The organism is Mesorhizobium sp. M2D.F.Ca.ET.226.01.1.1, assembly GCF_004022705.2.
Classification (GTDB): Bacteria; Pseudomonadota; Alphaproteobacteria; order Rhizobiales; family Rhizobiaceae; genus Mesorhizobium.
On sequence record NZ_RZOY02000025.1, the window covers coordinates 1 to 56,133 of the forward strand.

The window sequence follows — 56,133 nt, forward strand, 5'->3', positions numbered from 1 at the left end:
CGCGCGTCTTCGACGGCCGCGTGAAATTCCCGGAGAAACCGACGACGGTTGGATTGGGCATGTTGTGGCTCTCTCTCAGGATGTCGAGGCGGGCGTCCAATGTCTATAATTTTTATAGACTCTGGCTTGCCTTAGAAGGAACGATCCGCCCTTGCAGGGCTTCTCACCGAACAATTTTTCCATGGAATGGGCCGATGACAGTTGTCTGGCTCCGCGCATGAGCCATCAGCCGCTCAGGGCCGACGTCCATGCTCGACCAGGCGATATCTGAAACGATCGCGCACGAATTCGTTGAAGAACTGCCCCCTTGAGGAAGCTGCCTTGAAAGCCATGTAGGTTTCGGGTCCGACACCCTCATAGTCGTAGCGGTCGCCGCTGGGGACGAACCACACCGACAGAATCCGGCTCGACGGATCGTAGCAGATATTCCGGATGGCGGTGGAAGGCATGTCCGATCCCTGCTTCCAATTCTTAATCCCGCGCGCGCCGCCAGGTTCCCGCCGTACCGGGATCGGCCTTGCACAAGTGCTCCGGTTGCCTATCTGAGCCACATGTCATCAGCCAGAAAGCGCACCGCGCAGAGCGCCTTCCAGAGCGACCTCTTCGGCGCAAGCTTGCCGCCCGCAAGCATGCCCGAAGGTTTCTCGTACCGGCCGGAGCTGATCGCCCGCGACGAGGATCGCGAGCTCGTCCGTCACATCCAGGACCTGAATTTCAAGCCGTTCGACTTTCACGGCCATCTTGCCAACAGGCATGTCGTCGGCTTTGGCCTGCGCTACGACTATGAGCGCCGCCAGGTGCTCGAAGCGCCGCCCATTCCGGACTTCCTGCTGCCGCTTCGCGCCAAGGTCGCCGAATTCGCGGGCGTCCAAGCCGCCGCGTTCGCGCAAGTGCTGATTAACGAATATCGCCCGGGCGCCGGCATAGGCTGGCACCGGGACAAGCCGCATTTCGAACTCGTGGCGGGCGTTTCCCTGCTGGCGCCCTGCAGCTTCCGGCTGCGCCGCAAGAACGGCGCGGCATGGGACCGTGAAACGATCGAGGTCGAGCCGAGGTCCGTCTATCTCATGGCCGGCCCATCGCGAAACGAGTGGGAACACTCCATCCCGCCTGTCAACCGACACCGTTATTCGGTGACCTTCCGGACGCTGCGCGCTGGCTGAGGGCAGGACGCCCAGGTGATCCGCGATGACCGTAGGCCAAAACACAGAGATGGGGCGGTTCGCCGTTTCACTGAAACGATGAACCGCGTCGGCCCTTATTTCTTGATTGGAAACGTCAGTTCCCGTTGGGAAGTGTCGACGACGAAGACAGCCAGCAGCTTTGCCGGTTTCGTCTTGCTGGCATTTTCGCTGACGCCGTGGCGGTCGCCGGGCATTTCCGAAAAGCTCTCGCCGGCCTTGTAGACTGTAACGGGACCGTCATTGACCTGGCTGCGGATCTCACCTTCCAGCACAGTGGCGTAGATGAAGGCGGACTGGGGGTGCGTGTGGCCCTCAGAGAAGCCGCCGGGAGCATATTCGACGAGAACGCCTTTCATGCTTTTGCCAGGCACATTCGGCAGTTCATGGTCGTAGACGAGGGTGACTTTTGCACCTTTACCGCCGCCGGGGGTGTCGTCGGCGAAAGCCGAAGCGGGCAGAAACGCCGCGAGAATTGCGGCGGCAGCGAGTGACCTGATCATATCGATTTTCCTTTCACGGGTTGAATGCCGCCGGATCAACGGCGGCGGGCGCGTCATTTTTTCGGCTGGGCAGCGAACCACTGATCGAAACCGACGCGGCCGATGCGGGGATGGTCGTCGGAAACGAGCGAACCGTCTTGCAGTCTGGTTCCGAAGTACCGCGCCTCCGGATCGGCTATGACGGTGCGCGTGTCGCCGATCGCCTTGAGGTAGCGGGCGACGAAATCGCACAGCCGCAGGCGCTCCGGACCGGAGATCTCGACGATGCCGTCGACCGGCGCGGCAAGGGCGGCGTCCGTCACGAAGTCCGCGACGTCGTCTGAAGCGATTGGCTGAAGATAGCCCGTCGACAGGCGCGTCGTATCGCCGGCCGTGCCTTCCTTGGCTATGCCGCCTAGAAATTCGAAGAACTGGGTGGAGCGCACGATCGTATAGGGAGTGCCGCCTTCCCTGATGATCTTTTCCTGAGCGACTTTAGCGCGAAGATAGCCGCTGTCCGGCAACCGATCCGTCCCGATGATGGACAGCGCGACATGGTGCTTGACGCCGGCGGCCTTCTCCGCGGCAATCAGGTTCCGCCCCGACGTCTGGAAGAATTCGAGCACGGCCTTGTCCTCGAAGGAAGGGGAATTTGCCAGGTCGATAACCACCTCGGCGCCAGTCAATACAGCTGCCAGCCCCTCGCCGGTGATTGTGTTGACGCCGGTGTTGGGGGAGGCCGCAATCACCTCGTGACCGCGCTTGCGCAGGCGTTCTGCGGTTTTCGAACCGATCAGGCCGGTTCCCCCGATGATGACGATTTTCATGTGATGACTCCCTTTGCGCCGCTCTTGCGGCACGATCCTTGTTCGATGGTTCGTCAGGGCGAGTGGCCTGATCGGCGATCACAAACCAGTCTTCCCTTTATCAAGGATACCAGATATCCTTAAGGATACATAATATCCTTAATTGCCGAACTGTAAAGCCCCTCTGAGTTGAGTGACGTGCTTCAAGCTCGAGCAGTTTCATCGGAGGGCCTGTTCGATGGCGCTTGTCCTGACCAACATCCTGGGAATCGCAGGTATCGTCGTCTGGCATCTCCAGGGCAGCAGCCGCCCGACAGGCCGGCTGATCGTCCAGATCCTGTTCTTTATCGGGATGAGTTCGGTGCTCTATCTTGGCGGCATCTCTCCGCAGCACGTCGACGACACCGATCTGCGAGGCTTCGCCGCGCTGCTCGCCAAATCGGCCATGATCCTGTGGTGGACGCATCTGGCATGGACGATTATCGGCCTGGTCCACATCTCGCTCATGCTCAACCGCGGGCCGCGGGAAGCGCACCTCGTTCAGGACATGGCCGTCGGCGTCATCTATCCCGGCGTGGCTTTGTCGATCATAGGTTTCGTTTTCGGCGTGCCGGTCGGCACCCTGGTCGCAACCTCAGGCATCGTCGCGATCGTGTTCGGCCTCGCTCTGCAAAACACTTTGGGCGATGTCTTTTCGGGCATCGCGCTGACGCTTGGCAGGACTTATGCGATAGGCGACTGGATCCAGTTGAAGGATGGCGCGGAAGGCCGTGTCATCGAAACCAACTGGCGCTCCGCCAAACTGCTCACCGCACAGTATAATGTCGTGGTGGTGCCGAACAGCGTGCTGGCCAGACAAGCGGTGACCAATCTCAGCCGTCCCGACGACACGCGCCAGATCACGTTGGGCGTGCGCGTCGCCCTCGCAACACCGACCTTTATCGAACAGGTGATGTGGTCCGTGCTGGATGGAAGCACACGGATCGTCAAGGACCCGCCGCCGATTGTCGTTTTGAAGACGATCGATGCGGCTGCGATCGAAGTCGACTTGCTCTTCCGCATCGCAGACCCCGCCGACTGGGCAGCGGCCCGCAATGAAATCATCGGCCTCCTCTACAGCCACTGCAAGGCAAACGGCCTTTCGTTCGCCGCACCGGCCGAAAGCCTCGTCCTCGGCCTGGCCGCGACTGCCCAGGGCATCGATGCACGTTCATCCAGCGCGGTCTGACACCCACGCGAAAGTGTCCTTCCACAGCTTTGCGGGAGTTTCCCGCACGAGCATGCGCCCGAGATCCGATAGTGTGACGCCGCGCAGTTTTTCACGCCAGGCTTCGTCGGCTTCCCACATGATGCGCGCAACGGCGCACGAACCGCTGTAGCAATAGTCGTCGGGCAGGCAGGGATTGTTCGCTCGGATATTGTTGCATACGAAGGTGCGCGTCTCGCCTTCCACCGCCTCGACGATGTCCAGGAAAGTCACCTGCTCCGGCGGCTTTGCAAGGCGGTATCCGCCCGATGGACCGAGGGTCGTATCGACGAGCCCCGCCTGCGACAGGCTCTGCAATGCCTTGGAAAGATATTCCTTTGGAAGTCCATGGAGTTCGGCCAGCGCCTTGGTGGACAGGTAGCGCCCCTCGGGCACACCGGAGAGAATGGCGCAGCAATGCAGCGCCCATTCAACCTGGCTTTTCAAAATCATGGGTCTTTTCCGGGAACGATCGATCACCGCACATTAAGGATACATGATATCCCTATTATAGCACATGTAAACATTGAGGTTTTGAACGCTTCCGACTAAGGCGGTCTGCACCACGGCGATAGATGCTCGAGGATTTCGCAATCGACCGCCCGGAATCCTTCATGTTCAGGGACGCGGTGCGCCCCTGCGCGCGGAACGCACGATGACGACAATGGGGGAACCATCGTCCCGCCCCGCGGGTTGTGTCGTCAGATTCCGAGATCGAAAGGAAAGACCATGCGCATGTTGACGATGGTCCTGACGCTGTCAGCCATGGCGCTGGCGCAGCCCGCTTCTCCTCAACGCGCCGATCCGCAGCCGCCACAAGCCCCGCCTCCGGCTCAGGAGCCCATCCCCGGCCAGCCCCTCCCCAACCAGGCCCAGCCAGATCAAGGCGATGCCGCTCAAAACGTCACCAACATTGTCGTGGTAGCGATCGAGGACCTGCCTTCGGAAGTGAAATCGCAAGCCGAAGCCATAGTCACCAGGACGACCGCCAAGGAACTGGCAAAGCTCCAGAGCTCGGTCGATGCCTCGCCCGAGGCGACGTCGGTCCTGCGCGCCAATGGCCTCAACTCGACGCAAGTCGTCGCCGCCAACATCGATGGCGACGGCACGCTGACGCTGATCATCCAGACGACCGCATGACGCGGCCGACGGCCGCGATCTGCTTCGAAGTCCCACTTTCGCGGAGGTCGCCATGACCGAAGCCGCAGTCCGCAACTTCACCCTCAATTTCGGGCCGCAGCACCCGTCCGCGCATGGCGTGCTGCGGCTGGTGCTGGAACTGGATGGCGAGATCGTCGACCGCGCCGATCCGCATATCGGCCTGCTCCACCGCGGCACCGAGAAACTGATCGAATACAAGAACTATCTGCAGGCCCTGCCCTATTTCGACCGGCTCGACTATGTCGCGCCGATGAACCAGGAGCACGCCTTCTGCCTTGCCGCCGAAAAGCTGCTCGAACTGTCCGTTCCTCGGCGCGGCCAGCTTATCCGCGTGCTGTTTTGCGAGATCGGGCGGCTGCTCTCGCATCTTCTCAACGTCACCACGCAGGCCATGGACATCGGTGCGCTGACGCCACCGCTATGGGGTTTCGCCGAGCGTGAGAAGCTGATGGTGTTCTATGAACGGGCGTCGGGCGCCCGCATGCACGCGAACTATTTCCGCGTGGGCGGCGTGCATCAGGACCTGCCGGAACAGCTCCTGGACGACATCTGGGATTTCTGCGATCCGTTCCTGAAGGTCTGCGACAATCTCGAAGGCCTGCTTACCGACAACCGCATCTTCAAGCAGCGCAACGTCGATGTCGGCGCGATTTCGCTCGATGACGCCTGGGCCCTGGGTTTCTCCGGCCCCATGCTGCGCGGCTCGGGCGCCGCCTGGGACCTGCGCAAGGCGCAGCCCTATGAATGCTACCCCGAGATGGATTTCGACATCCCCATCGGCAAGCATGGCGACTGCTACGATCGCTATCTCGTGCGCATGGAAGAGATGCGCCAGTCGGTGCGCATCATGCGGCAGTGCCTGGAAAAGCTGCGCTCGCCCGACGGCCAGGGTCCGGTCGCCGTGCCGAACCAGAAGATCACGCCGCCGCCGCGCGCCACCATGAAGCGCTCGATGGAAGCGACCATCCATCATTTCAAGCTGTATACGGAAGGCCACCGGGTGCCACCGGGCGAGGTCTATGCCGCGGTGGAGGCGCCGAAAGGCGAGTTCGGCGTCTATCTGGTTTCGGACGGCAGCAATGTTCCATATCGCTGCAAGATACGCGCGCCGTCATTCGCCCATCTCCAGGCGATGGATTTTCTGTCGCGCGGGCACATGGTGGCGGACGTCGCGGCAATCATCGGATCGCTCGACATCGTCTTCGGCGAGATCGATCGCTGAAAGAAGGAGCGCGGAGAACTCGCCATGTCTCCATCGCTCCAGCAAGGTCTCGAACCGCCGCTATCGCATGCACCGCTAGTGCATGAACACCGCCCTCAGCCAGGCAAGAATCCCTGCCCCTGGAGAGATCGCCGCGCGCACGCGCGACGCTGCCCAGCCTGCCGGCATGTTGGCGCCGACATGGCAATGGCAAACGACCTCATGCAGCTGCCAGTCGCTCATTTCGAAGAAGCGTTTGGCTTCGCCATAAGTGTCGTCCCGCAAGCCTTGGGCGCGAAAGATCGGATCCTCGAAAGCGACCGTGATCGCCGATCCGTCTGTGCGCATTCTCTCGCGCACCTCGGGCGAGGCGTATTCGGTGCCTGCGAGCGCCGTGAGGCGGCTCGGACTTTGTTCGAGAAGTTGCGCCCAGCGTTCGAGGCGCTGGCCGCGATTGGCGATGGGAGCCGGTGCTTCGGTTTGAACGTCGGCAACGGCGTTGATTTGGTCAAGGGTTTGATGCTTCACGGCCGTCTCCTGTGTCGACAAGATGATCACCCGCCCGCAATGGGAATTAAGGCGCCGCCCGGCGCCGGCAAGAGCCGCACAGGGGCGATAGAATCATTTGATCGCTCCCAGCCGCCAACGCGCGCCGCGATTGTGTTGGAACCATCCGGGGACGCGACCGTTCTGCCAGCTTGCGCCGCCGATCGCTCCCGACGAAGCGCCTGGCTGCGGCGATCACCTCGATCATCAGGTCAGGCACGACATCCCGCTGGTTGGGATCGCAGCAGGGCTTGCCGAGAGCAGTTCCAGGAAAAGTGTGATCGGGTTTCCGTCCGGAACTGCGTGAAGACAAAGATATAGAGCGGTTCGCCGTCTCCATGAAACGGTGAACCGCTCTAGGGAGCGGAAGGAAAGCGCGATGGCCATTCTCCCCAATCCGGACCCGGCTCCCACGCCGGTGCCCACGCCGCCGCCCATCCCGGAACCCAAGCCGGTGCGCGAGCCGGATCCGGACCGGTTGCCCGACGAGGCGCCGATTCCCAATCCCGATGAGAATGACGCGCCGCCCAGGCATTCGGCCGTCATACGGCGCCGGCTTTGACGTGGCCCATGGGGCGGCGCTGGATGCGCCTCCCGGCCAATCCATCACTCCCCGCGCATCGTCGCCTGGAAGGTCGGCAGGTGCTTCTTCTGTGCCTCGATCATGCGCTCGCGATAGACGACGACGTCGGTGTCGTGCAGGGTCACGCCGGCAATGGCGGGCGAAGCGAAAACCGGCAGCTCGATGCCGCGCTTCGACAATTGCTCGGCCGTGCACGCCAACAGCTCATGCGCGATGATGGCCGGAGCGACGCTCGCCGTGCTGCCGCTGCTGATCCTCTTCGTCTTCCTGCAACGCTTCTTCGTGGACTCGATCGTCGGCTCGGCGATCAAGGGATAATTTTTGCCGAACCGCCTCGCGCCGCCCGGTTCGGTGTACCCGATTGACGCGCGTCCCCTCTCACTGCATTGTTTATTAACCAGCTGTTAACCTTGCGGCTGAGATCGAGGGGGGCGACTTGGAACCGTTTTTGGACGCGAACCTCCTGAATTGGGATGATCGGGCCGAACTGCACGCGACCGACAAAACGGGCAGTTACCGCATCGAGAATGTGCTGGCCGGTGGATCCAATCTCTATGAGTTGGAAACGCGTGAGGTCGGAGACATTTTCGGCAAGGACATCGTCCATCTGCAATGCCACATCGGGCTCGACACGATCAGCTTGAGGAATCTCGGCGCGGGCAGCGTGACCGGCCTGGATTTCTCACCAAGGGCGATCGCCGCGGCGCGGGATTTCGCATCCAAGGCAGGCAGCGATGTTCGCTTCGTCGAAGCGCCGCTGTACGAAGCTGTCGAAGCGCTCGACCGGACCTTTGACATCGTCTACGTCACCTGGGGGTCGGTGAACTGGCTTGACGATGTCTTCCGTTGGGCGCGAGTGGTCGCCGATCTTCTGCGGCCTGGCGGCCGGCTCTACATGGCCGAGGGCCATCCCTTGATGTTCCAGTGCAATCGCAAGGCTGCCGCCCTCGAATTGAAGGACGACTGGCGAACGCCGGTGGCGCGACCGCTCGTCTGGAACGAACAGCGGACCTACACCGGCGATGAGCGAACCTTGAAGCATCCTCGATATTATGAATGGATCCATCCGATCAGCGACGTGGTGAACGCGCTGATCACCGCGGGGCTTACGCTCGATTTTCTCAACGAGCACGACACGGTTTCCTGGCAGCACTTTTCATTCGCGGTGAGGGCCGGCAAGGACATGTACGGCCTGCCCGAAAACGCTCCCAAGATTCCGATGGCCTATTCAATCGGCGCGACCAAGCGCGGTGTGGGGACGTATCGGATCGTCCAGAAGAAAGTCGATCGCCACTAGCTCCGCCACGTGGCGAGTTTGTCGTGCGATTGCCGGCGCATCAGCGTCCGACGGCGCGAAAATTTTAAGGACTGTGAAGTCCAAAATTAAGTTATTGCGAACTAATATTCCCTCGATGAGGCTCACCCGGAGAGCCTGACAGGCATAGGGATTCTCGCTTTCTTGGCTCTTTTTGCCAACATGTACAGCCGCATGAAAGGGGCCGTCCTTTCACCGGCAAGGATACCGGCGGCGATCGCGGTCGTGGTCATGGCCGTTTGCGCAATATTCGCTGACCATCAGAACAAGATCGTTTCGGACCAGGCCTCTCGCGCGGAGGTCCTGGCCAAGGTCAATGTCATTCGCGCCAAGCTCGAAGGCAACATCAACGGCAACCTCCAGCTGGTGCGGGGGCTGGTCGCGGCAGTCACGACCGAACCCTATATGGGCCAGCAGCGCTTCGCGGAGCTTGCCAGCAGGCTGTTCAGCGAAGAGTCCCAGCTTCGCAACATTGCCGGCGCGCCGGATCTGGTGATTTCCTTGATGTATCCGATGGCCGGCAATGAGAAGGCCATCGGTCTCGACTACCGCAAGAACGATCAGCAGCGCGCCGCTGCCTTGCGTGCGCGTGACGAGCACAAGCTCATTCTCGCAGGCCCGGTCGATCTGGCACAGGGTGGGCAGGCCTTCATCGGCCGCTTTCCGGTTTTCGTCAAAAGTGCGGGCAACACCGACCGGTTCTGGGGCATCGTTTCAGCGGTCGTCGACGTGCAGCGCCTCTATAAGGCGAGCGGTCTTCTCGACAAGGATCTCGGGATCGACATCGCACTCATAGGCAATGATGCCCTTGGCACAAAGGGAATCCAGTTCTTCGGCGAGGAACGGGTCGTCAAAAGCAATCCGGTGACGGCCGACGTTCTGGTCCCGTCGGGCTCCTGGCGCATCGCTGCGGTCCCCACCAGCGGTTGGCCCGCCACGCCCGGCAACGCATGGCAGCTCCGGGCGATCATGGCGGCGGCGGCGGCACTGATCTTGATCCCTTTCCTGGCGGCGGGCCGCCTGATTGGTGAAAGGCAGCGCAATTACTGGGAACTGCATCGGCTGTCGCGGCGACTGGAACTCGCTCTGGAGGCGTCGGCCATCGGAGTGTGGGAGCACGATCTCGAAACCAACGATCTGACCTGGGATGACCGCGTCAACGAAATATACGGCAGGAACCCCGATGGCGGAGCGCCCGGATATTCGGATTGGGCCGGAGCCATTCATCCCGCCGATCTGCCTGGCGCGCTTGCAGACTTCGACAATGCCGCGGCCGGCCGCAGCACCTATTCGTCGCAATACCGGATCGTTCGCCCGGACGGCGAAATTCGCCACGTGCGCTCCAGGGCGATCTTCTACCAGACCGCAAACAATTCGCCTCGAATGGTCGGCGCCGAATGGGACGTGACTGCGGACGTTCTGCTGAACACCGATCTGGTTCGCGCAAAACAGCTGACCGAGTCGAAAAATACGGAACTTGAGTCCGCCAAGGCGCGCATAGAACACATCGCACTGCACGATTCGCTGACGGATTTGCCCAATCGCCGTTACCTGGATCAGGTGCTGGAGGATTATGCGGCAAGAGCCAGGCTGAGCGGAGGCTACGCAGCGCTGCTTCACGTTGATCTGGACCGCTTCAAGCACATCAACGATACGCTCGGCCACGCGGCGGGCGATGCAATGCTTGTGCATGCATCCTCCGTTCTCAAGTCCAACGTTGGCGACAGCGGTTTTGTCGCCCGGGTCGGCGGCGACGAATTCATCGTGCTCTGCATGGTGCATGAGGATGTCGACCAAGCGGCCGTGCTCGCGAACCGCATTATCGAACAGATGCGCAGACCGGTTTACTACCACGGTCATCAATGCCGCTTTGGCGTCAGCGTCGGAATTGCCATCGACAATGGCCGGGTTACCGATGCCAAGCAGTTGCTGGTCAACGCCGATATTGCCCTCTACCGGGCAAAGAGGCGGGGCCGCAACCGGCATGAATTCTTCAGCGGAGAGCTGCAAAGCGAAATCGTCAACACAAAGCGGATTGCCGACGAGATTCTAGCCGGTCTCGAGCGCAACGAATTCATCGTGTTCTACCAGCCTCAATTTGACGCCAAGACGCTGGAGGTTGTGGGCGTTGAGGCGCTGGCGCGGTGGAGGCACCCAGAGAAGGGCATTCTGGCACCCGATGTGTTTCTGAAGACCGCAGAAGAACTGAACGTCGTCTCGGTGATAGATCGGAAAGTCCTCCAGCAATCGCTTTTGGACTTCGACGTTTGGTCAGCCGAGAAAATCGGGATTCCGCGCGTTTCGGTCAACGTTTCGGCGCGGCGTCTTCAGGATGAGGAACTGCTGAAGAGCCTGCGGGACCTTAACATCAGGAAGGGGACTTTCTCCTTTGAACTCGTCGAGTCGATCTTCCTCGACAACAACGACGATCTGGTCACGTGGAACGTCGAGCAGATCAAGCAACTCGGCATCGACATCGAAATCGACGATTTCGGCACCGGTTATGCCTCCATTGTCAGCCTGCTCAAATTGCAGCCTCGCCGCCTCAAGATAGATCGCCAGCTGGTGGACCCCATTGTGAACTCACCCGCGCAAAGGCAGGTCGTCTCATCGATCATCGAAATCGGCAAATCCCTGGGTATCGAGATCATTGCCGAAGGCGTCGAGACGATGAAGCACGCACGTCTGCTCAAAGGGCTTGGCTGCGACATTCTCCAAGGCTACGCGTTCGGGCGCGCAATGGATTCCGACGCGCTGAGAAGCTTCGTTCGAGCTCGTCGATTGCGCGTCGCAAGCTGATCAGGGATCCGAAATCGCATGCAGTCGCGGCAAGGCATCGCTTTGCCTCAGCGAAACCGCGCCGCGGTCCACGCTCCACCCGCCACGTTCGACTCCACCGCCGCGGCGACGAATTTCACGCCGCGCGCGCCGTCGACCACGTCGGGCACCTGTGCCGCGCGAGCCGCATCTACCGCATCGCCCGCGCGGTGCGCGCGAATGATTTCGGCGGCGTCGCGGTAGAAATTGGCGAAGGCCTCGATGTAGCCTTCCGGGTGCGCTGCCGGCATGCGCGAGACCCGCCGAGCTTCGCCCGTCGAGCCATGGCCGCCGCGCACCAGCGTGCGCGTTTCCTCGCCATAGGGCGAGAAGCGCAGTTCCTCCGGCCGCGACCCCGACCATTCGAGCCCGGCCTTCTCGCCATAGATGCGCACCGAAAGGTCGTTGTAGTGGCCGGGCGAGGTCTGGCTGGCGAGGATGGTACCGCGCGCGCCGCCCGTCCAGCGCAACAGCACATGCGCATTGTCGTCGAGCCGCCGCCCCGGCACGGCGGTGAACAGGTCGGCCGAGACCGCCTCGGCCTCGAAACCGGAAATGAAGCTCGCCAGGTTGAAGGCGTGCACGCCGATATCGGCGAGCACCGCCGACTGTCCGGCGCGCGCCGGATCGGTGCGCCATTCGGCCTGCTTCTGGCCCTCGGCGTCGATCGGCCTGGTCAGCCAGTCCTGGATATAGGCGCCATGCACCGACACGATGCGGCCGAGCTCGCCCGCCGCCACCATTTCGCGCGCCTGGCGCACCATGGCGTAGCCGGTGTTGTTGAGCGTGACGATGAAGCGGCGCCTCTTTGCTCTGGTCAGCGCCACCAGCGCTTCGGCCTCGCCAAGAGTCGTCGACAGCGGCTTGTCGCAGATCACGTCTATGCCGGCCTCGAGGAAGGCGGTCGCGATCGGGGCATGAAGGTGATTGGGCGTGACAATGACCACCGCCTCGATCCCGTCCGGCCGCGCCGCCTCGGCCTTCGCCATGGCGTGGTAGTCGGCATAGCTGCGCTCCGGCGCGATGCCGATCTCTGCGGCGGAGGCCGCGGCATTGTCTGGATCGGAGGACAGCGCGCCCGCGACAAGCGAGATCTGGTCATCGAGCCGCATGGCGAGGCGATGCACCGCGCCGATGAAGGCATTGCGGCCGCCTCCAACCATGCCGACCGTCAGGCGTTTGCGCGACGTTCCGTCAGCGGTTGCATAGACCATGGTTGCGATTATCCCTCCCTGGATGGCGATCCGTCGTCGGGTGCCGTCTGCCACAATTTTTCGAATGATATTTCTATTTTTCATTTTGTAAAACTCTTGTGCCGCGATAGCGTTCTCGTGGCCCGGCCGATGGGTCGCGTCCGGAGGGAGGTTCGGGTGTTTCAAACCGTCTTTGGGTACGACGCATGAGCGGCCGCCGCATAGTGGCCGACGAGCCATCTCCGCACAGCCTAAAGGCGGCGGCGAGAAAGCAGAGCCGCTCGCTGGCGGCGCTTGGCTACACCAAGCCGCAAACCTACGAAGAATTGCGGGCGGTGCTTTCTTCCGGAACCGTGCATTTCCCGAAGCGGCTTCGCCAGGTCGCGATCTTCCTCTGGCAGCATCCGAGCGAGGTGGCGCTGGGCACGATCGCGCGGGTGGCCGATCAGGCCGGCGTGCAGCCCTCGACCCTGGTGCGCTTCGCGCAGATCTTCGGCTATTCCGGCTTTTCCGATTTCCAGGCCCTGTTCAAGGACCGCATGAAGGGCTCCTGGCCCGAAATCCAGGGCGGTCCGGAAAAAGCGGCGGAACCCAACGCGCACCTGCATTTCCTCAACGGCCTGGTCGGCGCCTGCCAGGCCTCGCTCGGCCGCATCGGCAATAATTTCGACATCGACAGCTTCGAGACGATGATCGACCATCTGGCGGCGGCCGATCTGATCTATGTCATCGGCAGCAAGCGTGCCTTTCCCGTCACCACCTATCTGTCGCTGACGCTGTCGCAACAGGGCATGCGAAATGTGCTGGTCGACAATGTCGGCTCGACCGCGCTCGACCAGGTCGGCTGCATCACGCCGCGCGACGCGGTGCTCGCCGTCTCCTTCAGTCCCTACAATTCGATCACGCCCGACCTCGTCGCCGTCGCGCATGAGCGCAAGGCCCGCATCGTCACGATTACCGACAGCACCTTCTCGCCGCTGGTGAAGCTCTCCGACACCTGGCTGGAAGTGGTCGAGCAGGATTTTGGCGGCTTCCGCTCGCTCGCCGCCTCGCTCGCGGTCGGTATGGCCTTGGTCCACGGCGTCGTCGCGCAGCGGACAGGCTGACAGGAGCAATTTCCAGGAAAAGTGTGGAGCGGTTAAGTTCGGCGTCTTCGCCGTAACCTTCCGTCCGGAATTGCGAAAGACAAGGAGATAGAGCGGTTCACCGGTTCCATGAAAACGGTGAACCGCTCGAGCACGATTGACTAAAGGGAACTATCGTTCCATATTTGAAAAAATGGAAACTTTGTTCCGGGAGGAGGAATGGAGGTTCGTCTCGACGGCAAGGTGGTGCTGGTCACCGGCGCGACGCAAGGCATCGGCCGGGCGATCGCCGAGACGCTTGCGCGCTCGGGCGCTGCCGGACTGCTGATCACTGGCCGGGACCAAAAGCGCGGCGATGCGGTCGCCGCCGAGCTGTCGGCCATGGGCACCGCCGCCGTCTTCGCTGCCGCCGACCTCGGCGATCCCGAAGCCCCGGCGCGGTTGGCTAAGGCCTGCATCGAACGCTTCGGCCGTATCGACGGCCTGGTCAACGCCGCCGGCTTGACCGATCGCGCCTCCTTCGTTGATGCCACGCTCGACGATTGGGCATCGCTGTTTGGCGTCAACGCCCGCGCGCCCTTCTTCCTGATGCAGGCGGCGATCGCCGACATGAAGAAACGTGGACAGGGCGGCGCGATCGTCAACATCCTGTCGATCAACGCGCATTGCGGATCGCCGGAACTTGCCGTCTATTCCGCCACCAAGGGCGCGCTGGCGACACTGACCAAGAACGCCGCCAATGCGCACCGCTTCGACCGCATCCGCGTCAACGGCATCAATGTCGGCTGGACCGACACCCCGGCCGAACGGATCATGCAATCTGAAACGCTCGGCCACGGCCCCGGCTGGCTCGACGCCGCTAACGCCGCCCAGCCTTTCGGTCGCCTGCTTTCGGTCAACGACATTGCCAACCTTGCCGTCTTCCTGCTGTCCGATGCTGCCGGCCCGATGACCGGTGCCGTGATCGACCAGGAACAGGCTGTGATCGGTGCCAACCGGTGAGCGGGTCCGAAAGCCTCGCCTCTTCCCTGCTCGGCCGCTTGCCGTCCGAGGTCCGCAAGCCGGCTTACGATCGCGCCGCGCTCAAGCCCGGGATCGCCCATATCGGCGTCGGCGCCTTTCACCGCTGCCATCAGGCAGAATACACCGACGATCTTCTGGCGAAGGATTTCGACCGCTGGGGACTGGTCGGCATCAACATCCGCCCTCCCCTGCTGGCCGACATGCTGGGGCGGCAGGACAGTCTCTACACGCGGCTCATCCGCCAGAATGACGAGGTCGAAGCGCGCATTATCGGCAGCATCGTTGGCGTCGTCGACAGCCAAGAGAGTGCCGCGCCGGCGCTGGACGTGCTCGCCTTCCCCGACATCGAGATGGTCACCATGACGGTGACCGAGAAGGGCTATTGCCACATCCCGTCGAGCGGTGCGCTCGACCTCGACCACCCCGATATCGTCCACGACCTCGCCAATCCGGAGGCGCCGCGCAGCGTGCCCGGCATTCTGGCCAGGGCGCTGGAACTCCGCATGGTCTCGCATGGCAGGCCGGTAACGCTGCTCTCCTGCGACAACATCCCAACCAACGGCACCATCCTTAGCAACGTCGTGCGTGCTTTCGCCGAGCGGCGCGGCCGGAAGCTTGCGGACTGGATCGATGCCAATGTCGCCTTCCCCTCGGCCATGGTCGACCGCATCGCGCCGGCAACGACCGGGGCCGATATCGACACGGTCGAGCAGCGCTTCGGCTACCGCGACGCCGCCGTCGTCGTCAGCGAGCGCTTCCGCCAATGGGTGATCGAGAACCGCTTCGCCGGTCGCGTGCCGCGCTGGGAGCTTGTCGGCGCGAGCTTCGTCGATGACGTCACGCCATTCGAGCATCTCAAGATGCGGGTGCTGAACGGCGCCCAGACGACGCTCAGCTATCTCGGCGTTTTGGGCGGTTTCGAGCACACATCGGATGCTATCGCAAATCCGCTGCTGGCGGATTTCGTGCGCCGCATGCTGACGGAAGAGACGCTGCCGACACTGATGCCTGTACCCGGCATCACGCCGGCGGCCTATGTCGAACAGTGCCTGTCGCGGCTCGCCAACACAGCGATCCGCCATCGCAACCACCAGATCGCCACCGACGGCTCGCAGAAGATCGTGCAGCGCCTGCTGAACCCGATCCGCGACCGCCTGGCGAAGGGCGGGAGCATCGAGCTCCTTGCGGTCCCCGTGGGCGGCTGGATGGCGTATCTGATCAAGGCTTCGACGCGGTTCGGCCGCGCCTGGCAGGTGTCGGACCCCTTTGCCGAAAAAATTGCGGCAATCGCCGACCGCATCGGTTCGAACAGCAAACTGCTCGCCGACGCGATCCTGGCAATCGATGCCATCTTCGAGCCGTCCTTGGCCGCCAACGCCACGTTCCGCGCGCATATCGTCGCCAATCTCGACGGACTGCTCTCGAATGATCCGATGGGCTTTGTCAAACAAGTCTGTTCTGGGCCAACAGATGCGCCGTTGAAGCAGCCGGCTCGATCTGCATAGTTTGCTATTGGGAGGCATCATGAAACTTGGACTGCTCACGGCACCATTTCCGGATACTGCTCTCGGCGAGGTCGCCGACTGGGCGCGCTCGGCCGGTTTCGAGGCGCTGGAAATCGCATGCTGGCCGAAGACTTCCGGCGCCAGCCGGCGCTATGCCGGCACCAGCCATATCGACGTGGACATCTCAGCTGCTGAAGCCAAGGACATCGCCGCCGAGCTTGCCGGCAAGGGCCTGACCATTTCCGGTCTCGGCTTCTACCCCAATCCGCTTCATCCCGACCAGGCGCATCGCGAAGCGGTGGTCGACCACCTGAAGAAGGTGATCGTGCTGGCGGGCCGCATGGGGGTCTCGCTGGTCAACACCTTTTGCGGCGGCGACGCCTCGAAGCATGTCGACGCCAACTGGGAGGACGCGCAAAAGGTCTGGCCGGCTATCATCGCCCACGCCCGCGAGCACGGTGTAAAACTCGCCTTCGAGAACTGCCCGATGATCTTCAGCTATGACGAATGGCCGGGTGGGCACAACATCGCCTACTCGCCTTATGTCTGGCGCCGCATCCTCGAAGCCTGGGGCGGCGATGTCGGCATGAATTTCGACCCCTCGCATCTCGTCTGGCAGATGATAGACAAGGAGCGCTTCATCCGCGAGTTCGGCGCAAGCATGCTGCATGTGCATGCCAAGGACCTGATGATTGATCATGATGGTTTGTACGAGCGCGGAATCCTTTCGGCTGGCATAGGCTGGCAGGTGCCGCGCATGCCGGGGCTTGGGGACATCGATTGGAGCAGGATTTTTTCGGGCCTCTACCGGGCCGGATATGACGGGCCGGTCATCATCGAGCATGAGGACCGGCGCTTCGAGGGGACGGATGAAAAGGTCAGGCGCGGTTTCCTGCTTGCCCGCGACGTGCTGCATCCCTTCATCAAATGACGAAAAGCTTGGCGCCGGTCGCATCGGCACCCTGGAACTGAACTGAAAGATCAATGTGGAGGAGTACTGACATGAAGAGACATCTGACCGTGGCCTCGCTTCTTGCCGGCGCCGCCTTGCTTGCCTCGGTGGGCGCCTCGGCCGCCGCCGGCAAGTACACCATCGGCATTTCCAACACCGTGCAGGGCAATGGCTGGCGCGAGGAGATGATCTGCGCAATGAAGGCGCAGGCGCTCGCTTCCGGCGAGGTGGCGAAGCTCAACATCGCCCACCGCAACACCGACGCCGCCGGCCAGCTCGAGGACATCCGCAACCTAATCAGCGCCAAGGTCAACGCCATCGTCGTCAACCCGGCCGATCCGGCCGGCATCAAGGCAGGCCTCGAGGAAGCGACCAAGGCCGGCATCGTCGTCGTTGCCGTCGACCAGGCGGTGACCGAGCCCTCCGCCTACATCATTTCCAACAACCAAGAACAATATGCCTATCTCGGCGCCAAGTGGCTGTTCCAGCAGATGGGCGGCAAGGGCGAGGTGTTCTACATGCGCGGCGCCGCCGGCGCCTCGGCCGACAGCGATCGCGACAAGGGCTTCAAGAAGGCGCTGGCCGAATTCCCTGACGTGAAGGTCGCGCAGGAAGTCTTCACCGGCTGGCAGCAGGACCAGGCCAAGCAACAGATCCTCTCCTTCCTCGCCACCGGCACGCCGATCAACGGCATCTGGACCTCCGGCATCGACAACGTCATCGTCGATGCGCTGGTCGAGCAGCAGGCGCCCATGGTGCCGGTCGTCGGCGCCGACAATGCCGGTTTCGTCGGCCAGCTGAACACGGTCAAGGGTCTGGTCGGCGCTGCCGTCACCAATCCCGGCTCGATCGGCGGCGCCGGCGTCACGCTCGCCTTGCAGATCCTCGACGGCAAGAAGCCGGCGCAGCAGACGGTTCTGGTCAATCCGGAACTCTGGGAAAACGCCACCGACGCAGGCAAGGCCAAGCTGAAGTCAGCCGCCGATCCGTCGCTGAGCCCCGAATGGCCGGTCTCGATCTCTATCCCGGAGTGGACCACCTACACCAAGGACCAGATCGTCGCCTGCAAGGGCCCGGGCGAATAAGCGCCTGACATGAACCGAAACGTGAGGACGCTGGACCAAGGTCTGGCGTCCTTGCCATTTGATCTGGCGCGCATAGTTTGAGCCTTTAAATCGAGAACGCTTTGACCACCAACCCTCTCCTCGACGCCACCGGCGTCGCGAAAAACTACGGTGCGGTTGCAGCGCTGCGCAACGCTTCGCTGTCCGTATTGCCGGGCGAGGTCCATGCGCTGATGGGCGCCAACGGCGCCGGCAAGTCGACGCTGGTGAAGATCCTGACTGGTGCGATCAACGCCGACGCCGGCCGCATCCTGATCCGGGGCAAGCAGCTCGATGTCCGTTCGCCCGCCGACGCCCGCCGCGCCGGCCTGCTGCCGGTCTACCAGGAACCTTCGCTGATCCCCGATCTCGATGTCTTGTCCAACCTGCGGCTGACCGGCACGCCGATCGAGCCGTTCCGCGCCTGGGTGCGCGAGCTCGGCATTCCGAACCTCGACATCCGCGACACCGCGCGCGACATCCCTCTGGCCATCCTGCGCGTGCTCGACCTGGCGCGCGCGCTCGCCGTCGAACCCGACGTGCTCCTGCTCGACGAGATGACTGCCGCACTTCCCGCGAACCTCGCCGAGAAGGTGCTTGAAGTCGTGCGCCGCCAGGGCGACGCCGGCCGCTCAGTCATCTTCATCTCGCACCGTTTCGTCGAGATCTCCGCGCTCTGCGACCGTGCTACCGTCCTGCGTGATGGCTCGACGGTCGGTGTCGTCGACATCGAACCGGGCATCGAGGAAAGAATAGTCGAGATGATGCTCGGCACCCGCATCGAAAAGACACGCGTCGCGGCGCGCTCGGCAAATGATGTCGGCACTGTCGGCGGCAGAAACCCTCGCCTGTCGGTCCGCAACCTGCAGCTCGGCACCAAGCTCAATGACGTCTCCTTCGATCTTGCCAATGGTGAAGTCGTCGGCGTGTTTGCGCTCGAGGGCCAGGGCCAGGACGAGCTTTTCGCAGCGCTTGCCGGCTCGATCCGCCCGACTGGCGGCACCATCGAGGTCGATGGCGCACCGGCGAAATTCTCGCATCCGAGCGATGCCGTTCAGGCCGGCATCGCCTATGTACCTGGCGACCGCACCGAGGCTTTGGCCATGCAGCGCTCGGTGCGCGAGAACATCGCGCTGCCCTTCAGCGCCGGGCTGCGCAAATGGGGACCGATCCGCATGCGGCGCGAGCAGGTGGTCGTCTCCGGCGTGATCGGCAGATTGCAGATCGACACCCGCGTGCTAGGCGAGGTGCAGCGGCTTTCCGGCGGCAACCAGCAGAAAGTGACCATCGCCCGCTGGATCGCGGCCAACGCGCGCACCATCCTTTGCTTCGACCCGACGCGTGGCATCGATGTCGGCACCAAGCAGGAGATCTATAAGCTGCTGCGCGAACTCGCCGGCCAGGGCAAGTCGGTGCTGTTCTACACATCCGAGATGGAGGAGGTGCAGCGTGTCTGCGACCGCGTCATCGTCATCTTCGGCGGCCGTGTCGTCGATACCTTCCCGGTCGAGGACGCCGACGAGCCGACGCTGATGCGCGCCGCTTACGGCCTGCCGCGCGGCGCCAGGGCCGATGTCGGCATCCTTGCCGACGTCAGGCCCGCCTCCGACGCGGAGGCCGCGTCATGAGCCGCTTCTTCCGTAACCAGGGTTGGGTCGCCGGCCTGCTCGCCTTGCTGATCTTCCTCTTCGTCATCACCAAGCTGATCCAGCCGGGCTATGGCAGCGGCGACTTCGGCTCGCTGGCGCGGGCGGTCCTGCCTTACGCGTTCGCCGTCGCCGCCCAGACCGTCGTCGTCATCGCCGGCGGCATTGATCTCACCGTTGCCGCCATGATGGCACTGACCAGCGTGACCGCAGCCTCGATGATGAACGGCGCCAGCGAGGAATACGCGCTGTTCGTCGTGCCTTTCGTGCTGGCCATGGGCCTGGTGCTCGGCGCGCTGAACGGCGTCCTCATCGTCGTCACCCGCGTGCCGGACATCGTGGTCACGCTTGCGACGCTGTTCGTGTTGCAGGGAGCGGCACTGCTCGTGCTCGGTGCACCCGGCGGCGCCGCGGCCGAATGGCTGAAGGCAAGCGTCATCGGCACCGTGCCTGTCCCCGGCTTGCCGGACTGGGCCGACGCCTGGGTGCCGAAGGCGCTGGTGCTGCTCGTCGTCTGCCTGTTCATCATCTGGATTCCGCTCAGGCGCTCACGCCTCGGCCTCTCCATCTACGCCATCGGCAGCAACGAGCTCGCCGCCTTTCGCAGCGGCGTGCCGGTGGCGCGCACCAGGATCATCGCCTATGCGCTCTCCGGCCTGTTCGCCGCAATGGGCGGCCTGTCGCTCACCATCAGCACCGGCATCGGCGCGCCGATCCCCGGGCCTTATCTGCTCGCCAGCGTCGCGGCGGTGGTGCTGGGCGGCGTCGCGCTCGGCGGCGGCAAGGGCGGACTGCTCGGGCCGATCATCGCCGTCTTCGTGCTGCGGCTGGTGCGCACCGACCTGACGCTTCTGGCCATCGATCCGAACGTCACCGCGATCATCGAAGGCCTGATCATGGTTGCGGTCGTGATGTTCGGCGCCTTCATCACCATCCGTGGCCGCCCGGTGGGAGCAACGCCATGACCGACATCGCAACCATGCCCCAGCCAGTCTCGTTCGGCCGCCGCCTCAAGCGTTTCATGGCGGACCGGCCGCTCATCCCGCTGATCATCCTTTTGATCATTCTCGTGGTGATCCTGCAGATCCTGCGCCCTGGCATCGTCAACGAGCGCTGGCTCGCCAACACGGCGAAATTCGCCATCCCGCTCGCGATCCTCGCCGGCTGCCAGACCATGACGATGCTTACCGGCGGCATCGACTTGTCCGTCGGCACGGTGGCGACGATGAGCGCCTTCATCATGGCCACCCAGATCGTCAACCAGGATCCCACGGTGGCTTTCCTGCTCGCCATGCTGCCGGCCGTGCTGATCGGCTTCGTCAACGGCATCGGCGTCGGCGTGTTTCGGGTGCATCCGCTGATCATGACGCTCGGCACCAGCCTGATCGGCACCGGCTTCCTGCAGGTCTACCAGCGCACGGTCATCGCCTCCGGCGCCAAGATTCCGGATTTCCTCAACTGGCTGGGCACCGGCCTGACCTACGGTTTTCCCAACGCGCTTCTCCTGTTCGTGCCGGTGGCTGTCCTGATCGTCTTCATGCTGAACCGCACCGGCTTCGGCCGCCTCCTCTATGCCGTCGGCGACAATGAACGCGCCGCGCGCCTGTCCGGCGTCCGCTACTGGCAGGTGATCACGGCGCTCTACGTCCTCTCCAGCCTGCTCGCCGGCATCACCGGCCTGCTTTATATCGGCCTGATCAAGGCGCCATCGCTGTCGCTGGCCGAGCCACTGGTGCTGCCATCGGTGGCTGCCGCCGTTATCGGCGGCACCTCGATCTTCGGCGGACGCGGCGGCTACATGGGCACCATAATCGGCGCGCTGATCCTGACCGTGCTGACGACGCTGCTCACCATCCTGCAGATGCCCGAAGGCGGCCGCCGCATCCTGTTCGGCTTCATCGTGCTGTTCGTGACGGCGGCGTATCTGCGGATCGTCGAGGACCGGTAGAACCGATCGAACGGCTCACTCCGCAGCCTGCACCTGGCGAGCATCGATGATCGCCCGGATCTCCGAGCGGCATGAGCCGCAATTGGTGCCGGCGCGCAGCGTCGAGCCTATCGCTTCGAGACTGTCGCACCCGGCGGCAACCGCCGACGCGAGCTGGTTGGCGCCTATGTGGAAGCAGGCGCACACGACCCGGCCGATGGCCGGCATCGGCACGGGCGAGCGCCCGGATAGAAGCGCGTGGCGATCGGCCGTCGACAGCTTCTGGCGGGCGGCGAGTAGCGACACCAGCCAGTCGCGCGCCGGCAACTGGTCCGGAGCGGCGACCAGCAGAGCCTCGGCCATGGCGCCGCCATCGTCGATGGCCGCCGCGCGATAGGCGAGCCCGCGGCGATCGGTGTATTCGAGCAGCTGATCCCGCCGCTGAACGCCGAGTAGCTTGCGCGCCAGGAGAATGCCCTGGTCCGGCGGCTCGGTTCCGGTCAGCTCGTAGACCCAGCCGCCCTCGACCGCATGCCGGCTCCAGTGGACAAAGCCCGTCGGCCTGAGATCGCGGCGGGTGATGAGCACGCCGGCCCAGCCGGTCTCTTCCCGCACGATCCGGACCGGAACATGCTTCAGCTCCGGCTGGCCGGAATGCGGATCGGTGACCGGCGATGACAGCAGGCCGGCGGAAGCCTTGGCCGCGAAATGCCCGCTCCAATGCATGGGCAGGAACGCCTGGCCGCGCCGTTGTGCTTCCGACACCCGCACCCTCGCACGGACGAAGCCGAAGCGGGTCGAAAGATGGGCGAGGTCGCCATCCTTGAGGTGGCGCGCGGCCGCATCCGCCGGATGGAGATCGACTGCAGGCTCCGGCGCGTTCGCCATCAGGCGCGGCACGTTCCCGGTGCGTGTCATGGTGTGCCACTGGTCGCGCAGCCGGCCTGTGTTCAGGGCAAGCGGATAGTCGGCGTCGACGGTGAAGGCCGTTGCCTCCTGCCGCACCGGCACGAAGCGGGCGCGACCGTCAGGCGTCGGGAAGCGGCCATCGCCGAGCAATCTTGTCTGCTGCTCGCGCCGGTCCGAAGCGGGCCAGTGCCGCGGTACAAAGGTATCGTAGTCCGTGTCGCTGAGGCCAGTCAGTTCGCCAAGGTCGAACAGACGCTCGCCATCATTCTCGAAGGCCGAGAGCGCCACATGCTCGCGGAAGATGTCGGCTGGCGACTGGTAAGCGAAGGCATCGCCAAAGCCCATACGTGCGGCGACCTCGCAGATGATGCGCCAGTCGGCTCTCGTTTTGCCCGGCGGCAGCAGGAAGGCGCGTTGGCGCGAGAGGCGCCGTTCGGAATTGGTGACCGTGCCGTCCTTCTCGCCCCAGGCGGCAGCCGGCAGCAGCACATCGGCATAGCGGGTGGTGTCCGTTCTAGCCACATCCGAGGCGACGACGAAATCGCATTTGGACAGAGCGGCGCGCACGCGCGAAGCATCCGGCATGGAGACCGCGGGATTGGTGCCCATCACCCACAGCGACTTGATGCGGCCGTCGGCGACCGCCTGGAACATATCCACGGCCTTCAGACCGCCGCGCCGCGCGATGTTGGGCGCGTTCCAGAAGCGCGACACACGATCGATGTTGGCCTCGTCCGCGAAGTCCATATGCGCGGCGAGCTGGTTGGCGAGACCTCCCACCTCGCGGCCGCCCATGGCGTTCGGCTGCCCGGTGACCGAGAACGGCCCCATGCCGGGCTTGCCGATGCGGCCTGTGGCGAGATGGCAGTTGATGATGGCGTTGACCTTGTCGGTCCCGTGCGCCGACTGGTTGACGCCCTGGCTGTAGACGCTGACGGTCCGTTCGGTTCCGGCGAAGAGGTCGTAGAATTCCTGGACATCGGCAGCCGCCAATCCGCACCCCTTCGCGACCCGCGCGATCGACGGCGCGTCGGCGCCGGCCAGCGCGGCCGCGGCATCGAAGCCGGAGGTATGGTCGCGGATGAACCTGGTATCGATCTTTCCAGCTTGCGCGAGATGCGCGAGCAGCCCGTTGAACAGCAGCACATCGGTGCCCGGATCGAGCGCCAGATGCAGGTCGCATTCGTCGGCGGTCGCGGTGCGGCGAGGATCGATGACGACGATCTTCGTCCCACGCTCCCTGCGCGCGGCAAGCATGCGCTGATAAAGGACCGGATGGCACCATGCGGTGTTGGAGCCGGTGAGCACGACGAGATCGGCTTGCTCGAAATCCTCATAGACTCCGGGAACGATGTCCTCGCCGAAGGCGCGGCGATGACCGGCGACGGACGATGCCATGCAGAGCCGCGAATTAGTGTCGATGTTGGCCGAGCCGATGAAACCCTTCATCAGCTTGTTGGCGACATAATAGTCTTCGGTGAGCAACTGGCCCGAAACGTAGAAGGCGACCGAGTCAGGTCCATGCTCGGCAATCGCCCGCGAGAATTTTCCAGCGACAAGGTCGAGCGCTTCATCCCAACCGGCTTGTCTGCCCCCGATCTCCGGCCGAAGCAGTCGGCCTTCCAGGCCGAGCGTCTCGCCGAGCGCCGTCCCCTTCGAACAGAGCTTGCCGAAATTGGCCGGATGCTCGAGGTCGCCGCGGACGGTTGTCGTGCCGTCCGCGGCGACCTCGGCCAGCACGCCGCAGCCCACCCCGCAATAGGGGCAGGTGGTCCTCACCTCGCGCGCTTCCTCCATGCCTCAGGCCGCTTTCGAGGCCAGCGCTTCGAGCGCGATGAACAGCCGCTCGCCCTCGACCCTGACCGGGATAGTCCTGACCGAGCCTTCGTCCGCGCCAAGCGCCTTGCCACTCTCCAGCGAGATCACCCAATTGTGCAGCGGGCAGGTCACCGCCGCGCCGTGGACGATGCCCTGGCTGAGCGGCCCGCCCTTGTGCGGACAATGGTCGTCGATGGCGAAGACCTGGTTAGCCGCCGTGCGGAACACCGCGATCTTGCCTTGCGGGGTTTCGACGCAGCGCGCGCCGCGCAGCGGGATGTCGGCGATGGTACCGATAGCGATCCAGTTCATGCAGCCGTCCTCGTCTTTGGCTGATAGGAAGGCGCCCAGGCACCCCCCTCTGTCCTGCCGGACATCTCCCCCGCAAGGGGGGAGATTGGCAGCTTGGGCGCTTCGCCCAATTCTGCAGCGTTGGAGATGAGCGAAGGCCGGGATGACAGCTGATCTCCCCCCTTACGGGGGAGATGGCCGGCAGGCCAGAGGGGGGTGCCTGGCGCAAGCATCTCCATTATTCAGCCGCTTCCGCAAAGTTGACGGTGGCAAGTGGCCGGAACTCATGCTTGTCCTTGCCGGAGACACGCTCCGACCAGGGATCGACCTGCGCGAATTTCTGGCTGAAGACGAAGCGCTCGTAATAGGCTTTGCGCTTCCCGGCGTCGTCCAGGATCTGTTTTTTGATCTCGGCGGTGCCGATGCGCTTGGCCCATTTGTAGATGCGCTCGAGATAGCGGGCCTGCTCGCGATACATCTGCACGAGCGCGACGATCACCTCCAGCGCCTCATCCTCGGTCTTCACGAGACCCAGCACCTCGGTGCCCTTGATGTCGAGGCCGGCAGCGCCCGCGAAATGGATCTCGTAGCCAGAGTCGACGCACACCACGCCGACATCCTTGCAGGTCGCCTCCGCGCAGTTGCGCGGGCATCCCGACACCGCCATCTTCACCTTGGCCGGTGTCCAGGACCCCCACATGAACTTCTCGATGCGGATGCCGAGCCCGGTCGAATCCTGCGTGCCGAAGCGGCACCAGTCGGTGCCGACGCAGGTCTTCACCGTGCGCAGGCCCTTGGCATAGGCATGGCCGGAGACGAAGCCGGCCTTGCCGAGATCGGCCCAAACCGCCGGCAGGTCCTCCTTGCGGATGCCCAGCATGTCGATGCGCTGGCCGCCGGTGACTTTGACCATCGGGATATCGAACTTGTCGACCACGTCGGCGATGGCACGCAACTCGCCGGCGCTGGTCACTCCGCCCCACATGCGCGGCACCACTGAATAAGTGCCGTCCTTCTGGATGTTGGCGTGCACGCGCTCGTTGATGAAGCGGGACTGATAGTCGTCGGCATATTGGTCCGGCCGGTCGCAGACCAGATAGTAGTTCAACGCCGGCCGGCATTTGGCGCAGCCGCAGGAGGTCTTCCATTCGAGCTCCTGCATGACGGCGGGGATCGTCTTCAGCCCCTTCGCCTTGATCAGCCGCCGCACATCGTCATGGCCGAGGCTCGTGCAGCCGCACATCGGCTGCACAGCCGCAGGATTGTAGGCTTCGCCGAGCGTGAGCTTCAGCAGTTGCTCGACGAGGCCCGTGCACGAGCCGCACGAGGCCGAAGCCTTGGTGTGGGCGCGCACGTCGTCGAGCCCGGTCAGGCCCTTGCCGGTGATCGCGCCGGTTATCTTGCCCTTGCAGACGCCGTTGCAGCCGCAGATTTCCGCATCATTCGCCAGTGCCGCAACGGCCGCCAAAGGGTCCGAGGAAACGCCTCCTTGAAATGCCTGGCCGAAGATCAGCGTATCGCGCATCTCGGAAATGTCGGTCGCCTTCTTCTTGAGGTCGTTAAACCAGGCGCCGTCCGCCGTCTCGCCGAACAGCACGGTGCCGATGATGCGGTTGTCCTGCAGCACGACGCGCTTGTAGATGCCGGCCGAAGCGTCGCGCAGGATGATCTCCTCGCGATCCTCGCCGTCGGCGAAGTCGCCCAGCGAATACAGGTCGATGCCGGTGACCTTGAGCTTGGTCGGCGTGTCGGAGTGAACGAAGCGCCTGTCCTCGCCATTCGCCAGCCCGGCGGCCGCGACGCGCGCCATCTCATAGAGAGGCGCGACCAGCCCGTAGACATGGCCGCCAACTTCGGCACATTCGCCGAGCGCCATGATCGCCGGATCGGAGGTCCGCATGCGGTCGTCGACGACGATGCCGCGATTGACATCGAGCCCGGCGTCCTTGGCGAGTGCGATGCTCGGGCGGACGCCGACCGCCATCACCACCAGCGTCGCCGGGATGATCGTGCCGTCCATGAGCTCGACGCCCTCGACCTTGCCATTGCCGACAATCGCCTTGGTGTTGGCCTTGGTCATGACCTTGATGCCGCGCGCCTCGACGGCCTTCTGCAGCAGATAGCCGGCGGCCGGGTCGAGCTGGCGTTCCATCAGCGTCGGCATGACATGGAGCACGGTGACGTCCATGCCGCGCTCTTTCAGACCAGCCGCGGCTTCGAGCCCAAGCAGGCCGCCGCCGATGACCACCGCCTTGGCGCGCGACTGCGCCGCAAGCAGCATGGCGTTGACGTCGTCGAGATCGCGATAGGTGAGCACGCCGGGCAGGTCCTTGCCCGGCACCGGGATGATGAAGGGCACCGAGCCGGTGGCGATGACCAGCCGGTCGTAGCTCTCGGTCACGCCGTGGTCGGAAGTGACGGTCTTTGCCTCCCGATCGATGGCGACGATCCGGTGGCCCTTGTAGAGGGTGATGCCGTGCTTGATGTACCAGCCGTCGCCATGGATGACGATTTCCTCGAACGCCTTCTCGCCCGACAGCACGGGCGACAGCATGATGCGGTCGTAGTTCACGCGCGGCTCGGCGTTGAAGATGGTGACAGCGTAGCGGTCGGGGGCAGCTTCCAGCAGGTGCTCCAGCATCCTGCCCGGCGCCATCCCATTGCCGATGATGACGAGTTTTTCGCTCATGTCGGGCTCCGGGTTTATTCGGCGGCGTAGGAAAGAGACGACGTCTTCAGCGCGGCCGCGCGCTCCATCCGTCGGATGCTGAAGTGCATCCAGACCAGGCAGGAGACGACGAGGAGGAAGAGCAGCATGAAGCAGCTCGACCGGACGCCGGTGAGGTCGTTCAGCGCGCCGAAGGCGATCGGCAGGATGAAACCGCCGAGGCCGCCGATCATGCCGACGACGCCGCCGACCGCGCCGACGCTCTGCGGATAATAGGCCGGGATGTGCTTGTAGACGGCGGCCTTGCCGAGGCTCATGAAGAAGCCGAGCACACAGGCGACGGCGATGAAGGCGAGCGGGCCGATCTCGAAGTGGAACTGGATCGGCCCGCTGATGCCGCGCACGACGTAATCTGCCGAGGGGAGAGACAGAACGAGCGTCGCGACGGCAGAGACGCTGAAGGTCCAGTAGAGCACGGTGCGGGCGCCGACGCGGTCGGAAAGCACGCCGCCATAGGCGCGGAAGATGCTTGCGGGGATCGAATAGGCGGCGCCGATCATGCCGGCGGTGGCGATGCCGAAACCGTAAACACCGATCAGGTAGCGCGGCAGCCAGAGCGACAGTGCCACGAACGCGCCGAAGGCGAAGAAATAGTAGAAGGCGAAGCGCCAGACCTGCAGGTTCTTCAGCGGCGCGAATTCCTGCCAGAAGCTCCTCGCCGGTGCCGCTTTGCCGGCGCGGCGCTCGCGGATGACAGGATCGTCGTTGGTGGTGAACCAGAAGACGATGGCCATGACAACGAGCGCCGCGGTCCAGATCAGCGCCACCGACTGCCAGCCCCAGGCAAGCAGCACGAGCGGCGCCAGGAACTTGGTGACCGCGGCGCCGACATTGCCGACGCCGAAAATGCCGAGCGCCGTGCCTTGTTTGCCGGCAGGGAAGAAACGCGAGACATAGGCGACCCCGACGGCGAAGGAGCCACCGGCGAGCCCAACACCAAGTGCTGCGACCAGCATCTGCCCGTAGCTGTGCGCGAAGGCAAGCAGGAAGGTCGCGACCGCGGCGGCAAGCATGGTCAGGGTGTAGACCAGGCGCCCGCCAAAGCGGTCGGTCCAGACGCCGAGCACCATGCGCACCAGCGACCCGGTGAGGATCGGCGTGCCGACCAGCAGGCCGAATTCGGTCTCGCTCAGCCCAAGCTCCTGCTTGATGCGCACGCCGATGATGGAAAAGATCGTCCACACCGCGAAGCAGACGGTGAAGGCGATGGTTGACATGACGAGCGCTTGCCGGGAGCTACTGTCCTGGCTGGGCGCGGCTGGGAGGTTTGCGGTCATGATCGGCTCCGGTTTGCGGCGTGGAAAGCGCCGCGTGTGGTGTTGAAGTTGGTCAGCGAGGCGGGACTTGCGCGGTTACTTGCGGCCCCTTGCCCTCGGTCTCGTGACTGGCGGGAAACAGAAGCAGCGCGGCAGCGAACAGCACCGCCGTCAGGATGCTGCTCGCCAGGAAATCGCGGCGGGTGAAATCCTTGAGCAAAGGTCCGATCCGTCTCCTCATCGTCGTCTCCGGTCCAAAACGAAAAAAGCTGCCGTCCAGGCCCTCTCGCGTCCGTACATCCGGGATCGCGTGGTGACCTGAGCGGCAGCTTTGCCTGTGGCGCCCGCCATTGGACGCCTGTTCTATTGCCCACGAGGGGCTCGGTTATTTCAAAGCACGAAGCGTGCCAGTTTTGCGAGAAATCTGAACTTCAATCAAAATCAAAGCGATAGCAGAATCGACATGCAACCACGCCAAGCGGCGGCGCGGTCAAACATTGATCAACAGCATAGACAGGTCGCATAAATTTTGTGCAATGCACAAGATTGACGCGCAAATGATCAGGCGCGTTTCTGGCCAGCAATGTAGGCGTCGATGCGGTCGGGATCGAAGATTTGGCCGTCGAAGAATCCGTCCGGGCCGAGCACGAGGCTCGCCCCCGCCGAGCCGACCGGCGTAGCAACCTTCAGCGCGCCCTCGACCTTGGCATTGGCGCCCGGCAGCGCCACGCCAAGCGGCTTCAGCGCCGATCGATAAAGGTCGGGCCGGTAGCAGTCACGGGCGATGGCGAGGTTTTGTGGCGTGTGCGGCAACTGCCCCCAGCGCACCATCTGCGTGTAGAACCACAGCGCGTGGCTCTTCCAGGGAAAGTTGGCCGCCTTGTCGAAGGGCAGGAAGAAATCCTCGACGCTCCGTTCTACGCCGCCGCCGAGCTGAAGACGTCCGGTGAGCGCCGGCAGCTGCATCGCCTCCGACTGGCCGAGAAAATCGGGCCTCGCCATCAGGGCGGCCAGCTCGCCGCGGTTCGCCGGATCCTGGCACCAGAGGGCAGAATGATGCAGCGCTCTCAGCAGCGCCGCCAGCGCATCCGGGTTCTCCTCGGCCAAGGCCTTGCGCACCCCCAGCACCTTTTCCGGGCTGTTGCGCCAGAGCAGCGCCTTGACGGTGACGATGCGGCCGATGCCGGCGGCGACGGCAGCGCTGTTCCACGGCTCGCCGACGCAATAGCCGTCGATGCGGCCGGCGGAGAGCGCATCAGCCATGAAGGGCGGCGGCACGATGACGATCTCGATGTCGCGGTCAGCATCGATGCCACAGGCGGCGAGCCAATAGCGCAGTTCGTAATTGTGCCCCGAATGCGGATGCACGACCGCAAAACGCAGCGGCTCGCGGCCGGCAGCCGACCGCTCGCGCACAAACGCGCCGAGGGTGGCCCCGGCACGCGCTGGACCGAGGTCGGCCACGGCGCCATGGGCCGCCATGCCATCCCAAACGGCGTTGGAGACGGTGACGCAATTGCCGCCGAGTCCTAGCGAGAACGGCACGATGGTATCCGAGGCAAGCGGGGTGAGGCCGAGGCTGCAGGCGAGCGGCATCGGCCCCAGCATATGCGCGACGTCGAAATGACCGATGGCGATGCGGTCGCGGATATTGGCCCAGGAGGTCTCGCGCTGCAGCTTGAGCTCGATGCCTTCGCGGGCGGCAAAGCCCATCTCGGCGGCCGCGACCAAGACCGCGCTGTCGAAGAGCGGCATGAAGCCGGCGGTGATTTCGTGCGCCATGCTCATTCGCCCTCCCCCAGCAATCCCGCCGCCGTCACCAGGCTCTGGGCGATCTCGGCGATCTTGCGGTTCTGGTTCATGGCGGTCTTGCGCAGGAGCGTGTAGGCCGCCTCCTCGCTCAAACCGCGCGACTTCATCAATATGCCCTTGGCCCGGTCGATGACCTTGCGGTTCTCCAGCTCGCTGCGCGCCTCCTCCAGTTCGCGCGCCATGCGCGAGAAGGCATTAAAGCGGCTGATCGCCATGTCGAGGATCGGCTTGATGCGTTCCTTCTTCAACCCGTCAACGACATAGGCGGACACGCCGGCATCGACCGCCGCCTCGATCGAAGCCTGGTCGGAGCGGTCGACGAACATGGCGATCGGCCGCTTCACCGCGCGCGACAACTGGAACATGTTCTCCAGCATGTCGCGGTTGGGATTTTCCAGATCGATGACGATGACATCCGGCTCGATCTCGGCGATGCGCCGGGCAATCCCGGCCACGTCATGGATGACCGTGACATGGTGATGGCTAGCATCGCGCAACCCGGCCTCGATGATCGAAGCGCGGATGCGGTTCTCGTCAATAACAAGGATGGCTAACGAACCGGCGGACATGCGCCTATTGTGCAGGCGGACCGCAATTGTGCAATGCGGTGGTCGACGGGAATGGTTTCCATCCGATCCTCGCGGCATGGGCTGCGACGCTATCGCGTCCCGGCCTGCGTTGCCGCTGAAGGGCGGGAACACTATAGATGTTCCATCGTGCGCGAAGATATTCACACGGCAGGCGTCCCGGTGGTCTGCGCTTCATGCGAGGCGCGGCATCGCGGCATATGCGGCGCGCTCAACTCTGAGCAGCTTGTCGCCCTTGCCAGGTCGACGAAGCGGCACAACGCCGAGGCCGGCAAGGAACTGATGGGCGATTCCAGAAGCGTCGAGCGCTTCTCGAACGTGCTTTCGGGCGTCGTGAAGCTGACCAAGACGCTTTCCGACGGCCGCCAGCAGATCGTCGGCCTGCAATTCGCTCCCGATTTCCTCGGCAGGCCTTTCCAGAGCGAGAGCACGCTCACCGCCGAGGCCGCGACCGACGTCGAATTGTGTTCGTTCCCGCGCCATGCGCTGGAACGCATGATGAAGGAGCAGCCGAATCTCGAGCATCGCCTGCTCGAACAGAAGCTGCGCGAGCTCGATCAGGCGCGCGACTGGATGGTGGCGCTCGGCCGCAAGACGGCCTCCGAGAAGATCGCAAGCTTCCTTTTGATGATCGTGCGCAACATCGATCCAGCCGCCGGACCGGAGCGTCGCGGCGCCGCTTTCGACCTGCCGCTGTCGCGTGCGGAGATCGCGGATTTCCTTGGCCTCACCATCGAGACGGTGAGCCGGCAGATCACCCGCCTGCGGGGCGAGAACGTCGTCCGCATCGAGAACAATCGCCACGTTATCGTCGACGACATCGGGCGCCTCGCCGCGCGGGCCGGTGATTGAACCACGCGTCCTTTATTGATCGCGGAGAACCTCGGGCAGCACATGGTCGTGCTCGAAGGCGATGTGGCGACGCATCGATTCGAAAAAAGCGCGCAGCATGTAGCCGAACGCCTCCGGATTTTCGATCAGCCGCCCGTGGCCGTAGGCCAGCAGCACCTCGCTGAGATCCGCCGCCGCGCTTTCATCCTCCAGATGCTCGAGCTTCAGTCGCGCGATGGTGTCTTCCTCGCCGGTTCGTCGCGCAAAGGCTGGGAAGACAACCTCTTCCTCGAAGCGGTGGCACTCACGCAGCAGCGGCAACAGGTCGGCCGCCACGGCGAGGCATTGGAGCCGGTCGACGCGCGACGGCAGATCGTCGGCGATGCCTTCCAGTATGTGACAGAGCGCGAGCTTCTGTACATGCGCCCGCCTCATATCCGCCGGGCTGTGGAACGGTTCCGACTTTGCGCCCGTCATGATCGCTCCTCCGTCGCGCCCCGCCTCAAGGCGTGGGCAGGGCGACGGTGTCCTCGGCGGGTTCTTCGCGGACGGTGCGCAGCTCATACCAGAGCGCATTGAGGATACCGACGGAGGCGGCCAGTCCGAGGCCGAGAATCCAGGAAAAATACCACATGGTCAGAAACTCCGGTTGGATCAGTAGGCCGACGAGCCCGCTTTTTCGACGCTCTTCTCGCCGACCTTACCCCACAGCACGCTGTAGACCCAGGCGGTGTAGGCAAGGACCAGCGGCATGAAGATCACCGTGGCGATCAGCATGTTGCGCAGCGTGGCGCGGCTCGACGAAGCGTCGAAGACCGCAAGCGAATGGCCGGGATTGCTGCTCGACGGCAACAGGATCGGGAACATGGCCAGCCCCACCGTTGCGATGATCGTCACCACGCCGAGCTTCGAGGCGATGAAGGTCCATCCTTCGAGCCGCGCCCGGAAGCCGACCGCGGCAAGCAAAGGTGCTGCGACGCCGAGCGCGGGCACGATCCAGAGCAGCGGATGGGCATGGAAATTCGCCAGCCAGGCGCCGCCGTCGGCCACCACCGTCTTGACCAGCGGATTGGACGGGCCGTCCCAGACGATCGGCGACGTGACGCGGTAGCCGCCGAGCAGGCCGAGCCAGACCAGCACGCCGCCGCCGGCAAAGAGCACCGCTGTGGCGATCGCGGCCCTTGCTCCGATCAAGCCAGCGCGCTTGGCGACCGTGCCTTCCGCCTTGAACGTTAGCCAGGCCGCACCGTGCGTCACCAGCATGGCGAGCGACACCAGGCCGCAATAGAGCGCCAGCGGATTGAGCAGTCCGAAAAGGCTGCCCTCATAGATCGGGCGAAGGTCCGGCGTGAAGTGGAACGGGACGCCTTGCAAGGTGTTGCCGACCGCGACGCCGAAGATCAGCGCCGGCACGGCGCCGCCGACGAACAGCGCCCAGTCCCAGCGCGTGCGCCAGGCCGGATCCGGCCGCTTCGAGCGGTATTTGAAGGCCACCGGGCGCATGATCAGCGCCAGGAGCACCAGGAACATGGCGAGGTAGAAGCCGGAAAAGCTCATCGCATAGAGCGCCGGCCATGCCGCGAAGATGGCGCCGCCGCCGAGGATGAACCACACCTGGTTGCCTTCCCAGACCGGGCCGATGGTGTTGATCGCCACGCGCCGCTCGGCGTCCGTCTTGGCGACGAAGGGCAGCAGCGCGCCGACGCCCATGTCGAACCCATCGGTCGCCGCGAAGCCGATCAAAAGCACGCCGAGCAGTATCCACCAGATCACGCGCAGCGTTTCATAGTCGAAGAGAAATTCGATCATCGTCGTGATCCTTTCACTCTGCCGGTTGCATTGCGGGGTCGGCGCTCGGGCGCAGGTCATCGATGACCTTCGCCACCTCCGGTCCCTTGCGGATGGCGGCCAGCATCAGGCTGACCTCGATGATCGCGAGCACGCCGTAGACGAGCGTGAAGCCGGCAATGGTGAGCAGAAGATCGCTGACGCCAAGCTCCGACGTCGCAAGGAAGGTCGGCAGCACGCCGTCGATGATCCACGGCTGGCGTCCGAACTCGGCCACGAACCAGCCGACCTCGATGGCGATCCAGGGCAGCGGCATGGCGACGAGCGCGGCGCGAAACAGCCAGCGCGGCGCCTCCGTCTCCCGCGTCGTATGCCACAGCGATACGGCAAACAGCGCCAGCAGCGTGAAACCGCAGGCCACCATCAGGCGGAAGCCGAAGAAGAGCAGCGGCACGTAAGGCACTGTCGACCAGGCGGCGTCCTTGATCTGCTGCTCGCTCGCCTGCCGCGGATCGGGCAGGTAGCGCTTGAGCAGCAGCGCGTAGCCGAGATCCTTCGAGCTGGCGTCGAAGACCGCGCGGGCAGCGGTGTCGTTGCGGTTCGCCTTGATCTTCTCCAGCGCGTCATAGGCGACGACGCCGTTGCGGATGCGGGCTTCGGCATGGGCGACGAGTTCGTCGATGCCGGCGATCTGCTTTTCGAAAGAGCGCGTGCCGATGATGCCCATCACCCATGGAATGCGGATGGCGAAATGCGTTTGGCGATCGCTTTGGCTCGGGATGCCGAAGGCCGTGAACGAGGCCGGCGCCGGCTCAGTCTCCCACATGGCTTCGATGGCCGCGAGCTTCATTTTCTGGTTGTCGGTCAGCGCATAGCCGCTCTCGTCGCCGAGCACGATGACGGACAGCGCCGATGCCACGCCGAAGGCCGAAGCGATCACGAAGGAGCGCTTGGCAAGCTCGACATGGCGTCGCCTGAGCAGATACCAGGCCGATACGCCGAGCACGAAAGTGGCGGCGCAGACATAGCCGGCCGAAACGGTGTGGACGAACTTCGCCTGCGCCACCGGGTTGAAGATCACCGCCATGAAATCGGTGACCTCCATGCGCATCGTGTCCGGGTTGAAGGCCGAGCCGACGGGGTTCTGCATCCAGCCATTGGCGATCAGGATCCAGAGCGCGGAAAAATTGGTGCCGAGCGCCATCAGCCAGGTCACTATCATATGCGCGCGCGCCGAGAGCCGATCCCAACCGAAGAAGAACAGTCCGACGAAAGTGGCTTCCAGGAAGAAGGCCATCAGCCCTTCGATGGCCAAGGGCGCTCCGAACACGTCGCCGACATAGTGCGAGTAATAGGCCCAGTTCATGCCGAACTGGAACTCCATGGTGATGCCGGTGGCGACGCCGAGGGCGAAGTTGATGCCGAACAGCACGCCCCAGAACTTCGTCATGTCGCGCCAGATGGTGCGGCGGGTCATGACATAGACGGTCTCCATCATGGCGATCAGGATGGAGAGGCCGAGGGTCAAAGGCACAAACAGGAAATGATAGAGGGCCGTCAGCGCGAATTGCAGCCGCGACAGATCGACGAGAAGAAAGTCGGACATGGGAGCATCCTTTCTGGATACAGCCTCATAGCGCCGGACGAACGCAGGCGACTTGATCTGGATCAATTCCTTTCGTCCTTGCGCGTGCGAAAACCTGCGCATGAGATCGCCAGCCGCTTCCGCCTCATCTCACGACCCAGCCGCCTCGGCGCCGGACGCTTTCCACGCGCTCGCCACCGCCCAGCGTCTGGCAAAACGCGGGTTGCTCCGCCTGCTCTGCCTGCAAGTCGCCCGCACGGCGTTGCGGCTCGGTTTTGCCGCGACGGCAGCCATGGCGGTGGGCCGACTCGTCATGGGCGAGCCTGTCGCCTCCTGGCTTGTCCCGGTCACGATGGTTTTTCTCTTGGCTGCCTGCGTCGCCGGGTTTGCCGCTGACAGGGCGCAAGCCTCCGCAGAGACTGCCGTGTCGATCGGACTGCGTGAGCTGGCGGCCAAGCGGCTGGACGAGATGCCGGCGCGCCGGCTGCAGTCGCTCTCCGTCGGCGGCGTCATCCTGTCGATGCAGCGTCATCCCGAAGCGATCGCCGGCCTTGTCGTCGGCCACCGCGCGGCAAGCGCCATGATGGCGGCCGGGCCGCTGCTGGCGGCGGCAGCGCTTTTCCTCGTCTCCTGGCAGGCAGCGCTGCTGGTCATCTGCCTGACGCCGGTGATGATCCTGTTCTTCGCGCTGATCGGCGACGCCATCCGCCGCCGTGCCGATGCGCAGGAACGCGCCTTCGGCCGGCTGGCCGGCCAGTTCGCCGATCGCATCCGCACCTTGCCGACGATCCTCGCCAACCATGCCGCGAGCGGCGAAGAGGCCAAGCTCGCCCGGCGCCTTGAAGCCTATGCGGACAACACGATGGGTGTGCTGCGCATCGCCTTCGCCAATGCTGGCATCATCGACTTCTTCGCCTCGCTCTCGATTGCCATCCTTGCCGTCTTCCTTGGCCTCGGCCACCTCAAGCTCGCGATGATCCCCGGTTTCTCCAACCTGGCACTCTGGCAGAGCCTGTTCATCCTGATGATCGCGCCGGAATATTTCGCGCCGTTCCGCCGCTTTTCGGAGCAGTACCACGCCAAGGCTGAAGGGCTGGCCGCGGCCGCGGCGCTGGACCGCCTGCTCGGCGCCGAGCCGGTCCAAGCCAAGGCCCTGCCGGCGCTCGACCGCCTGCGCCTGATACTGCCCGCGAAAGGCCTCGTCGCCATCGTCGGGCCCAGCGGATCAGGCAAATCGACCTTGCTGCGACGTCTCGCCGGTCTCGAACCTGGCACGGCGCCGGCGCCAGGGATCCGTTCGTTAGCCGCTGAAGACATCGCCTGGGTTTCGACGGACGCTTACGTACCCGAGGGAACCCTGGCCGAGGCCATTTCGTGGAATGCCGGTGCGGTGGTCCGGAACCGGCTGGAAGATGCCGCCCACGCGATCGGGCTGCTCGACGACACGCTGCTGCCGGGCGGCCTCGATGCCAGGCTGGACAAAGGCGGCGCCAATCTTTCGGGCGGCCAGCGGCTCCGCATCGCGGTTGCCCGCGCGCAACTTTCCGGCCGAACCGTGCTGGCCGACGAGCCGACGGCGAAGCTCGACCGCGAGACCACCGAAGCCGTCCGGAGCGTGCTGCTTGAGATTTCGCGCGCGCGGCTAGTCGTTGTGGCAACACATGACCGCGATCTGGCTGCCGCCGCCGACCTGACCGTCGACCTTACCGACAGCGATGCCGTCGAGGTTGCGGCATGAGCACAGCAGTTCAATCATCGAGCCGAAAGTCGTGGCGGCTGGCGGCGGGCTTCGCCTTCGCCGCGCTTTTTTGCGCCATATTGCTGGGCGGCGTTTCCGCCTGGCTGCTGGGATCGGTGGCGATCGCCGGCCTGTCCGCAGCTGCCTTCACCTTCAATTTCCACATCCCGGCGGCGCTGATCCGGTTCTTCGCCGTGGGCCGCACCACCGCCCGCTATGGCGAACGCCTTGCCGGCCACAAGGCGGCGCTCGCCGATCAGATAGCGCGTCGCTCGGAACTCTTCGCCGCCACGGCGGCGGCGCCGGCGGTGCGCCAGGCGGGATGGCAACTCGGCGACGACGCTCGCCTCGCCGACTATCTCGATGACGTCGAGGACCTCGACTACGCCAGGCTGCGCGCCGGCCTGCCGGCGCTGACGCTCGGCTGCGGCCTCGCGATCCTGATTGCGGGCTCTGCGATTCTTGCGCCTTTGTCCCTGCTGCCGATCACCCTTCTGCTGCTTGCCATCCTGTTCGCGGGGAACCGGGTGGCCAAGGCTGGCGCCATGGCATGGGATGAGACCAGGTCGCTGCGTCGCGGGGGCGCAAGCCGGCTCGGTGCGGCCATGGCGTCAGCCGTTCCGTTGAAGGCGGAGGGCGCCTGGAACCGCGAATGCTCCGAAGCCCTTGCCGCGCTTTCCCGCGCCGATAGCGCGCTGCTTGGGCTTCGCCAGATGCAGGCCATGCTGGACATGATCGGCGCGGCCTTCGGCCCGGTTGCCGGCGTCTGCGTAATGGCGGCCGCCTGGCATGCCGGCCGGCAGGGCACTGAGCTTCTCGCGCCCATGCTGCTCGCCTTCTCCTGGCTGGCGCTGGGCGAAACCATGAATGGGGCATCGCGCATTCTGGTTGCCGTGCTTCGCCGCAACGCGGCTCGCGCTGAGGTCGGACGATGGATGCAGGCAGCCCCGGCCGGCAGGCGCGGTTCGCCGTCGGACGGGGCCTCGCCGTGCCTTTTGCGTCACGGCGCCCTGCAGCGCTGCGCGCCCGACAGCCGGGCGATCGGAATGCCCATCTCCCTGTTCCTCGCGCCAGGTCAGCCGACAGTGCTCGTCGGGGCAAGCGGCTCGGGCAAGACCAGCCTGCTCAAGCAGATCGCAGGCTGGATCGGAGACGACGCCTTTGCCGCCGGCGACCGCATCCTGTCGGCCGGCGAGCGGCGGGCGCTGGCGGCGCTCGTTCTGCACGACGCGGTCATCCTCGAAGACACCGTCCGCGCCAACCTGTTCGCCGGCGATGTTCCGGACGCCGCCCTCTGGCGGGCGCTGGAAGCCGTCGAGATGGACGGTCGTATCCATGAGGCCGGCGGGCTGGATGCCTGGATCAGGCAGGACCGGTTCTCGCTTGGCGAGGTACAGCGCATCAATCTCGCGCGCGCCTGGCTGTCACCCATGCCACTAGTCCTGCTCGACGAACCGACGGAGCATCTCGACGACGCGCAGGGCGTTCGCGTCCTCGACCGCCTGATGGCTCATCTCAGCGATCGCATCATCGTCATCTCGACCCACCGCGCGTCGTCGCTTCGCGATGTCCGCACCATCGAGCTCAAGCCATGAACGTTCCCAGTCACAGGCTGATCGAAGCCAACGTACCGCGCTACACCAGCTACCCCACCGCGCCGCATTTCCATGCCGGCATCGATGCCGCGACGGTCACCGGCTGGCTCGACACGGTCGGTGAAGACGAAGCGGTCTCGCTCTACGTCCATGTCCCCTTCTGCGACCGGCTGTGCTGGTTCTGCGCCTGCAACACCAGGCAGACGCGGCGCTATGAGCCTGTGGCGGAGTATCTCGTCGCGCTATACCGGGAGATGGAGCTGGTCGCCCGCCATATCGGCAAGCGGGCGAGGATCGTGTCGGTCCATCTCGGCGGCGGTTCGCCGACGATGCTTCGGCCCGACGACCTGCGGACCTTGCGTCAACGGCTGGAGGTGAACTTCACGCTTGCGCCGGATGTCGGCCTCAGTGTCGAGATCGATCCCAACGACATGGACGAGGCGCGGCTCGACGCGCTGGCGGCGATCGGGCTCACCCGCGCCAGCCTCGGCATCCAGGACTTCGATCCGCGCGTCCAGAAGGCGATCAACCGCGAGCAGAGTTTTGAGACCACGGCCCGGGTGCTGGAAGGGCTGCGGGCGCGCGGCGTCGGCTCGGTCAATCTCGATCTGCTCTATGGCTTGCCATTCCAGACGGTAGAGACGCTGAGCGCGACCATCGAGCAAGCCCTGTCGCTTCGCCCCGACCGCCTGGCGCTGTTCGGCTATGCGCATGTGCCGTGGTTCAAGAAGCACCAGACGATGATCGACGACCAGGCGTTGCCCGATCTCGCGGCCCGGCTCGGACAGGCGACGGCGGCAGCGGGGTTGATCCGCGCTGCCGGCTATCTGCCGATCGGCATCGATCACTTCGCCCTGCCTCGCGATAGTCTCGCGGTGGCTGCAAGGGACGGCCGCCTCAGGCGCAACTTCCAGGGTTACACCGACGACCTGTGCAAGACACTGATCGGTCTCGGCCCGTCTTCCATCAGCCGCTTCCGCCAGGGCTATGCGCAGAACACCCCCTCGACCGGCGGCTATCGCAGGATGGTCGAAGCATCCGGCCTCGCCACGATGCGCGGCCGTGCCCTTACAGAACAGGACCATGCGCGCGGCTGGGTGATCGAGCGCCTGATGTGCGACTTTTCCTTCTCGGCGACGGAGATGCGCACGAGGTTCGGCGCGACAGCCGATGCGGTCCTGCGGGAGGCGGCGCTGCTGACCCAGGCTTCGCCGCATTTGAGCCGGGTCGGCGACCGCTTCGTCATCGGCGAGGACGGGCATCTCCTGGCAAGGACGATCGCCGCGCATTTCGACGCTTATCTGGCTTCGAGCAGTGCCCGCCACTCAAGCGCGATCTGAAGCTCAATCGCCCACCTCGGCGCTCCTGCAGGTCACGCCGCCGAGCTGTCTTGCTCCGCAGCATTGGGATCGCCGGGCGCCGTCGCCCAGGCGAGCTCGACCAGCGTCACGGTGCGCCGCCCCGTGCCGTCGACCTGACAGACGATGAGCCCCTGCTCCTCGATATAGTCGAGCAGCCGCCGCGCACGGCGCAGCGAATGCGAGCCATAGGCGCGCGCGATCGCCGCGTCGCTCGGGCAGGGCCAGCCTTCCTTGGCCGCCCGGGCGATCATCATGAACACGCCCTGCATGTCCTCCGGCAGCAGCGAGGCGCGGACCGAGACGTCCCGCCACGCATCGTCCTCGGCCATGTCGGAGCCGACGCCGGCGCGGGCCCGCGTCAGCATGCGGCGGAATTCCGAAAGGTCCGGGACCACCGAGGCAAGCCCTTCGATGCGGCAGCGGACCACGAACTCCTGATAGAGCACGCCGATGACGCGGAAGCCCGCATCGGGCTCGGCCAGGATGGCGCGCAGGATGCGGTCCATGCGCTCGCGCCGCTCGGCCAGGTCCTCGGCGCTGGGCTGCGGCTCCGCCGGCTCGGGGCGGATGTCCAGCGGCGCGGCCTTGGCCGCCATCAGCTGATCGAGCAGATCCGGCGAAGGCCGGCGTTGCGGCCTGATCGTGTCCGGCGGCGGCGCCGCCAGGATGACCGCGCGGGCATCCTCGAGTGCTGCTTCCGGCAGCGGCATCAGCCGCGGCGTGCCGTTGCGCGGGCTGGTTTCCGTCTGGCCGATGCGCACACCGAGCGGACGGCGCGACAGCGCCGGTCCGAGCGCCATGAAATGCCCGCGCTCGAGGTCGCGAAATGCTTCCGCCTGCCGCCGTTCCATGCCGAGCAGATCGGCCGCGCGTGCCATGTCGATGTCGAGGAAGGTTCGGCCCATCAGGAAATTGGAGGCCTCCGCCGCGACGTTCTTGGCGAGCTTTGCCAATCGCTGCGTGGCGATGATGCCGGCAAGCCCGCGCTTGCGGCCACGGCACATCAGATTGGTCATCGCGCCGAGCGAAAGTTTTCGCGCTTCGTCCGACACTTCCCCCGCGGCGGCGGGTGCGAAGAGCTGCGCTTCGTCGACCACCACCAGCATCGGATACCAGTGGTCGCGCGCGACCTCGAACAGCCCGCCGAGGAAGGCCGCGGCGCGCCGCATCTGGTTCTCGGCGTCGAGCCCTTCGAGATTGAGCACCGTCGAGACGCGATGGATGCGCGCCCGCTCGCCCGCCGCCTGCAGGCCGCGCTCGGTATGCTCCTCGGCGTCGATCACCAGATGGCCAAAGCGTTCACCCAGCGACACGAAGTCGCCTTCGGGGTCGATGATCGTCTGCTGCACCCACGGCGCGCTCTGTTCGAGCAACCGGCGCAGCAGATGCGACTTGCCGGAGCCCGAATTGCCCTGCACCAGCAGGCGGGTCGCCAGCAGTTCCTCAAGGTCGAGGGCCGCCGGCGCGCCTGCGCTCGTCTGCCCCATCTCGATTGCAACGGTCATGTCTCGACTCGGATCGTCTCCCTGCGCCGGTTCGGGTTATCAACCCGAGCGCAAGGCGTCGAGCACGCCACGGCCATTTGCCAGGTGTTCCACAGCTACTCGCCCTTTGGCGGCAGGCTGTCGGCAATCACTCTGGTCGGACCACCATTTCACTGGCGCCGGCCGGCCGTTGGCGTATCATCGTGGCGGGACAGGGTTCATGGCAGGAGGAGGCCGATGGACGTCGCTGCCGAAGTGCCAGTTGCCGCGTTGACGGTGCAAGACCTTGTTGTGTCTGCTCTTTCGAAATTCCGCGCCGGCGACACCGTTTCGACGCGCGCCATGCTCGATGCCATCCGCCGTTCCGATCCAGCCTGCGGCGACAGCGACGATCACCTCGTCGAACTGATCGTCATGGCGGCAATTGGTAAGACCATGGGCGTCGTCTTCGACCACCGCTCGCCGGATGAGCGACTGCCGCTTCTCGCCTGACATTGCGGCTTGGAAGACGCGCTGAGCGATATCAGCCGAGCGGATGCGGCATGTAACCGACAAAACCCGCGATCTTCCAACGCCCGCCGACCTTGCGGCAAAAGTAGAGCGTCTGCCATTTGAGCCGGTCGACACTGCCGTCGGCCTTGGCGATCGAGCCGTCGAACTTCTTGTGCAGCACCGCACGATCGCCATCGACGTCGATGTCGCGCATGTTGGTGACGCGGAAAATCGCCTCGCGCAGCGGCTCGGCGAATTTCGTCGCCGCTGTCTCCTTGGCCTGTCGCAGCCATTCGTCGCGATAGACGTCGAGCCTCGGAAACTGCAGCCGCCAGGCATCGGCATTGGGCAGGAAATGCGCATGCATGCCGAAAAAACTCTCGGCGATGAAATCGTCCTCGACCATCGGCCAAGCCTGTCCGAGGAAGGCATCGATGTCGCGCCGGACCAGCATTTCCCACAGCGCGTGGCGATCGGCATCGCCTTCCGGAAACGGATTCTTGTCGAAGGTCATGCTGGATCTCCCCTCATATCGCGCAGCCGAGCTATGCGGCGTGGAGCGCAAGATGCTCAGGCTTTTGTAATAAAGCAACATGGATTTCGAATAAATGTTGCTTTCCGACATTGCCTCTATGAGGATTATGCCGACAAGCGTAGACGGCTACGCGAACGGTTGCGTTCGATCGCCAAGAGGAGGCTTACTTGCCCAAGCAATGCTTTGGAAAATCGCATGTCCCACTCTCGCCCGCCGTACGCGCCGGCGATTTCGTCTATGTCTCCGGTCAGGTGCCGGTGGGCGGCGACGGGCTGGTGGTGAAGGGCGGCATTGCCGAGCAGACCGAGCAGGTGCTGCAGAACGTCAAGGCGGCGCTGGCGCTCGCCGGCTGCACTATGGACGACGTAGTCAAGACCACCGTCTGGCTGGAGGACGCACGCGATTTCGGCACCTTCAACACCGTCTATGCGAAGCATTTCCCGAACGACCCGCCGGCGCGCACCACGGTCGAGTCGCGCCTGATGATCGACATCAAGATCGAGGTCGAGGCCGTCGCCTACCGGCCGGTCTGATCGCCGGTCGGATCGCTAGCAATTCCAGGAAAAGTGCTTGGCGGTTCTCCATCCGGAATTGCGTGAAACAAACAGCAGGGAGGCACCGATGCAGTTCGATCTCCTGATCAAGGGCGGGCGCGTCATCGATCCCGCGTCGGGCCTGGACGCGCAGCGTGATGTTGCCATCGCCGAAGGCCGCGTCGCAGCGATCGACGCGGCGATCGATGCCGAAGCGGCAGCTGAAGTCGTCGACGCCAGGGACTGCATCGTCACGCCCGGCCTTATCGACCTGCACAGCCATGTCTACTGGGGCGGCACCTCGCTCGGCGTCGATGCCGACCGGCTCGCCGCCAAGAGCGGCACCACCACCTTCATCGACGCCGGCAGCGCCGGCGCCGGCAATTTCCTCGGCTTCCGCCGCCATGTCATCGAGCGCTCGGAGGTCCGCATCCTCGCTTACGTCAACATCTCCTTTGCCGGCATTTTCGGCTTCTCGAACACGGTATCGGTCGGCGAGTGCAACGATCTCAGGCTCTGCGAGCCGCGCGAAACGGTCGCGGCGGTCCGCGAGCACGCCGACGTCGTGGTCGGCGTCAAGGTGCGCTCCGGCAAGCATGCCGGCGGCACCAGCGGGATTGCGCCGGTCGATCTCGCGCTCGAAGCCGCCGACAAGGCCGGCCTGCCGCTGATGGCGCATATCGACGAGCCGCCGCCCGGCCGCTCGGAAGTGCTGCCCAGGCTGCGGCGCGGCGACATCCTCACCCACTGCTTCCGTCCGTTTCCCAACGCCCCGGTCTTCGCCTCCGGCGCGGTGCGGCCGGACATGCGGCTGGCGCGCGAGCGCGGTGTCATCTTCGACATCGGCCACGGCATGGGTTCCTTCGATTTCGAGGTGGCGAAGGCGATGCTCGCCGAGGGCCTGGCCCCCGACGTCATCTCGAGCGACGTCCACCTCTACTGCGTCGACGGCCCCGCCTTCGACATCCTGGTCTGCATGTCGAAGCTCATGGCGCTCGGCATGTCGCTGGTCGAGGTGCTGCGCGCCGCGACGGTGAACCCCGCGCAGGCGATCGCCCGGCCCGAGCTGGGCGCGCTGAAAGTCGGCGGCATCGGCGATGTCGCGGTGCTGAGGCTGCAGCCGGGCCGCTTCAGCTTCGTCGACGCCGTCGGAGCATCCTTGGTGGCGGATCAGCGGCTGGTCTCCAACGGCATCGCCATCGCCGGCAAATGGTGGCCGAACGACGCGGCCGACTGCAACGAAACCGAGCGTTTTGAGCCGCATGCGCACCACACGCATGTGGATGTGGCGGCGAGGCATTTTGGACGCAGGTGATCTCCCCCCTTGAGCGGGAGATGTCGCCGACGGCGACAGAGGGGGTCGCCGCGCGTGAAGCGCCAACGCGGCTCGCAACAAGAGAGGACGCCGGCGCTCAACGTGAGACGACCCCCTCTGGCCTGCCGGCCATCTCTCCCTCGAGGGGGGAGATCGCAGCTTCACCGCCGTGCATTACTCGGCTCGCCGTAAACGGGCGTCGCAATCCCTTCCATGCGCGCCTTGAGCTGCAGCGCCACATATTTCGAATAGAACCTCGACAGCGCCAGATTGCCACCGTGGAACCACAGCGCTTCCTGCGCCGTCGGCTTCCACATATTGCGCAACTCGCCCTGCCACGGTCCGGGATCCCCCTTCACGCCGGAGCCGAGGCCCCAGCACGGGCCGACCTTGTCGGCGACCTCGCGAGAGACGATGCCCGCCACCGTCTCGTTCATCGACTGGAAGCCGGTGCAGCACACGATGGCGTCGACCTTCAATTCACTGCCGTCCTCGAACAGGATCCCGTTCGGCGTCAGCGACGTGATGCCGACGCCGCTTTTCACCTTGACCTCGCCGTTCAGGATCAGCTCGCAGGCGCCGACATCGATGTAAAAGCCGGAACCGGTACGGTAAGCCTTCATCAAAAGCCCAGTCTCGTCCTCGCCGAAATCGATGGCGAAGCCGCTGTCGCTGAGACGCCGGTAGAAATCCGCGTCGCGCGCCCTGATCACGTCATAGAGCGCGCGCTGGGCCTTCGGCACCAGCGCGAACGGCGTGGAGGCCACGATCATGTCGGCCTTGTCGGTGGTGATGCCGCGCGCCAGCGCCTTCTCGGAAAAGATCTCGAAGCCGACTTCCATCAGCGTGTCGGACTTCACCACCGTCGTCGGCGAACGCTGCACCATGGTGACCTTGGCGCCCGCTTCCCAGAGATCGACGCTGACATCATGGCCTGAGCTTGCGGCACCTATCACGGCGACGCGTTTGCCGCGGAACTTCTCGCCGGTGGAATACTGGCTGGAATGCAGCAGCTCGCCCTTGAAGCTGTCGGCGCCCGGCAATTCGATCTGCCGCGGAGGGCCGTAGGCTCCGGTGGCGAAGACGATGTGCTTCGGCTTCAGCGTGATGCGTTGGCCGACCCGATCGACCACCACGGTCCAGACCTTTTGAACCTCGTCATAGGCGGCGCTGATGCATTTGGTGGCCACCCAATAGTTCAGCTCCATGACGCGGGTGTACATTTCCAGCCAGTCGCCCATCTTGTCCTTGGGCGTGAAGACCGGCCAGTTTTCCGGAAACGGAACATAGGGCAGATGGTCGTACCAGACCGGGTCGTGCAGCACGAGCGAGCGATAGCGGTTGCGCCAGGAATCGCCGGGGCGCGCGTTCTTCTCGATGACGAGGGTCGGAACGCCCAGCTGCCGCAGCCGGGCGCCCAGCATGATGCCGCCCTGCCCGCCGCCGATGACCAGGCAGTAGGGCTGCTCATGCACGCCGAGATCCCGCGCCTCGCGCGCCCTGGCTTCCGCCCAGGTCTCGCGCTTGGGGTCTGCCTTGTGGCGGATGCCGAGCGGCCGCGCCGGACCCTTCCGCTCTTCGAAACCCTTGAGCTCGCTCATTGCCGTGAACAGCGTGCGGCAGCGGCCGTCCCTGAGCCGCAGGATGCCCTCACCCCGCGCCACCGCTGTCTCGAAGCTGAACCAGGCTTCGATGATGCCGTCGTCGACGCTTGGCTCCCCGGACAGCCGCCATTGCGACGGCTGCGCGGTCGATAGCGTCGCCCGCAGCGTTTCGCGGATGGCGCCCTGCCCCTCCATGGTCTTGATGTTCCAGGTGAAGGTCAAAAGATCACGCCAGTAGCAATCCTCCGCGAAAAGGCCGGTTGCCGCCTCGATATCGCCGGCCTCGAGCGCCCGACCGAAAGCGCCGAGCCAGGTTGCCGCCTGTTGTGATGGTGCGATATCGAGCATTCTTGTCCTCCCGGCTGCGGACTTTGTTCAGCGGCCTAGCATATTTGCGATTGTCCGCCGCTGGCCATAGGCAATCGCCCTCGCCTCGATCTCAAGGCCGTGCCGCAGGTGCGAGGGCAGGCATCACCCACCGCGTCAAAACCCCTATAAAATTCCTATATCTTTCCCATCCGGCCCCTCTCGAACCTTTATGGCGATCGGGTCCATATCTCACGTCGAGCAGAAGCTTTGAGCGCCGTCGCCTGCAAGGTGACGCGTCTTTTGTACGTTTTTGGCTTAATTCTTTACGGCCTGCAGGTGGAATGAAAACAAGGAATACACCTATGGACATCATTGTTCTCGGGATCGAAGTTTTATTCTTCGTCCTTTCGCTCGCTTACATCAAAGTCTGCGACAGAATCTGAACGGAAGGATCGGACCATGCTTCTCGATTATTTTCTCGGCGGCGCGGTGACCCTGTTCCTGCTGGTCTACCTGACTTACGCCCTCATTCGCCCAGAACATTTCTGATCGCGCCTGGCGCCCGGCACGGAAAGTTACTCCCATGACCTTCAACGGATGGACACAGATCCTTCTTTACTGCGCGATCGTGCTTTTGCTCGTGAAGCCGCTCGGCGGCTATATGTATCGCGTCTTCAACGGCGACCGCACCTTCCTCTCGCCGATCCTCGGCCCCGTCGAGCGGCTCCTCTATCGCATATCGGGAACCAGTGAGAACGAGGAGCAGCACTGGACCGGCTACGCGGCCGGTATCATCTTCTTCAGCCTGGCCAGCTTCCTCGCGGTCTATGCCCTGCAGCGTCTGCAAGGCGTCTTGCCCTACAATCCGGCCGGCATGTCCGCCGTCGAACCGGGCCTTGCCTTCAACACCGCCGTCTCCTTCGTCACCAACACCAACTGGCAGAATTACGGCGGCGAGAGCACGATGTCCTATCTCGTGCAGATGGCCGCGCTCACTGTGCAGAACTTCATGTCCGCCGCGGTCGGCATCGCCATCGCGGTCGCGCTGATCCGCGGCTTCGCCCGTGCCTCCGGCAAGTCGATCGGCAATTTCTGGGTCGATATCACCCGCTGCACGCTCTACGTGCTCCTGCCGCTCTGCATCGTGCTGACGCTGGTCTATGTCTGGCTCGGCATACCGCAGACGCTCGGGGCCTATGTCGATGCCACCACGCTTGAAGGGGCCAAGCAGACGCTCGCGCTCGGACCGGTCGCCTCGCAGGTCGCCATCAAGATGCTCGGCACCAATGGCGGTGGCTTCTTCAATGCCAATGCCGCGCATCCGTTCGAGAACCCCGACGCCATCTCCAATCTGATCCAGATGGTGACGATCTTCGCGCTGGGTGCCGCGCTCACCAATGTCTTCGGCCGTATGGTCGGCAGTGAGCGCCAGGGCTGGGCGATCCTCGCCTCGATGGGTGTGCTGTTCGTCGCTGGAGTTGCCGTCTGCTACTGGGCCGAGGCGGCGGGCAACCCGCTGGTGCATGCGCTGGGCATCGACGGCGGCAACATGGAAGGCAAGGAGACCCGCTTCGGCATCGCCGCCTCGGCGCTGTTCGCGGTCATCACCACGGCCGCCTCTTGCGGCGCCGTCAACGCCATGCATGATAGTTTCACGGCGCTTGGCGGCCTTATCCCGCTCATCAACATGCAGCTTGGCGAGGTCATCGTCGGCGGCGTCGGCGCCGGCTTCTATGGCATTCTGATGTTCATCGTCATCGCCGTCTTCGTCGCCGGCCTGATGGTCGGCCGCACGCCGGAATATCTCGGCAAGAAGATCGAGGCCAAGGAGGTCAAGATGGCGATGCTCGCCATCCTCGCTTTGCCGCTGGTGATGCTGGTCTTCACCGCCATCGCCGTCGTCCTGCCGAGCGCCGTGGCCTCCATGGCCAATGGCGGTCCGCACGGCTTCTCCGAGGTCCTCTACGCCTATACTTCGGCGGCCGCGAACAACGGCTCGGCCTTCGCCGGCCTCACCGGCAACACGCCCTGGTACAACCTGACGCTCGGCGTCACCATGTGGGTGGGCCGCTTCTTCGTCATCATTCCAGCTTTGGCCATCGCCGGCTCGCTGGCGGCGAAGAAGACGGTTCCGGCCTCCGCCGGCACCTTCCCCACCGACGGTCCCCTGTTCGTCGGGCTGCTCGTCGGCGTCATCCTGATCGTCGTCGGCCTCACCTTCTTCCCGGCCCTGGCGATCGGCCCGATCGTCGAACACCTGGCGATGATCCATGGACAGACTTTCTGAGATGGCCGTGCTCCGCTTCAACGACATCCTTCGGAGCGATCCTCACCAACCCGGCGACGGCGGCCCCTACAACGGAAGGGACGAGAAACCTCGTCCTTTCCCCACCCTTTCAACCTTCCTCGGCATGGCAGCCGTGCTGCTCGTGCTGTGGCTGCTGGCCGCCGGCCTTCCGCGTTTGTTGCCGAAGACCGAACACCCGGCGCCGTCCAACATCACCGATACTGGAGCCTCGAAATGAGCCCGTCCAAATCCGCGAGCATTGTCGATGCCCGCATCCTTGTGCCCGCCATCGGCGGCGCCTTCCGCAAGCTGAACCCACGCACGCTGATCAAGAATCCGGTGATGTTCGTCGTCGCCATTGTCTCGTTGCTCACCACCGTGCTCTTCATCCGCGACCTGGTCACCGGCGGCGGCGATCTCGGCTTTACCCTCCAGATCATCATTTGGCTGTGGTTCACCGTGCTGTTCGCCAACTTCGCCGAGGCGGTCGCCGAAGGGCGCGGCAAGGCGCAAGCCGACTCGCTGCGCAAGGCGCGCACCGAAACCCAGGCCAAGCTGCTCAACGGCGAAGGCCGCGCCAAGTTCAAGCTCGTGCCAGGCACCAGCCTGAAGGTCGGCGACGTCGTGCTCGTCGAAGCCGGCGACATCATCCCGTCGGACGGCGAGGTGATCGAGGGCGTGGCCTCGGTGAACGAGGCGGCGATCACCGGCGAATCCGCGCCGGTGATCCGCGAATCCGGCGGCGACCGCTCGGCCGTCACCGGCGGCACGCAGGTCCTGTCCGACTGGATCCGCGTGCGCATTTCCGCCGCTTCCGGCCACACTTTCCTCGACCGTATGATCTCGCTGGTCGAAGGCGCGGAACGCCAGAAGACGCCGAACGAGATCGCGCTCAACATCCTGCTCGTCGGCATGACGCTGATCTTCGTGCTGGCCACCGCGACCATTCCGAGCTTCGCCGCCTATTCGGGCGGCTATATCCCGGTGACGATCCTCGTCGCGCTCTTCGTGACGCTGATCCCGACCACGATCGGCGCGCTGCTGTCGGCCATCGGCATCGCCGGCATGGACCGCCTGGTGCGCTTCAACGTGCTCGCCATGTCCGGCCGCGCCGTCGAGGCCGCCGGCGACGTCGACACGCTGCTCCTCGACAAGACCGGCACGATCACGCTCGGCAACCGCCAGGCGACCGAGTTCCGGCCGGTCAAGGGCGTCAGCGAGCAGGAGCTGGCCGACGCCGCCCAGCTTGCCTCGCTGGCCGACGAGACGCCCGAGGGGCGTTCGATCGTCGTTCTCGCCAAGGAAAAATACGGCATCCGCGCCCGCGATATGGCGACCCTGCACGCGACCTTCGTGCCCTTCACCGCGCAGACCCGCATGAGCGGCGTCGACATCGACGGCTCCTCGGTGCGCAAGGGCGCGGTCGACGCTGTGCTCGCCCATGTCAACCAGGCGACTTTAGCAGCGCACGGCACGCGGCCGACGAGCGACACGATCCGCGACCTGCAGGCCATTGCCGACGAGATTGCCAAGGCCGGCGGCACGCCGCTCGCCGTCGAGCGCGACGGTCGCCTGCTCGGGGTCGTCCACCTCAAGGACATTGTCAAAGGCGGCATAGCCGAGCGTTTCGCCGAGCTGCGGAAAATGGGCATCCGCACGGTGATGATCACCGGCGACAACCCGCTGACGGCAGCGGCGATCGCGGCGGAAGCCGGCGTCGACGACTTCCTCGCCCAGGCGACGCCCGAGAACAAGCTGTCGCTGATCCGTGAGGAGCAGGCCAAGGGCAAGCTGGTCGCCATGTGCGGCGACGGCACCAACGACGCGCCCGCGCTTGCCCAGGCCGATGTCGGCGTCGCCATGAACACCGGCACGGTCGCCGCGCGCGAAGCCGGCAACATGGTCGACCTCGACAGCGACCCGACCAAGCTGATCGAGATCGTCGAGATCGGCAAGGCGCTGTTGATGACGCGCGGCTCGCTGACGACCTTCTCGATCGCCAACGACGTGGCCAAGTACTTCGCCATCATCCCGGCGATGTTCGCGGTTTTCTACGTCGCGCCCGGACAGAAAAACGGACCGCTCGAAGCGCTCAACATCATGCATCTGGCAACGCCGCAGAGCGCGATCCTGTCGGCCATCATCTTCAACGCGCTGATCATCATCGCGCTGATCCCGCTTTCGCTGAAGGGCGTCAAATACCGCGCCATCGGCGCCGGCGCCCTGCTCAGCCGCAATCTTCTCATCTACGGCCTCGGCGGCATCATCGTGCCCTTCGTCGGCATCAAGGCGATCGATCTGATCGTCACCGCCCTTGGCCTCGCATAAGGATTTCCCCGATGCTCAAGCAACTTAGACCCGCTTTGGTCATGATCGTTTTCTTCACGGTGCTGACCGGCCTTATCTATCCGATCGGCATGACCGGCATCGCCCAGGCACTGTTTCCGAAACAGGCCAATGGCAGCCTGATCACCAGGGACGGCAGGGTCATCGGCTCCGAGCTGATCGGCCAGGCCTTTGCCGGCGACCGTTACTTCCACGGCCGGCCGTCGGCCGCCGGCAACGGTTACGACGCCAGCTCCTCCGGCGGCTCCAATCTCGGCCCGACCGATCCGAAGCTTATCGAGCGCATCAAGGGCGACGCAGAGAAGTTGAAGGCGGAGAACCCGAACGCACCGGTGCCGATGGGCCTGTTGACCACATCCGGCAGCGGCCTCGACCCCGACGTCAGCCCCGAGGACGCCTACTTCCAGGTGCTGCGGGTGGCCAAGGCTCGCAACGTCGACGAGGCCAAGGTGAAGTCGCTGGTCGACAGCCATGTCGAGGGTCGCGAGCTCGGCGTCCTTGGCGAGCCGGTGGTCAATGTGCTGGCGCTCAACCTGGCCCTCGACGACTTGAAATAATCCCACCGCGCGCCGGGGATCGACACGACCCCCGGCGCAATTATGATTGGATCTGATGCCCGAAGACCGCAGCAACGATTCCAGGCCCTCCCCCGACGCGCTGCTCGAGCATGCCGAGCGGGAAGGCCGCGGTCGTCTGCGCATCTTCCTCGGCGCCGCCCCCGGTGTCGGCAAGACATACGAGATGCTGATGGCGGGCCGCGCCCGCCGCGCCGACGGCATCGATGTCGTCATCGGCATCGTCGAGACGCACGGCCGCAAGGAAACCCAGGCCCTGGTCGACGGCTACGAGGTGATCCCGCGCCGTCTGGTCGACTATCGCGGCCAGACCTTGGACGAGATGGACATCGACGCCATCCTGAAACGGCGCCCCGCTCTGGTCCTGGTCGATGAGCTCGCCCACACCAACGCGCCGGGCAGCCGGCATCCCAAACGCTATCTCGACGTGCAGGAGATTCTCGCGCAGGGCATCGACGTCTACACCACGCTCAACATCCAGCATGTCGAGAGCCTGAACGATGTCGTCGCCCAGATCACGCGCGTCAGGGTGCGCGAGACCGTTCCCGATTCCATCATCGACGAGGCCGACGACATCGAGATCATCGACCTCACCCCTGACGACCTGATCAAACGGCTGCAGGACGGCAAGGTCTATTTCCCCAACACCGCCCAGCGCGCCATCGAGAACTATTTTTCGCCGGGCAATCTGACGGCGCTACGCGAGCTGGCGCTGCGCCGCACCGCCCAGCGCGTCGACGAGCAGCTGCTCAACCACATGCAGTCGCACGCCATTCCCGGTCCCTGGGCGGCGGGTGAGCGCGTGCTCGTCTGCGTCGACGCGCAGCCTGGCGGAGCCGCCCGCATCCGCTATGCGCGCCGGCTTGCCGACCGGCTGCGCGCGCCCTGGACGGCGCTTCACATCGACACGCCGCGTTTGGCCACCATGTCCGAGGAAGACAAGGACCGGCTGGCCAGGAACCTGCGCCTTGCCGAGCAGCTCGGCGCCGAGATCACCACCATTCCCGGCCAGAACGTGGCCCAGGACATCGTGCGCCACGCAACGACGAACAATTTTACCCATATCGTCATCGGCAGGCCGACCCGTTCGCGCTGGCGCGAGCTGATCGAGGGCTCGCTTACCTATGACCTGATCCGCAATGCCGGCGATATCAGCGTCCACGTTATTTCCGGTACCGAACGCGATGCCGACGCGCCACCGGTACGCGTGAAGGCCGCGCCCGAGCAGAAACCGTTCCAGATCTGGTCCTATCTGTTCTCCACGGCCTATGTGGCCGGCGCGCTGGCGGTCAGCGCGGTTCTCGATCAGTTCCTCGACGTGCGCAATCTCGCGATCGTGCTTCTGTTGTCCGTGCTGACGTCGGCCGTCACCTGCGGACTCTGGCCGGCGCTCTACGCCTGTTTCATCAGCGCTCTTGGCTTCAACTACTTCTTCCTCGAGCCGCGCTACACGCTGACAATCAGGGATCCGGAGAGCATCGTTGCCTTCATGGTCTTCCTCGTCGTCGCTGTCATCGCCAGCAATCTCACGGCGCGCGTGCAGCGCCAGGCCGTCGCTGCGCGCTCGCGGGCGCGCGCCACCGAGGACATCTATTCCTTCTCCAAGAAGCTCGCCGGCGCGGGCACGCTCGACGACGTGCTGTGGGCCACCGCCTTCCAGATCGCCTCGATGCTGAAAGTCCGCGTCGTGCTGCTTTTGCCGGAAAGCGGCACCATCACGGTCAAGGCGGGCTATCCGCCCGACGATACCTTGGCCGAGGCCGACATCGCGGCCGCGCGCTGGGCCTGGGAGCATAACCGCGCCGCCGGCCGCGGCGCCGACACTTTGCCCGGCGCAAAACGTCTCTATCTGCCCTTGCGCACCGGGCGGACCGCGATCGGCGTCGTCGGCCTCGATAATGACAAGCAGGGGCCGCTGCTGACGCCCGAGCAGCAGCGCCTGCTCGATGCCTTGGCCGACCAGGCCGCTGTCGCCATCGAGCGCGTCCAGCTCGTTGCCGATGTCGACCGCGCCAAGCTGGAGGCCGAAGCCGACCGGCTCCGCTCGGCGCTGCTTACCTCGATCTCGCATGATCTGAAGACGCCGCTTGCCGCGATCATGGGCGCGGCCGGCACGCTGAAGGAATTCGCGCCGGCGCTGCCGGAAAAGGATCGCGCCGAGCTTTTGTCGACGGTGGTCAGCGAATCGGAGCGGCTGAACCGCTTCATCGCCAACCTGCTCGACATGACCAGGATCGAGTCCGGCGCGATGGAGCCGAATTACGCGCTGCATTATGTCGGCGACATTGTCGGCTCGGCGCTGAACCGGGCACAGACGATCACCGTCGAGCACACGATAGAGACCGACATTCCGGCCGACCTGCCGATGCTGCGGCTCGATCCCGTGCTGTTCGAGCAGGCGCTGTTCAACCTCCTCGACAACGCCGCCAAATACGCCTCGCCCGGCTCGTCCATCCGGCTGCAGGCCTGGGTCGACAACGGCGCCGTCATCCTGCAGGTGATGGATGAGGGACCGGGCATTCCGCCCGATGACCTGGAACGGATATTCGACACCTTCTACCGCGTGCGCAAGCGCGACCAGGTGCGCGCCGGCACCGGCCTCGGCCTGTCGATCAGCCGCGGCTTCATCGAGGCGATGGGCGGCACGATCGCGGCGGCCAACCGCACCGACCGGGCCGGCGCGATCTTCACCATCCGCATGCCGGTGCCGGCTGACTTGCCTGCTCTCGGCGCACCCCTTACGGACGATGCGGCATGACCAACCAGACCGTCTCCATCCTGGTGGTCGACGACGAACCGCCGATCCGCAAATTGCTGCGTGTCGGCCTCGGCAGCCAGGGTTATGCGGTGTCCGAGGCGCCGAATGCCAAGGCAGCCATCGAACACATGCAGACCGAGCGGCCCGACCTGATCCTGCTCGATCTCGGCCTGCCCGGCATGACCGGCCTGGAGCTGCTCGGCAAGTGGCGAAGCGATGGCCTCGACATTCCGGTCGTCATCCTGTCCAGCCGCACCGACGAGGCCGGCATCGTTTCGGCGCTCGAGCTCGGCGCCGACGACTATGTGACAAAGCCCTTCGGCATGAACGAGCTCGTCGCCCGCATCCGCGTCGCCCTGCGCCATAAATTCCAGCAGCAGGGCGAGAAACCGGTATTCCAAACCGGCGATCTCTCGGTCGACCTGGTGAAGCGCATCGTCAAGGTCGAGGGCAAGGAAGTGAAGCTGTCGCCCAAGGAATACGACATCCTGCGCATGCTCGTGCAGTATGCCGGCAAGGTGCTGACCCATCAGTTCCTGATGAAGCAGATCTGGAACGATTCGACCGACGTGCAATATCTCAGGGTCTATGTCCGCCAATTGCGCCAGAAGATCGAGAAGACTCCCGACCAGCCGCGCTACATCATCACCGAGACGGGCGTGGGGTACCGGTTGCGAGAGGTCGAGTAGCTGAGGCAAGCCATGGTGGTTGGCCGAAGCATCTCAAGGTCGTCATCCCAGGGCGAAGCATTCAGCCGGCCGGTCCCTGGCGAACTAATTCGCCGAAAGATCCGCCGTCCGGGACAGCGCGCCTCCAAAGCCGTTGAGCGAGATGGTGAAGGAGATCGGCTGTGTCGTATCGGCCGCGATGGCGTCGATCTTCAGCGTGGTGCCGTTCTGCAGGAGCGGCGTGGTATCGGCATCGAACGCCACCGGAACCAGGCAACCGACCGCCTGACAGGTGTTGAACTGCAGCGTGCCGTCCAGCTTCTTGTCGTCGATCTCGAGCGAGATGCCGCTGGCCAAGGCAAGACCGAAGGGCAGCGCCAACGTGCCCGCGGCGTCCTGGCCGGTCTTGGTCGTCAGTTCGATCGCCAGCAGCCGCTGGCCGCTCTGCTTGTTGAACTGCTGATGCGACAGGCTGCAGACCTTGTTGGTGCCGGTGACCTGGCAGTTGACCGTCCAGTCGCCATGCTCTCCGACAGCGCCGAGGCGCCGCCCGGCAGTTGCGGCTTGGCCGCGTCGGCGGCGGGCGCTGCCACCTTGTCGCCCTTGTTCTGCGCGGCAAGTGCCGGCAGACCGACGATACCCGCGACAGCCAGCATCGTGATGGTCAACTTATACCTGATTTTCATTGAACCCTCTTTACCAACCGGCCATTCATGCGGACGGGGCGGAGCCGCGTGATAGAGCCGCCAACCGCCGCCGCCGTCAAGTGCAATGCTGGGACACGGGCCGGATTTTCTTTGGCATGACAATCGATCAACTGACCATGGCGCAGCCGGTCGGACGCCCTATATTAGGACGAGGCTCTGTTTTTCATGCGGACAAAGAAGCCATGTGGCAGCCCCGTTCATCGGCGTTTCTGATATCAATTGCCCTGGCGGCCACAGGCTTGCTGGGTCTGGCTTCCGGCGTATCGGCGCAGATCGTCATCCCGACGAACCGCAACGCATTGATGGAACAGAACCAGCTGCAGCAATTGCAGAACCAGCTGCAGCGGCAGCAATATCAGCAGCAGCAGCAACTGTACCGCGACCTCGATCGGCAAGCCGCGCCCAAACCTCGGCCCGATGTGCCCATCTACGGCCAGACGTGCCGGATG

Annotated in this window: 53 protein-coding genes (1 of these 53 only partly in view); 30 read left to right on the forward strand and 23 right to left on the reverse strand. The window is 64.5% G+C overall.

The features are described from left to right. Positions 1–233: 233 nt before the first annotated feature. Positions 234–449, reverse strand: a complete 216-nt coding sequence (locus EN869_RS32650; protein ID WP_127230668.1) for a KTSC domain-containing protein — start codon at positions 447–449, stop codon at positions 234–236. 102 nt (positions 450–551) lie between these two features. Here EN869_RS32650 and EN869_RS32655 point away from each other — a divergent pair, with 102 nt between their 5' ends. Next, positions 552–1,163, forward strand: coding sequence for an alpha-ketoglutarate-dependent dioxygenase AlkB (locus EN869_RS32655; RefSeq protein WP_127230669.1), 612 nt, complete (start codon positions 552–554; stop codon positions 1,161–1,163). A 95-nt stretch (positions 1,164–1,258) separates the two neighbouring features. On the opposite strand, the gene EN869_RS32660 is transcribed toward EN869_RS32655, so the two are convergent. Continuing rightward, positions 1,259–1,684: a cupin domain-containing protein gene (locus EN869_RS32660; protein ID WP_127230720.1), complete on the reverse strand. Its 426-nt coding sequence runs from the start codon at positions 1,682–1,684 to the stop codon at positions 1,259–1,261. A gap of 53 nt (positions 1,685–1,737) precedes the next feature. Next, a complete protein-coding gene (locus tag EN869_RS32665) occupies positions 1,738–2,490 on the reverse strand; it encodes an SDR family oxidoreductase (protein ID WP_127230670.1) in 753 nt (250 codons plus the stop codon). 217 nt (positions 2,491–2,707) lie between these two features. On the opposite strand from EN869_RS32665, the gene EN869_RS32670 reads away from it, so the two are divergent. Further along, a complete protein-coding gene (locus EN869_RS32670; protein WP_127230671.1) occupies positions 2,708–3,697 on the forward strand; it encodes a mechanosensitive ion channel domain-containing protein in 990 nt (329 codons plus the stop codon). On the opposite strand, the gene EN869_RS32675 is transcribed toward EN869_RS32670, so the two are convergent. Further along, complete coding sequence (locus EN869_RS32675; protein WP_127230672.1) at positions 3,680–4,168, reverse strand: Rrf2 family transcriptional regulator; 489 nt, start codon at positions 4,166–4,168, stop codon at positions 3,680–3,682. The genes EN869_RS32670 and EN869_RS32675 overlap by 18 nt on opposite strands. 276 nt (positions 4,169–4,444) lie before the next feature. Here EN869_RS32675 and EN869_RS32680 point away from each other — a divergent pair, with 276 nt between their 5' ends. Continuing rightward, the gene (locus EN869_RS32680; protein WP_127230673.1) at positions 4,445–4,855 is read left to right on the forward strand and encodes a hypothetical protein; all 411 of its coding nucleotides are present in this window, start codon (positions 4,445–4,447) and stop codon (positions 4,853–4,855) included. A gap of 52 nt (positions 4,856–4,907) precedes the next feature. Continuing rightward, positions 4,908–6,098, forward strand: a complete 1,191-nt coding sequence (locus tag EN869_RS32685) for an NADH-quinone oxidoreductase subunit D (protein ID WP_127230674.1) — start codon at positions 4,908–4,910, stop codon at positions 6,096–6,098. Between the two features lie 75 nt (positions 6,099–6,173). Here EN869_RS32685 and EN869_RS32690 read toward each other — a convergent pair whose 3' ends face one another. Further along, positions 6,174–6,605, reverse strand: a complete 432-nt coding sequence (locus EN869_RS32690) for a hypothetical protein (RefSeq protein WP_127230675.1) — start codon at positions 6,603–6,605, stop codon at positions 6,174–6,176. 397 nt (positions 6,606–7,002) lie between these two features. Here EN869_RS32690 and EN869_RS32695 point away from each other — a divergent pair, with 397 nt between their 5' ends. Further along, on the forward strand, positions 7,003–7,185 hold the full coding sequence (locus tag EN869_RS32695; RefSeq protein ID WP_127230676.1) for a hypothetical protein: 183 nt from the start codon (positions 7,003–7,005) through the stop codon (positions 7,183–7,185). 44 nt (positions 7,186–7,229) lie between these two features. Here EN869_RS32695 and EN869_RS32700 read toward each other — a convergent pair whose 3' ends face one another. Continuing rightward, positions 7,230–7,517 (reverse strand): hypothetical protein, encoded by a 288-nt coding sequence (locus EN869_RS32700; RefSeq protein WP_245489352.1) that lies wholly within the window; start codon positions 7,515–7,517, stop codon positions 7,230–7,232. 137 nt (positions 7,518–7,654) lie between these two features. Between EN869_RS32700 and EN869_RS32710 the strand changes: the two genes are divergently transcribed. Together EN869_RS32710 and EN869_RS32715 are read left to right on the forward strand one after the other, a co-directional pair. Beyond that, complete coding sequence (locus EN869_RS32710) at positions 7,655–8,503, forward strand: class I SAM-dependent methyltransferase (RefSeq protein ID WP_245489353.1); 849 nt, start codon at positions 7,655–7,657, stop codon at positions 8,501–8,503. Positions 8,504–8,695: 192 nt separating this feature from the next. Then, positions 8,696–11,320 (forward strand): EAL domain-containing protein, encoded by a 2,625-nt coding sequence (locus EN869_RS32715; RefSeq protein ID WP_189341222.1) that lies wholly within the window; start codon positions 8,696–8,698, stop codon positions 11,318–11,320. Between the two features lie 47 nt (positions 11,321–11,367). Here the strand turns inward: EN869_RS32715 and EN869_RS32720 are convergent, their stop codons facing one another. Next, complete coding sequence (locus EN869_RS32720; RefSeq protein WP_127230678.1) at positions 11,368–12,552, reverse strand: Gfo/Idh/MocA family oxidoreductase; 1,185 nt, start codon at positions 12,550–12,552, stop codon at positions 11,368–11,370. Positions 12,553–12,737: 185 nt separating this feature from the next. Here EN869_RS32720 and EN869_RS32725 point away from each other — a divergent pair, with 185 nt between their 5' ends. The 8 genes from EN869_RS32725 (at position 12,738) to EN869_RS32760 (ending at position 21,793) form a co-directional block, all read left to right on the forward strand. Beyond that, positions 12,738–13,637: a MurR/RpiR family transcriptional regulator gene (locus tag EN869_RS32725; RefSeq protein ID WP_127230679.1), complete on the forward strand. Its 900-nt coding sequence runs from the start codon at positions 12,738–12,740 to the stop codon at positions 13,635–13,637. Between the two features lie 198 nt (positions 13,638–13,835). Continuing rightward, positions 13,836–14,618 (forward strand): SDR family oxidoreductase, encoded by a 783-nt coding sequence (locus EN869_RS32730; RefSeq protein WP_127230680.1) that lies wholly within the window; start codon positions 13,836–13,838, stop codon positions 14,616–14,618. Continuing rightward, positions 14,615–16,144 (forward strand): mannitol dehydrogenase family protein, encoded by a 1,530-nt coding sequence (locus EN869_RS32735; RefSeq protein ID WP_245489354.1) that lies wholly within the window; start codon positions 14,615–14,617, stop codon positions 16,142–16,144. The genes EN869_RS32730 and EN869_RS32735 overlap by 4 nt, the downstream gene beginning before the upstream one ends. Positions 16,145–16,163: 19 nt before the next feature. Then, positions 16,164–17,075, forward strand: a complete 912-nt coding sequence (locus tag EN869_RS32740) for a sugar phosphate isomerase/epimerase (protein WP_127230681.1) — start codon at positions 16,164–16,166, stop codon at positions 17,073–17,075. A 71-nt stretch (positions 17,076–17,146) separates the two neighbouring features. Beyond that, positions 17,147–18,181 carry an ABC transporter substrate-binding protein gene (locus tag EN869_RS32745; RefSeq protein WP_127230682.1) on the forward strand — a complete coding sequence of 345 codons (1,035 nt, stop codon included), beginning with the start codon at positions 17,147–17,149 and terminating at the stop codon, positions 18,179–18,181. A 101-nt stretch (positions 18,182–18,282) separates the two neighbouring features. Further along, on the forward strand, positions 18,283–19,827 hold the full coding sequence (locus tag EN869_RS32750) for a sugar ABC transporter ATP-binding protein (protein WP_127230683.1): 1,545 nt from the start codon (positions 18,283–18,285) through the stop codon (positions 19,825–19,827). Then, complete coding sequence (locus EN869_RS32755; RefSeq protein WP_127230684.1) at positions 19,824–20,810, forward strand: ABC transporter permease; 987 nt, start codon at positions 19,824–19,826, stop codon at positions 20,808–20,810. The genes EN869_RS32750 and EN869_RS32755 overlap by 4 nt, the downstream gene beginning before the upstream one ends. Then, entirely contained in the window at positions 20,807–21,793 is a 987-nt protein-coding gene (locus EN869_RS32760) for an ABC transporter permease (RefSeq protein WP_127230685.1), read from the forward strand. Before EN869_RS32755 ends, EN869_RS32760 begins: the two co-directional genes overlap by 4 nt. A gap of 15 nt (positions 21,794–21,808) precedes the next feature. Here the strand turns inward: EN869_RS32760 and EN869_RS32765 are convergent, their stop codons facing one another. The 7 genes from EN869_RS32765 to EN869_RS32795 all read right to left on the reverse strand — a co-directional run bounded on the left by EN869_RS32765 (position 21,809) and on the right by EN869_RS32795 (position 31,155). Next, positions 21,809–24,478 (reverse strand): nitrate reductase, encoded by a 2,670-nt coding sequence (locus tag EN869_RS32765; protein WP_127230686.1) that lies wholly within the window; start codon positions 24,476–24,478, stop codon positions 21,809–21,811. A gap of 3 nt (positions 24,479–24,481) precedes the next feature. Beyond that, a complete protein-coding gene (nirD, locus tag EN869_RS32770) occupies positions 24,482–24,811 on the reverse strand; it encodes a nitrite reductase small subunit NirD (RefSeq protein ID WP_127230687.1) in 330 nt (109 codons plus the stop codon). Positions 24,812–25,028: 217 nt separating this feature from the next. Further along, positions 25,029–27,479 carry a nitrite reductase large subunit NirB gene (gene nirB / locus EN869_RS32780; protein WP_127230689.1) on the reverse strand — a complete coding sequence of 817 codons (2,451 nt, stop codon included), beginning with the start codon at positions 27,477–27,479 and terminating at the stop codon, positions 25,029–25,031. Between the two features lie 14 nt (positions 27,480–27,493). Then, positions 27,494–28,795 (reverse strand): nitrate/nitrite transporter, encoded by a 1,302-nt coding sequence (locus tag EN869_RS32785; protein WP_127230690.1) that lies wholly within the window; start codon positions 28,793–28,795, stop codon positions 27,494–27,496. A 52-nt stretch (positions 28,796–28,847) separates the two neighbouring features. Continuing rightward, the gene (locus tag EN869_RS34690) at positions 28,848–29,015 is read right to left on the reverse strand and encodes a hypothetical protein (RefSeq protein WP_167506937.1); all 168 of its coding nucleotides are present in this window, start codon (positions 29,013–29,015) and stop codon (positions 28,848–28,850) included. A 320-nt stretch (positions 29,016–29,335) separates the two neighbouring features. Beyond that, entirely contained in the window at positions 29,336–30,562 is a 1,227-nt protein-coding gene (locus EN869_RS32790; protein ID WP_127230691.1) for a CmpA/NrtA family ABC transporter substrate-binding protein, read from the reverse strand. After that, on the reverse strand, positions 30,559–31,155 hold the full coding sequence (locus EN869_RS32795; protein WP_127230692.1) for an ANTAR domain-containing response regulator: 597 nt from the start codon (positions 31,153–31,155) through the stop codon (positions 30,559–30,561). The genes EN869_RS32790 and EN869_RS32795 overlap by 4 nt, the downstream gene beginning before the upstream one ends. A gap of 147 nt (positions 31,156–31,302) precedes the next feature. On the opposite strand from EN869_RS32795, the gene EN869_RS32800 reads away from it, so the two are divergent. Continuing rightward, entirely contained in the window at positions 31,303–32,025 is a 723-nt protein-coding gene (locus EN869_RS32800; RefSeq protein ID WP_348630813.1) for a Crp/Fnr family transcriptional regulator, read from the forward strand. Between the two features lie 12 nt (positions 32,026–32,037). On the opposite strand, the gene EN869_RS32805 is transcribed toward EN869_RS32800, so the two are convergent. From EN869_RS32805 to EN869_RS32820, 4 genes are read right to left on the reverse strand one after another with little or no spacing between them, the layout of a single operon-like run. Further along, positions 32,038–32,481, reverse strand: a complete 444-nt coding sequence (locus EN869_RS32805; protein WP_245489355.1) for a hemerythrin domain-containing protein — start codon at positions 32,479–32,481, stop codon at positions 32,038–32,040. A gap of 25 nt (positions 32,482–32,506) precedes the next feature. Next, positions 32,507–32,638, reverse strand: coding sequence for a cytochrome bd-I oxidase subunit CydX (gene cydX, locus EN869_RS32810; protein ID WP_127230694.1), 132 nt, complete (start codon positions 32,636–32,638; stop codon positions 32,507–32,509). A 20-nt stretch (positions 32,639–32,658) separates the two neighbouring features. Beyond that, positions 32,659–33,813: a cytochrome d ubiquinol oxidase subunit II gene (gene cydB, locus EN869_RS32815; RefSeq protein ID WP_127230695.1), complete on the reverse strand. Its 1,155-nt coding sequence runs from the start codon at positions 33,811–33,813 to the stop codon at positions 32,659–32,661. A 13-nt stretch (positions 33,814–33,826) separates the two neighbouring features. After that, positions 33,827–35,398: a cytochrome ubiquinol oxidase subunit I gene (locus EN869_RS32820; protein ID WP_127230696.1), complete on the reverse strand. Its 1,572-nt coding sequence runs from the start codon at positions 35,396–35,398 to the stop codon at positions 33,827–33,829. Positions 35,399–35,498: 100 nt separating this feature from the next. On the opposite strand from EN869_RS32820, the gene EN869_RS32825 reads away from it, so the two are divergent. Genes EN869_RS32825 through hemN form a run of 3 tightly spaced genes read left to right on the forward strand, consistent with a single transcriptional unit; the run spans position 35,499 to position 40,050 of the window. Beyond that, positions 35,499–37,115: an ATP-binding cassette domain-containing protein gene (locus EN869_RS32825; protein WP_127230697.1), complete on the forward strand. Its 1,617-nt coding sequence runs from the start codon at positions 35,499–35,501 to the stop codon at positions 37,113–37,115. Further along, complete coding sequence (locus EN869_RS32830) at positions 37,112–38,710, forward strand: ATP-binding cassette domain-containing protein (RefSeq protein ID WP_127230698.1); 1,599 nt, start codon at positions 37,112–37,114, stop codon at positions 38,708–38,710. The genes EN869_RS32825 and EN869_RS32830 overlap by 4 nt, the downstream gene beginning before the upstream one ends. After that, the gene (gene hemN, locus EN869_RS32835) at positions 38,707–40,050 is read left to right on the forward strand and encodes an oxygen-independent coproporphyrinogen III oxidase (protein WP_127230699.1); all 1,344 of its coding nucleotides are present in this window, start codon (positions 38,707–38,709) and stop codon (positions 40,048–40,050) included. Before EN869_RS32830 ends, hemN begins: the two co-directional genes overlap by 4 nt. A 32-nt stretch (positions 40,051–40,082) precedes the next feature. Here the strand turns inward: hemN and EN869_RS32840 are convergent, their stop codons facing one another. Continuing rightward, positions 40,083–41,576, reverse strand: a complete 1,494-nt coding sequence (locus tag EN869_RS32840) for an ATP-binding protein (protein ID WP_127230700.1) — start codon at positions 41,574–41,576, stop codon at positions 40,083–40,085. A 216-nt stretch (positions 41,577–41,792) separates the two neighbouring features. Here EN869_RS32840 and EN869_RS32845 point away from each other — a divergent pair, with 216 nt between their 5' ends. Then, a complete protein-coding gene (locus tag EN869_RS32845) occupies positions 41,793–42,047 on the forward strand; it encodes a hypothetical protein (RefSeq protein ID WP_127230701.1) in 255 nt (84 codons plus the stop codon). Between the two features lie 31 nt (positions 42,048–42,078). Here the strand turns inward: EN869_RS32845 and EN869_RS32850 are convergent, their stop codons facing one another. Beyond that, entirely contained in the window at positions 42,079–42,561 is a 483-nt protein-coding gene (locus tag EN869_RS32850) for a hypothetical protein (RefSeq protein ID WP_127230702.1), read from the reverse strand. Between the two features lie 188 nt (positions 42,562–42,749). Here EN869_RS32850 and EN869_RS32855 point away from each other — a divergent pair, with 188 nt between their 5' ends. After that, entirely contained in the window at positions 42,750–43,115 is a 366-nt protein-coding gene (locus tag EN869_RS32855) for a RidA family protein (RefSeq protein WP_127230703.1), read from the forward strand. A gap of 88 nt (positions 43,116–43,203) precedes the next feature. Further along, positions 43,204–44,430 (forward strand): amidohydrolase/deacetylase family metallohydrolase, encoded by a 1,227-nt coding sequence (locus EN869_RS32860; protein ID WP_127230704.1) that lies wholly within the window; start codon positions 43,204–43,206, stop codon positions 44,428–44,430. A 161-nt stretch (positions 44,431–44,591) separates the two neighbouring features. Here the strand turns inward: EN869_RS32860 and EN869_RS32865 are convergent, their stop codons facing one another. Continuing rightward, on the reverse strand, positions 44,592–46,382 hold the full coding sequence (locus EN869_RS32865; RefSeq protein WP_127230705.1) for an NAD(P)/FAD-dependent oxidoreductase: 1,791 nt from the start codon (positions 46,380–46,382) through the stop codon (positions 44,592–44,594). A gap of 420 nt (positions 46,383–46,802) precedes the next feature. On the opposite strand from EN869_RS32865, the gene EN869_RS32875 reads away from it, so the two are divergent. The 7 genes from EN869_RS32875 to EN869_RS32905 are packed head-to-tail and all read left to right on the forward strand — an operon-like array spanning position 46,803 to position 54,998. Further along, the gene (locus tag EN869_RS32875) at positions 46,803–46,892 is read left to right on the forward strand and encodes a K(+)-transporting ATPase subunit F (RefSeq protein ID WP_127230707.1); all 90 of its coding nucleotides are present in this window, start codon (positions 46,803–46,805) and stop codon (positions 46,890–46,892) included. A gap of 34 nt (positions 46,893–46,926) precedes the next feature. Further along, positions 46,927–48,630 (forward strand): potassium-transporting ATPase subunit KdpA, encoded by a 1,704-nt coding sequence (gene kdpA, locus EN869_RS32880; RefSeq protein WP_127230708.1) that lies wholly within the window; start codon positions 46,927–46,929, stop codon positions 48,628–48,630. Beyond that, positions 48,614–48,868: a hypothetical protein gene (locus EN869_RS32885; protein WP_245489356.1), complete on the forward strand. Its 255-nt coding sequence runs from the start codon at positions 48,614–48,616 to the stop codon at positions 48,866–48,868. Before kdpA ends, EN869_RS32885 begins: the two co-directional genes overlap by 17 nt. Beyond that, a complete protein-coding gene (kdpB, locus tag EN869_RS32890; RefSeq protein WP_127230709.1) occupies positions 48,865–50,958 on the forward strand; it encodes a potassium-transporting ATPase subunit KdpB in 2,094 nt (697 codons plus the stop codon). The genes EN869_RS32885 and kdpB overlap by 4 nt, the downstream gene beginning before the upstream one ends. Before the next feature lie 11 nt (positions 50,959–50,969). Next, positions 50,970–51,533: a potassium-transporting ATPase subunit KdpC gene (gene kdpC, locus EN869_RS32895; protein WP_127230710.1), complete on the forward strand. Its 564-nt coding sequence runs from the start codon at positions 50,970–50,972 to the stop codon at positions 51,531–51,533. Between the two features lie 55 nt (positions 51,534–51,588). Then, entirely contained in the window at positions 51,589–54,309 is a 2,721-nt protein-coding gene (locus EN869_RS32900; protein ID WP_127230711.1) for a sensor histidine kinase KdpD, read from the forward strand. After that, entirely contained in the window at positions 54,306–54,998 is a 693-nt protein-coding gene (locus tag EN869_RS32905) for a response regulator transcription factor (protein WP_127230712.1), read from the forward strand. The genes EN869_RS32900 and EN869_RS32905 overlap by 4 nt, the downstream gene beginning before the upstream one ends. A gap of 84 nt (positions 54,999–55,082) precedes the next feature. Here the strand turns inward: EN869_RS32905 and EN869_RS32910 are convergent, their stop codons facing one another. Together EN869_RS32910 and EN869_RS35360 are read right to left on the reverse strand one after the other, a co-directional pair. Continuing rightward, the gene (locus tag EN869_RS32910; RefSeq protein WP_245489378.1) at positions 55,083–55,448 is read right to left on the reverse strand and encodes an invasion associated locus B family protein; all 366 of its coding nucleotides are present in this window, start codon (positions 55,446–55,448) and stop codon (positions 55,083–55,085) included. After that, entirely contained in the window at positions 55,391–55,663 is a 273-nt protein-coding gene (locus EN869_RS35360) for a hypothetical protein (protein ID WP_245489357.1), read from the reverse strand. Before EN869_RS35360 ends, EN869_RS32910 begins: the two co-directional genes overlap by 58 nt. A 116-nt stretch (positions 55,664–55,779) precedes the next feature. Here EN869_RS35360 and EN869_RS32915 point away from each other — a divergent pair, with 116 nt between their 5' ends. After that, positions 55,780–56,133, forward strand: the 5' portion of a protein-coding gene (locus EN869_RS32915; RefSeq protein ID WP_245489358.1) for a hypothetical protein. It continues 39 nt past the right edge of the window; 354 of the gene's 393 nt are visible here — the first part of the coding sequence; it begins with the start codon at positions 55,780–55,782; its stop codon lies beyond the right edge, outside the window.

What these genes read in the sequence shown, in the direction of transcription:
- EN869_RS32650 (WP_127230668.1), bottom strand. Translation starts at nt 449, where the DNA reads ATGCCTTCCACCGCCATCCGGAATATCTGCTACGATCCGTCGAGCCGG.
- EN869_RS32655 (WP_127230669.1), top strand. Translation starts at nt 552, where the DNA reads ATGTCATCAGCCAGAAAGCGCACCGCGCAGAGCGCCTTCCAGAGCGAC.
- EN869_RS32660 (WP_127230720.1), bottom strand. Translation starts at nt 1,684, where the DNA reads ATGATCAGGTCACTCGCTGCCGCCGCAATTCTCGCGGCGTTTCTGCCC.
- EN869_RS32665 (WP_127230670.1), bottom strand. Translation starts at nt 2,490, where the DNA reads ATGAAAATCGTCATCATCGGGGGAACCGGCCTGATCGGTTCGAAAACC.
- EN869_RS32670 (WP_127230671.1), top strand. Translation starts at nt 2,708, where the DNA reads ATGGCGCTTGTCCTGACCAACATCCTGGGAATCGCAGGTATCGTCGTC.
- EN869_RS32675 (WP_127230672.1), bottom strand. Translation starts at nt 4,168, where the DNA reads ATGATTTTGAAAAGCCAGGTTGAATGGGCGCTGCATTGCTGCGCCATT.
- EN869_RS32680 (WP_127230673.1), top strand. Translation starts at nt 4,445, where the DNA reads ATGCGCATGTTGACGATGGTCCTGACGCTGTCAGCCATGGCGCTGGCG.
- EN869_RS32685 (WP_127230674.1), top strand. Translation starts at nt 4,908, where the DNA reads ATGACCGAAGCCGCAGTCCGCAACTTCACCCTCAATTTCGGGCCGCAG.
- EN869_RS32695 (WP_127230676.1), top strand. Translation starts at nt 7,003, where the DNA reads ATGGCCATTCTCCCCAATCCGGACCCGGCTCCCACGCCGGTGCCCACG.
- EN869_RS32715 (WP_189341222.1), top strand. Translation starts at nt 8,696, where the DNA reads ATGAAAGGGGCCGTCCTTTCACCGGCAAGGATACCGGCGGCGATCGCG.
- EN869_RS32720 (WP_127230678.1), bottom strand. Translation starts at nt 12,552, where the DNA reads ATGGTCTATGCAACCGCTGACGGAACGTCGCGCAAACGCCTGACGGTC.
- EN869_RS32725 (WP_127230679.1), top strand. Translation starts at nt 12,738, where the DNA reads ATGAGCGGCCGCCGCATAGTGGCCGACGAGCCATCTCCGCACAGCCTA.
- EN869_RS32730 (WP_127230680.1), top strand. Translation starts at nt 13,836, where the DNA reads ATGGAGGTTCGTCTCGACGGCAAGGTGGTGCTGGTCACCGGCGCGACG.
- EN869_RS32740 (WP_127230681.1), top strand. Translation starts at nt 16,164, where the DNA reads ATGAAACTTGGACTGCTCACGGCACCATTTCCGGATACTGCTCTCGGC.
- EN869_RS32745 (WP_127230682.1), top strand. Translation starts at nt 17,147, where the DNA reads ATGAAGAGACATCTGACCGTGGCCTCGCTTCTTGCCGGCGCCGCCTTG.
- EN869_RS32755 (WP_127230684.1), top strand. Translation starts at nt 19,824, where the DNA reads ATGAGCCGCTTCTTCCGTAACCAGGGTTGGGTCGCCGGCCTGCTCGCC.
- EN869_RS32760 (WP_127230685.1), top strand. Translation starts at nt 20,807, where the DNA reads ATGACCGACATCGCAACCATGCCCCAGCCAGTCTCGTTCGGCCGCCGC.
- EN869_RS32765 (WP_127230686.1), bottom strand. Translation starts at nt 24,478, where the DNA reads ATGGAGGAAGCGCGCGAGGTGAGGACCACCTGCCCCTATTGCGGGGTG.
- nirD (WP_127230687.1), bottom strand. Translation starts at nt 24,811, where the DNA reads ATGAACTGGATCGCTATCGGTACCATCGCCGACATCCCGCTGCGCGGC.
- nirB (WP_127230689.1), bottom strand. Translation starts at nt 27,479, where the DNA reads ATGAGCGAAAAACTCGTCATCATCGGCAATGGGATGGCGCCGGGCAGG.
- EN869_RS32785 (WP_127230690.1), bottom strand. Translation starts at nt 28,795, where the DNA reads ATGACCGCAAACCTCCCAGCCGCGCCCAGCCAGGACAGTAGCTCCCGG.
- EN869_RS34690 (WP_167506937.1), bottom strand. Translation starts at nt 29,015, where the DNA reads ATGAGGAGACGGATCGGACCTTTGCTCAAGGATTTCACCCGCCGCGAT.
- EN869_RS32790 (WP_127230691.1), bottom strand. Translation starts at nt 30,562, where the DNA reads ATGAGCATGGCGCACGAAATCACCGCCGGCTTCATGCCGCTCTTCGAC.
- EN869_RS32795 (WP_127230692.1), bottom strand. Translation starts at nt 31,155, where the DNA reads ATGTCCGCCGGTTCGTTAGCCATCCTTGTTATTGACGAGAACCGCATC.
- EN869_RS32805 (WP_245489355.1), bottom strand. Translation starts at nt 32,481, where the DNA reads ATGACGGGCGCAAAGTCGGAACCGTTCCACAGCCCGGCGGATATGAGG.
- cydX (WP_127230694.1), bottom strand. Translation starts at nt 32,638, where the DNA reads ATGTGGTATTTTTCCTGGATTCTCGGCCTCGGACTGGCCGCCTCCGTC.
- cydB (WP_127230695.1), bottom strand. Translation starts at nt 33,813, where the DNA reads ATGATCGAATTTCTCTTCGACTATGAAACGCTGCGCGTGATCTGGTGG.
- EN869_RS32820 (WP_127230696.1), bottom strand. Translation starts at nt 35,398, where the DNA reads ATGTCCGACTTTCTTCTCGTCGATCTGTCGCGGCTGCAATTCGCGCTG.
- EN869_RS32825 (WP_127230697.1), top strand. Translation starts at nt 35,499, where the DNA reads ATGAGATCGCCAGCCGCTTCCGCCTCATCTCACGACCCAGCCGCCTCG.
- EN869_RS32830 (WP_127230698.1), top strand. Translation starts at nt 37,112, where the DNA reads ATGAGCACAGCAGTTCAATCATCGAGCCGAAAGTCGTGGCGGCTGGCG.
- hemN (WP_127230699.1), top strand. Translation starts at nt 38,707, where the DNA reads ATGAACGTTCCCAGTCACAGGCTGATCGAAGCCAACGTACCGCGCTAC.
- EN869_RS32840 (WP_127230700.1), bottom strand. Translation starts at nt 41,576, where the DNA reads ATGACCGTTGCAATCGAGATGGGGCAGACGAGCGCAGGCGCGCCGGCG.
- EN869_RS32845 (WP_127230701.1), top strand. Translation starts at nt 41,793, where the DNA reads ATGGACGTCGCTGCCGAAGTGCCAGTTGCCGCGTTGACGGTGCAAGAC.
- EN869_RS32850 (WP_127230702.1), bottom strand. Translation starts at nt 42,561, where the DNA reads ATGACCTTCGACAAGAATCCGTTTCCGGAAGGCGATGCCGATCGCCAC.
- EN869_RS32860 (WP_127230704.1), top strand. Translation starts at nt 43,204, where the DNA reads ATGCAGTTCGATCTCCTGATCAAGGGCGGGCGCGTCATCGATCCCGCG.
- EN869_RS32865 (WP_127230705.1), bottom strand. Translation starts at nt 46,382, where the DNA reads ATGCTCGATATCGCACCATCACAACAGGCGGCAACCTGGCTCGGCGCT.
- EN869_RS32875 (WP_127230707.1), top strand. Translation starts at nt 46,803, where the DNA reads ATGCTTCTCGATTATTTTCTCGGCGGCGCGGTGACCCTGTTCCTGCTG.
- kdpA (WP_127230708.1), top strand. Translation starts at nt 46,927, where the DNA reads ATGACCTTCAACGGATGGACACAGATCCTTCTTTACTGCGCGATCGTG.
- EN869_RS32885 (WP_245489356.1), top strand. Translation starts at nt 48,614, where the DNA reads ATGGACAGACTTTCTGAGATGGCCGTGCTCCGCTTCAACGACATCCTT.
- kdpB (WP_127230709.1), top strand. Translation starts at nt 48,865, where the DNA reads ATGAGCCCGTCCAAATCCGCGAGCATTGTCGATGCCCGCATCCTTGTG.
- kdpC (WP_127230710.1), top strand. Translation starts at nt 50,970, where the DNA reads ATGCTCAAGCAACTTAGACCCGCTTTGGTCATGATCGTTTTCTTCACG.
- EN869_RS32900 (WP_127230711.1), top strand. Translation starts at nt 51,589, where the DNA reads ATGCCCGAAGACCGCAGCAACGATTCCAGGCCCTCCCCCGACGCGCTG.
- EN869_RS32905 (WP_127230712.1), top strand. Translation starts at nt 54,306, where the DNA reads ATGACCAACCAGACCGTCTCCATCCTGGTGGTCGACGACGAACCGCCG.
- EN869_RS35360 (WP_245489357.1), bottom strand. Translation starts at nt 55,663, where the DNA reads ATGAAAATCAGGTATAAGTTGACCATCACGATGCTGGCTGTCGCGGGT.